The 55,255-nt window shown below is 67.4% G+C and carries 55 protein-coding genes (2 of these 55 only partly in view); 23 read left to right on the forward strand and 32 right to left on the reverse strand.

Annotation, left to right across the window (positions count from 1 at the left end; all coding sequences use genetic code 11):
- The 4 genes in view from ACRDNQ_RS17890 to ACRDNQ_RS17905 are tightly spaced (at most 50 nt apart) and all read left to right on the forward strand, a layout consistent with a single transcriptional unit that may run on beyond the window.
- A protein-coding gene (locus ACRDNQ_RS17890) for a glycerophosphodiester phosphodiesterase family protein (protein WP_431830074.1) crosses the window boundary here: on the forward strand, positions 1–594 show its 3' portion. Its footprint begins 204 nt before the window's first position; only the last 594 of its 798 coding nucleotides appear in the window; the start codon falls outside the window, past its left edge; it ends in the stop codon at positions 592–594.
- A 50-nt stretch (positions 595–644) separates the two neighbouring features.
- Complete coding sequence (locus tag ACRDNQ_RS17895) at positions 645–1,844, forward strand: GNAT family N-acetyltransferase (protein WP_431830075.1); 1,200 nt, start codon at positions 645–647, stop codon at positions 1,842–1,844.
- Positions 1,825–2,118 (forward strand): 4a-hydroxytetrahydrobiopterin dehydratase, encoded by a 294-nt coding sequence (locus ACRDNQ_RS17900; RefSeq protein WP_431830076.1) that lies wholly within the window; start codon positions 1,825–1,827, stop codon positions 2,116–2,118. The genes ACRDNQ_RS17895 and ACRDNQ_RS17900 overlap by 20 nt, the downstream gene beginning before the upstream one ends.
- A gap of 38 nt (positions 2,119–2,156) precedes the next feature.
- Entirely contained in the window at positions 2,157–2,999 is an 843-nt protein-coding gene (locus ACRDNQ_RS17905; RefSeq protein ID WP_431830077.1) for a mechanosensitive ion channel family protein, read from the forward strand.
- A 3-nt stretch (positions 3,000–3,002) separates the two neighbouring features.
- On the opposite strand, the gene ACRDNQ_RS17910 is transcribed toward ACRDNQ_RS17905, so the two are convergent.
- On the reverse strand, positions 3,003–3,485 hold the full coding sequence (locus ACRDNQ_RS17910; protein ID WP_431830201.1) for a peroxiredoxin: 483 nt from the start codon (positions 3,483–3,485) through the stop codon (positions 3,003–3,005).
- A gap of 25 nt (positions 3,486–3,510) precedes the next feature.
- A complete protein-coding gene (locus ACRDNQ_RS17915; protein WP_431830078.1) occupies positions 3,511–3,996 on the reverse strand; it encodes a peroxiredoxin in 486 nt (161 codons plus the stop codon).
- A gap of 83 nt (positions 3,997–4,079) precedes the next feature.
- On the opposite strand from ACRDNQ_RS17915, the gene ACRDNQ_RS17920 reads away from it, so the two are divergent.
- On the forward strand, positions 4,080–5,288 hold the full coding sequence (locus ACRDNQ_RS17920; RefSeq protein WP_431830079.1) for an NAD(P)/FAD-dependent oxidoreductase: 1,209 nt from the start codon (positions 4,080–4,082) through the stop codon (positions 5,286–5,288).
- Positions 5,285–5,860, forward strand: coding sequence for a 16S rRNA (guanine(966)-N(2))-methyltransferase RsmD (rsmD, locus tag ACRDNQ_RS17925; protein WP_431830080.1), 576 nt, complete (start codon positions 5,285–5,287; stop codon positions 5,858–5,860). Before ACRDNQ_RS17920 ends, rsmD begins: the two co-directional genes overlap by 4 nt.
- Here rsmD and ACRDNQ_RS17930 read toward each other — a convergent pair.
- From ACRDNQ_RS17930 to sfsA, 3 genes are read right to left on the reverse strand one after another with little or no spacing between them, the layout of a single operon-like run.
- Entirely contained in the window at positions 5,841–6,284 is a 444-nt protein-coding gene (locus ACRDNQ_RS17930; protein WP_431830081.1) for an META domain-containing protein, read from the reverse strand. The two genes, rsmD and ACRDNQ_RS17930, sit on opposite strands and share 20 nt — an antisense overlap.
- 21 nt (positions 6,285–6,305) lie before the next feature.
- Positions 6,306–7,118: a type I methionyl aminopeptidase gene (gene map, locus ACRDNQ_RS17935; protein WP_431830082.1), complete on the reverse strand. Its 813-nt coding sequence runs from the start codon at positions 7,116–7,118 to the stop codon at positions 6,306–6,308.
- A 56-nt stretch (positions 7,119–7,174) separates the two neighbouring features.
- A complete protein-coding gene (gene sfsA / locus ACRDNQ_RS17940; protein ID WP_431830083.1) occupies positions 7,175–7,885 on the reverse strand; it encodes a DNA/RNA nuclease SfsA in 711 nt (236 codons plus the stop codon).
- A 48-nt stretch (positions 7,886–7,933) separates the two neighbouring features.
- Between sfsA and ACRDNQ_RS17945 the strand changes: the two genes are divergently transcribed.
- The 4 genes from ACRDNQ_RS17945 to ACRDNQ_RS17960 are packed head-to-tail and all read left to right on the forward strand — an operon-like array spanning position 7,934 to position 10,594.
- The gene (locus tag ACRDNQ_RS17945; RefSeq protein WP_431830084.1) at positions 7,934–8,665 is read left to right on the forward strand and encodes a competence/damage-inducible protein A; all 732 of its coding nucleotides are present in this window, start codon (positions 7,934–7,936) and stop codon (positions 8,663–8,665) included.
- Positions 8,665–9,405, forward strand: coding sequence for a GNAT family N-acetyltransferase (locus ACRDNQ_RS17950; RefSeq protein WP_431830202.1), 741 nt, complete (start codon positions 8,665–8,667; stop codon positions 9,403–9,405). The genes ACRDNQ_RS17945 and ACRDNQ_RS17950 overlap by 1 nt, the downstream gene beginning before the upstream one ends.
- Positions 9,402–9,650 (forward strand): carboxymuconolactone decarboxylase family protein, encoded by a 249-nt coding sequence (locus ACRDNQ_RS17955; protein WP_431830085.1) that lies wholly within the window; start codon positions 9,402–9,404, stop codon positions 9,648–9,650. Before ACRDNQ_RS17950 ends, ACRDNQ_RS17955 begins: the two co-directional genes overlap by 4 nt.
- On the forward strand, positions 9,647–10,594 hold the full coding sequence (locus ACRDNQ_RS17960; RefSeq protein ID WP_431830086.1) for an OmpA family protein: 948 nt from the start codon (positions 9,647–9,649) through the stop codon (positions 10,592–10,594). Before ACRDNQ_RS17955 ends, ACRDNQ_RS17960 begins: the two co-directional genes overlap by 4 nt.
- A gap of 48 nt (positions 10,595–10,642) precedes the next feature.
- On the opposite strand, the gene ACRDNQ_RS17965 is transcribed toward ACRDNQ_RS17960, so the two are convergent.
- The 7 genes from ACRDNQ_RS17965 to ACRDNQ_RS17995 all read right to left on the reverse strand — a co-directional run bounded on the left by ACRDNQ_RS17965 (position 10,643) and on the right by ACRDNQ_RS17995 (position 19,036).
- Entirely contained in the window at positions 10,643–11,548 is a 906-nt protein-coding gene (locus tag ACRDNQ_RS17965; RefSeq protein WP_431830087.1) for a LysR family transcriptional regulator, read from the reverse strand.
- Between the two features lie 202 nt (positions 11,549–11,750).
- Complete coding sequence (locus ACRDNQ_RS17970; protein ID WP_431830088.1) at positions 11,751–13,778, reverse strand: 2,4-dienoyl-CoA reductase FMN-binding domain-containing protein; 2,028 nt, start codon at positions 13,776–13,778, stop codon at positions 11,751–11,753.
- 79 nt (positions 13,779–13,857) lie between these two features.
- Positions 13,858–14,517 carry a DUF6478 family protein gene (locus ACRDNQ_RS17975; RefSeq protein ID WP_431830089.1) on the reverse strand — a complete coding sequence of 220 codons (660 nt, stop codon included), beginning with the start codon at positions 14,515–14,517 and terminating at the stop codon, positions 13,858–13,860.
- A complete protein-coding gene (locus ACRDNQ_RS17980; RefSeq protein WP_431830090.1) occupies positions 14,492–14,989 on the reverse strand; it encodes a hypothetical protein in 498 nt (165 codons plus the stop codon). The genes ACRDNQ_RS17975 and ACRDNQ_RS17980 overlap by 26 nt, the downstream gene beginning before the upstream one ends.
- Positions 14,990–15,119: 130 nt before the next feature.
- The gene (ilvD, locus tag ACRDNQ_RS17985) at positions 15,120–16,853 is read right to left on the reverse strand and encodes a dihydroxy-acid dehydratase (protein WP_431830091.1); all 1,734 of its coding nucleotides are present in this window, start codon (positions 16,851–16,853) and stop codon (positions 15,120–15,122) included.
- An 82-nt stretch (positions 16,854–16,935) separates the two neighbouring features.
- A complete protein-coding gene (locus ACRDNQ_RS17990; RefSeq protein WP_431830092.1) occupies positions 16,936–18,294 on the reverse strand; it encodes an MATE family efflux transporter in 1,359 nt (452 codons plus the stop codon).
- Positions 18,295–18,304: 10 nt separating this feature from the next.
- A complete protein-coding gene (locus tag ACRDNQ_RS17995; RefSeq protein WP_431830093.1) occupies positions 18,305–19,036 on the reverse strand; it encodes an SDR family NAD(P)-dependent oxidoreductase in 732 nt (243 codons plus the stop codon).
- A gap of 71 nt (positions 19,037–19,107) precedes the next feature.
- Between ACRDNQ_RS17995 and ACRDNQ_RS18000 the strand changes: the two genes are divergently transcribed.
- From ACRDNQ_RS18000 to ACRDNQ_RS18015, 4 genes are all read left to right on the forward strand, one after another.
- The gene (locus ACRDNQ_RS18000) at positions 19,108–19,710 is read left to right on the forward strand and encodes a TetR/AcrR family transcriptional regulator (protein WP_431830094.1); all 603 of its coding nucleotides are present in this window, start codon (positions 19,108–19,110) and stop codon (positions 19,708–19,710) included.
- A gap of 357 nt (positions 19,711–20,067) precedes the next feature.
- Positions 20,068–20,952: a CPBP family intramembrane glutamic endopeptidase gene (locus ACRDNQ_RS18005; RefSeq protein ID WP_431830095.1), complete on the forward strand. Its 885-nt coding sequence runs from the start codon at positions 20,068–20,070 to the stop codon at positions 20,950–20,952.
- 64 nt (positions 20,953–21,016) lie between these two features.
- Positions 21,017–21,955 carry an acetyl-CoA carboxylase, carboxyltransferase subunit beta gene (accD, locus tag ACRDNQ_RS18010; protein ID WP_431830096.1) on the forward strand — a complete coding sequence of 313 codons (939 nt, stop codon included), beginning with the start codon at positions 21,017–21,019 and terminating at the stop codon, positions 21,953–21,955.
- Positions 21,952–23,226, forward strand: coding sequence for a bifunctional folylpolyglutamate synthase/dihydrofolate synthase (locus ACRDNQ_RS18015; RefSeq protein ID WP_431830097.1), 1,275 nt, complete (start codon positions 21,952–21,954; stop codon positions 23,224–23,226). The genes accD and ACRDNQ_RS18015 overlap by 4 nt, the downstream gene beginning before the upstream one ends.
- Here ACRDNQ_RS18015 and zapE read toward each other — a convergent pair.
- On the reverse strand, positions 23,223–24,302 hold the full coding sequence (zapE, locus tag ACRDNQ_RS18020; protein WP_431830098.1) for a cell division protein ZapE: 1,080 nt from the start codon (positions 24,300–24,302) through the stop codon (positions 23,223–23,225). The genes ACRDNQ_RS18015 and zapE overlap by 4 nt on opposite strands.
- Before the next feature lie 98 nt (positions 24,303–24,400).
- Here zapE and ACRDNQ_RS18025 point away from each other — a divergent pair, with 98 nt between their 5' ends.
- Complete coding sequence (locus ACRDNQ_RS18025; RefSeq protein ID WP_431830099.1) at positions 24,401–25,657, forward strand: MFS transporter; 1,257 nt, start codon at positions 24,401–24,403, stop codon at positions 25,655–25,657.
- Here ACRDNQ_RS18025 and ACRDNQ_RS18030 read toward each other — a convergent pair.
- The 5 genes from ACRDNQ_RS18030 to ACRDNQ_RS18050 are packed head-to-tail and all read right to left on the reverse strand — an operon-like array spanning position 25,654 to position 29,393.
- Entirely contained in the window at positions 25,654–26,565 is a 912-nt protein-coding gene (locus ACRDNQ_RS18030; protein WP_431830100.1) for an ornithine cyclodeaminase family protein, read from the reverse strand. The genes ACRDNQ_RS18025 and ACRDNQ_RS18030 overlap by 4 nt on opposite strands.
- Positions 26,562–27,179, reverse strand: coding sequence for an HAD family hydrolase (locus tag ACRDNQ_RS18035; RefSeq protein WP_431830101.1), 618 nt, complete (start codon positions 27,177–27,179; stop codon positions 26,562–26,564). Before ACRDNQ_RS18035 ends, ACRDNQ_RS18030 begins: the two co-directional genes overlap by 4 nt.
- Positions 27,176–27,634 carry a YaiI/YqxD family protein gene (locus tag ACRDNQ_RS18040; RefSeq protein WP_431830102.1) on the reverse strand — a complete coding sequence of 153 codons (459 nt, stop codon included), beginning with the start codon at positions 27,632–27,634 and terminating at the stop codon, positions 27,176–27,178. Before ACRDNQ_RS18040 ends, ACRDNQ_RS18035 begins: the two co-directional genes overlap by 4 nt.
- Positions 27,625–28,455 carry an S-formylglutathione hydrolase gene (fghA, locus tag ACRDNQ_RS18045; RefSeq protein WP_431830103.1) on the reverse strand — a complete coding sequence of 277 codons (831 nt, stop codon included), beginning with the start codon at positions 28,453–28,455 and terminating at the stop codon, positions 27,625–27,627. The genes ACRDNQ_RS18040 and fghA overlap by 10 nt, the downstream gene beginning before the upstream one ends.
- Positions 28,456–28,466: 11 nt before the next feature.
- Positions 28,467–29,393, reverse strand: a complete 927-nt coding sequence (locus ACRDNQ_RS18050) for an AEC family transporter (RefSeq protein ID WP_431830104.1) — start codon at positions 29,391–29,393, stop codon at positions 28,467–28,469.
- Between the two features lie 111 nt (positions 29,394–29,504).
- Here ACRDNQ_RS18050 and ACRDNQ_RS18055 point away from each other — a divergent pair, with 111 nt between their 5' ends.
- Complete coding sequence (locus ACRDNQ_RS18055) at positions 29,505–30,143, forward strand: TetR/AcrR family transcriptional regulator (protein WP_431830105.1); 639 nt, start codon at positions 29,505–29,507, stop codon at positions 30,141–30,143.
- Here ACRDNQ_RS18055 and ACRDNQ_RS18060 read toward each other — a convergent pair.
- Entirely contained in the window at positions 30,140–30,847 is a 708-nt protein-coding gene (locus tag ACRDNQ_RS18060; protein ID WP_431830106.1) for an NYN domain-containing protein, read from the reverse strand. The genes ACRDNQ_RS18055 and ACRDNQ_RS18060 overlap by 4 nt on opposite strands.
- Before the next feature lie 130 nt (positions 30,848–30,977).
- Positions 30,978–31,172, reverse strand: coding sequence for a hypothetical protein (locus tag ACRDNQ_RS18065; RefSeq protein ID WP_431830107.1), 195 nt, complete (start codon positions 31,170–31,172; stop codon positions 30,978–30,980).
- Between the two features lie 188 nt (positions 31,173–31,360).
- On the opposite strand from ACRDNQ_RS18065, the gene ACRDNQ_RS18070 reads away from it, so the two are divergent.
- Entirely contained in the window at positions 31,361–32,092 is a 732-nt protein-coding gene (locus ACRDNQ_RS18070; protein WP_431830108.1) for a Crp/Fnr family transcriptional regulator, read from the forward strand.
- 92 nt (positions 32,093–32,184) lie between these two features.
- Here the strand turns inward: ACRDNQ_RS18070 and ACRDNQ_RS18075 are convergent, their stop codons facing one another.
- The 10 genes from ACRDNQ_RS18075 to ACRDNQ_RS18120 all read right to left on the reverse strand — a co-directional run bounded on the left by ACRDNQ_RS18075 (position 32,185) and on the right by ACRDNQ_RS18120 (position 45,758).
- The gene (locus tag ACRDNQ_RS18075; protein ID WP_431830109.1) at positions 32,185–32,898 is read right to left on the reverse strand and encodes a sulfotransferase family 2 domain-containing protein; all 714 of its coding nucleotides are present in this window, start codon (positions 32,896–32,898) and stop codon (positions 32,185–32,187) included.
- A 66-nt stretch (positions 32,899–32,964) separates the two neighbouring features.
- On the reverse strand, positions 32,965–34,092 hold the full coding sequence (locus ACRDNQ_RS18080; protein WP_431830110.1) for an S-(hydroxymethyl)glutathione dehydrogenase/class III alcohol dehydrogenase: 1,128 nt from the start codon (positions 34,090–34,092) through the stop codon (positions 32,965–32,967).
- A gap of 94 nt (positions 34,093–34,186) precedes the next feature.
- Entirely contained in the window at positions 34,187–34,645 is a 459-nt protein-coding gene (locus tag ACRDNQ_RS18085; protein WP_431830111.1) for an RNA pyrophosphohydrolase, read from the reverse strand.
- Between the two features lie 20 nt (positions 34,646–34,665).
- Positions 34,666–36,009 (reverse strand): S41 family peptidase, encoded by a 1,344-nt coding sequence (locus ACRDNQ_RS18090; RefSeq protein WP_431830112.1) that lies wholly within the window; start codon positions 36,007–36,009, stop codon positions 34,666–34,668.
- Positions 36,006–37,163, reverse strand: coding sequence for a murein hydrolase activator EnvC family protein (locus tag ACRDNQ_RS18095; RefSeq protein ID WP_431830113.1), 1,158 nt, complete (start codon positions 37,161–37,163; stop codon positions 36,006–36,008). Before ACRDNQ_RS18095 ends, ACRDNQ_RS18090 begins: the two co-directional genes overlap by 4 nt.
- A complete protein-coding gene (gpmI, locus tag ACRDNQ_RS18100) occupies positions 37,160–38,680 on the reverse strand; it encodes a 2,3-bisphosphoglycerate-independent phosphoglycerate mutase (RefSeq protein ID WP_431830114.1) in 1,521 nt (506 codons plus the stop codon). The genes ACRDNQ_RS18095 and gpmI overlap by 4 nt, the downstream gene beginning before the upstream one ends.
- 71 nt (positions 38,681–38,751) lie before the next feature.
- On the reverse strand, positions 38,752–39,222 hold the full coding sequence (rlmH, locus tag ACRDNQ_RS18105) for a 23S rRNA (pseudouridine(1915)-N(3))-methyltransferase RlmH (protein WP_431830115.1): 471 nt from the start codon (positions 39,220–39,222) through the stop codon (positions 38,752–38,754).
- Positions 39,223–39,232: 10 nt separating this feature from the next.
- The gene (rsfS, locus tag ACRDNQ_RS18110) at positions 39,233–39,604 is read right to left on the reverse strand and encodes a ribosome silencing factor (RefSeq protein WP_431830116.1); all 372 of its coding nucleotides are present in this window, start codon (positions 39,602–39,604) and stop codon (positions 39,233–39,235) included.
- Positions 39,605–39,750: 146 nt separating this feature from the next.
- Positions 39,751–43,977, reverse strand: a complete 4,227-nt coding sequence (locus tag ACRDNQ_RS18115) for a translocation/assembly module TamB domain-containing protein (protein WP_431830117.1) — start codon at positions 43,975–43,977, stop codon at positions 39,751–39,753.
- A gap of 32 nt (positions 43,978–44,009) precedes the next feature.
- Positions 44,010–45,758, reverse strand: a complete 1,749-nt coding sequence (locus tag ACRDNQ_RS18120) for an autotransporter assembly complex protein TamA (RefSeq protein ID WP_431830118.1) — start codon at positions 45,756–45,758, stop codon at positions 44,010–44,012.
- Positions 45,759–46,152: 394 nt separating this feature from the next.
- Between ACRDNQ_RS18120 and leuC the strand changes: the two genes are divergently transcribed.
- The 5 genes from leuC (at position 46,153) to ACRDNQ_RS18145 (ending at position 51,808) form a co-directional block, all read left to right on the forward strand.
- On the forward strand, positions 46,153–47,556 hold the full coding sequence (leuC, locus tag ACRDNQ_RS18125; RefSeq protein WP_431830119.1) for a 3-isopropylmalate dehydratase large subunit: 1,404 nt from the start codon (positions 46,153–46,155) through the stop codon (positions 47,554–47,556).
- Positions 47,557–48,103: 547 nt separating this feature from the next.
- Positions 48,104–48,871: a VPLPA-CTERM sorting domain-containing protein gene (locus ACRDNQ_RS18130; RefSeq protein ID WP_431830120.1), complete on the forward strand. Its 768-nt coding sequence runs from the start codon at positions 48,104–48,106 to the stop codon at positions 48,869–48,871.
- A gap of 137 nt (positions 48,872–49,008) precedes the next feature.
- The gene (gene leuD, locus ACRDNQ_RS18135) at positions 49,009–49,614 is read left to right on the forward strand and encodes a 3-isopropylmalate dehydratase small subunit (RefSeq protein WP_431830121.1); all 606 of its coding nucleotides are present in this window, start codon (positions 49,009–49,011) and stop codon (positions 49,612–49,614) included.
- Positions 49,615–49,868: 254 nt separating this feature from the next.
- The gene (locus ACRDNQ_RS18140) at positions 49,869–50,705 is read left to right on the forward strand and encodes a hypothetical protein (RefSeq protein WP_431830122.1); all 837 of its coding nucleotides are present in this window, start codon (positions 49,869–49,871) and stop codon (positions 50,703–50,705) included.
- A 59-nt stretch (positions 50,706–50,764) separates the two neighbouring features.
- Positions 50,765–51,808, forward strand: coding sequence for an endonuclease/exonuclease/phosphatase family protein (locus ACRDNQ_RS18145; protein ID WP_431830123.1), 1,044 nt, complete (start codon positions 50,765–50,767; stop codon positions 51,806–51,808).
- On the opposite strand, the gene ACRDNQ_RS18150 is transcribed toward ACRDNQ_RS18145, so the two are convergent.
- Positions 51,707–52,603, reverse strand: coding sequence for a Rossmann-fold NAD(P)-binding domain-containing protein (locus tag ACRDNQ_RS18150; protein WP_431830124.1), 897 nt, complete (start codon positions 52,601–52,603; stop codon positions 51,707–51,709). The two genes, ACRDNQ_RS18145 and ACRDNQ_RS18150, sit on opposite strands and share 102 nt — an antisense overlap.
- 133 nt (positions 52,604–52,736) lie before the next feature.
- Between ACRDNQ_RS18150 and leuB the strand changes: the two genes are divergently transcribed.
- Positions 52,737–53,843: a 3-isopropylmalate dehydrogenase gene (leuB, locus tag ACRDNQ_RS18155; protein ID WP_431830125.1), complete on the forward strand. Its 1,107-nt coding sequence runs from the start codon at positions 52,737–52,739 to the stop codon at positions 53,841–53,843.
- Here the strand turns inward: leuB and ACRDNQ_RS18160 are convergent.
- Positions 53,829–55,255, reverse strand: the 3' portion of a protein-coding gene (locus ACRDNQ_RS18160; RefSeq protein WP_431830126.1) for a Na/Pi cotransporter family protein. Its footprint extends 178 nt past the window's final position; only the last 1,427 of its 1,605 coding nucleotides appear in the window; its start codon lies beyond the right edge, outside the window; it ends in the stop codon at positions 53,829–53,831. The two genes, leuB and ACRDNQ_RS18160, sit on opposite strands and share 15 nt — an antisense overlap.

Genomic DNA, 55,255 nt, shown 5'->3' on the forward strand with positions numbered 1-55,255 from the left:
GACGAGCATCTTGCCCGTCTGACCGGCCAAGGCGGCGAAACGGCGGCCCGACCGGCAGCCGAACTCCAGCGCCTGAGGGTGCTTGAAAGCGACGAGACGATTCCGACCCTTCGGGACATCCTTGGCATCGTCGCCGGCCGCGTGCCGCTTCTGGTCGAGGTCAAGGACCAGCACGGCGGGATGGGCGCGATCGACGAACGGCTCGAGACGGTGGTGGCGCAGGACTTGCGGGACTACGCCGGGCCGGTCGCGGTGATGTCGTTCAATCCCCATTCGGTGGCGGCGATGGCGCGTCTTGCGCCGGGGGTTCCACGCGGGCTGACCACCGCCGCCTATGACGGGACCGACTGGGGCACCACCACGGACGCCCGCCGCGCCGAGCTGCGCGGCATCCCCGACTACGATCGCGTGGGGGCCTCCTTCATCAGCCACGAGGCGGCGGATCTTGCCCGTCCGCGCGTGGCCGAACTCAGGTCACGGGGGGCGGGGGTGCTGTGCTGGACGATCCGATCGCCGCTGGCCGAAGGTGCCGCGCGCAAGCACGCGCACAACATCACCTTCGAAAGCTACCTGCCCGCCGTCCCGCCGGCTTGACGCCCCCCGAAGGGGCCCCATGTGAAAGGCACGCCCCGGGCAGTTCCTCCATGACCGATACCCAGATCGAGATTTCCGTGCTTGCCACGCTGTCCGACATATCGGCGCAGGACTGGGACGCCTGCGCCTGCCCCGAGACGGCAGACGGTGCCCGGCCCTTCGACCCGTTCACCACCCACCGCTTCCTGAGCGCGCTCGAGGACAGTCGTTCGGTGGGCACCGGCACGGGCTGGCAACCCCGTCATCTGGTGGTGCGCAAGGGCGGCGCGGTGATCGCGGTCGCCCCGATGTACGCCAAGTCGCACAGCCAGGGCGAATACATCTTCGACCACAACTTCGCCCATGCCTATGAACGCGCGGGCGGGCGGTATTACCCGAAGCTTCAGATCGCGGTCCCCTTCACCCCGGTGACCGGACGGCGGTTCCTGACACGGCCGGGGCACGAGGCCGACGGAATGGCGGGGCTGATCCGGGGCGCGCTGCAGGTTGCGACCGAAAACCGGCTGTCCTCAGTCCACGCGACTTTCTGCACCCCCGACGAGGCGGCGCGGGGCGAACGGCTTGGCCTTCTGCGCCGCACGAGCCAGCAGTACCACTGGGAAAACGCGGGCTACCGCAGCTTCGACGACTTCCTTGCCTCGCTGTCGTCGCGCAAGCGCAAGAACATCCGCAAGGAGCGCGCCACGGCACAGGATTTCGGCGGCGAGATCCTTCGGCTTTCCGGCGAGGCGATCCGCCCCGAGCATTGGGATGCCTTCTGGCGGTTCTATCAGGACACCGGCGCGCGAAAATGGGGCACGCCTTATCTGACCCGCGCCTTCTTCGATCGCGCGCACGAGACCCTGCAAGACGACATGCTGCTGATCCTGGCGGTCAGGAACGGGCGCCCGGTCGCCGGCGCGCTGAACTTCATCGGGCGCGAACGGCTGTATGGCCGCTACTGGGGCGCGATCGAGGATCACGCCTGCCTGCATTTCGAATGCTGCTATTATCAGGCGATCGACCATGCGATCGCGCATGGCCTGAAGACGGTGGAAGCCGGCGCGCAGGGCGAGCACAAGATCGCCCGCGGCTATCTCCCGGTCGAGACACATTCGCTGCACTGGTTCGCCGACCAGCGCTTTTCGGCCGCGGTCGAGGACTACCTGCGGGCCGAGCGCGCCGCGGTCGGCGAAGAGATCGAGATCCTGACAAGCTACGGACCCTTCCGAAAGGTGATGGAGACTGCCGATGGTCGAGAAACTGACTGAAACCCAACGCGATGCGCAGCTTCCCGCGCTGTTCGACAGGGGCTGGGAACTGGTCCCCGGGCGCGACGCGATCCGCAAGACCTATCGCTTCGCGACCTTCGTCGAGGCCTTCGGCTGGATGACCCGTGCGGCCCTGCTGGCCGAGAAGATGAACCATCACCCCGAATGGACGAATGTCTACAACCGGGTGGTCGTGACGCTGACCACCCATGACGCCGACGGACTGAGCGAACTGGACCTTGCCCTTGCGAATCGGCTCGAGGCCCTGTCTTAACGGGACCCCACAGCGACAGAACTCCACAGGAGGGGGCAATGGAAGAGACCGTCGACCAGATCGTGGCCGAGATCGACACATCGCTTCAGTTCGTCCGCGAATCCGGATTCGAATTGTTGATGAACGTGCTGGGCGCGCTGGCGATCATCATCCTTGCCCTGATCGTCAGCGGCTGGACGAAGCGCGCGATCAGCCGCACGCCCCAGCGCATCCGGCATTTCGACCCGACGCTGGCCTCGTTCTTCGGCAACGTCGCGAAATATCTCATCCTCGTCATCGCCGCGATCACGGTGCTGGGCGTCTTCGGCATCCAGACCACGTCCATGGCGGCGTTGATCGGCGCCGCCGGTCTGGCGATCGGTCTTGCGCTGCAGGGAACGCTCAGCCACCTGGCCGCCGGCGTGATGATCGTGATGTTCCGGCCGTTCAAGGTCGGCGATTTCGTCGAAGCCGCGGGCGAGATGGGCACGGTCCGCGAGATCTCTCTGTTCAACACCGAGCTTGCGACCGTCGACAACGTGCAGGTGATCGTACCGAACGGCGACGTCTTCTCGTCGACGATCAAGAACTTCTCGGCGCACGACACCCGGCGCCTCGACATGGTCTTCGGTATTTCCTACGACAGCGACCTGAAGCGCGCCGAGGCGATCCTGAAGGACATCGTCGCCCGCGACGCCCGCGTCCTGCCCGACCCCGAGCCCTTCATCAAGCTGACGAACCTTGGCGACTATTCGGTCGATTTCACCCTGCGGCTCTGGTGCAAGGCCGCGGACTACTGGGACCTGAAGTTCGACGTGACCCGTGCGGTGAAGGAAGAGTTCGACGCGGGCGGGATCGACATTCCGTTCCCGACCGCCATCGAGCTGACCCGCGCGGCCTGAGGTCTAAAGCTCGTCCAGCATCGCCTCGCCGGTCGAGACCTCGCAAACGCCGGGCTGTTCCAGATGGAACCGGGTGACGACGCCGTCCTCGACCAGCATGGCATAGCGCCGCGACCGGTCGAGCATTCCCACGGCCGGGTTGCTGTAAAGAAGCCCCAGCGCCCGGGTGAAGGACGCGTCGGAATCGGCCAGAAGGGTGATGCCGGCCTCGGCAGCGCCCGACACCTTCCCCCAGTAGCGCATCACGTGCGCATCGTTGACCGACAGGCAGATGATCTCGTCGATCCCCTTGTCCCGGAAGGCATCCGCCGTGCGGATGAAGCTGGGAAGGTGCGCCGAATCGCAGGTCGGCGTGAAAGCGCCGGGCACCGCGAAAAGGATCACCTTGCGATCTTTCAGGCGCTCGGCCAGATGAACGGTTTCCGGGCCTTCGGGCCCAACTCTCAGTAGCGCCGCGTCCGGCAGGCGCTGGCCGACCTCGATCATCGCACTCATGTCCCTGCCCCGGCCATCACATCGCGGCCAGGAGTTCCTCGCCCACCGAAATCTTGCAAGTCGCCGGCTCGTCGACGTTCGACACGGTGATCACACCATCCTCGACCAGAAGCGCATAGCGGTTCGAGCGGTTGTAAAGGCCAAGCGGCGGCGCGGTGAAGTCCATGCCCAGGGCCTTGGTCAGGACCGCGTCGGCGTCACCCAGAAGGGTGATTCCGGCGGCGGTGGCGCCGGTAGATTCGCCCCAGGCCTTCAGGACGAAAGGATCGTTCACGGAGATGCAGACGATTTCGTCCACGCCGCGGGCGCGGAATTCGTCGGCCGTACGGACGAAGCTGGGGATGTGAATCGTGCTGCAGGGGCCGGTGTAGGCGCCCGGCAGACCGAAGACGACCACCTTCCGGCCCTTCAGCACATCGGCCAGTTGCACCAGCTCCGGTCCGTTCTCGCCCATGTGGGCCAGCGTCGCGTCGGGAAGTCTCTCGCCCACTGCCAGCGTCATCGTCATTCCTTTCGTTGCGTTTGCGTCTTGCGGGGATATAGCGTTGCGCCGGACAGCCGACCAGATGCAAGTGAGGGCAATCCATGAAGCATGTCGTGGTGATCGGAGGGGGGCAGGCCGGCGCATCCCTTGTCGCGAAATTGCGCGCGCTTGGCCACGACGGCGAGATCACTCTGATCTGCGACGAACCCGCCCTGCCCTACCAGAGGCCGCCGCTGTCGAAGAAGTATCTTTTGGGCGAGATGGAGGTCGAACGCCTCTTCCTGCGCCCCAAAAGCTTCTACGACGAAAACCGGATCACGGTGCTGACCGGCACCGCCGCGCAGGCGATCGACCGCGCAGAGCGGACGGTCACGGTCGACGGCAAGACGCTGCGCTATGACCAGCTTGCCTTGTGCACCGGGTCCGTCCCACGGCAGCTTCCGGCCGCGATCGGCGGAGGGCTTGCGGGGGTTCATGTCGTGCGGACGCTTGCCGACGTGGATGGCATGGTGCCCGAACTGACTCCGGGCGGCCGTGTCCTTGTCGTCGGCGGGGGCTACATCGGGCTCGAGGCGGCGGCCGTCTGCGCGGGGCTTGGCCTCAAGGTCACGCTGATCGAGGCCGCGCCGCGCATCCTGCAACGGGTCGCGGCACCCGTGACCTCGGACTATTTCCGGGCGCTGCATCTGGCGCACGGGGTCGAGATTCGGGAAGGCACGGGCCTTGTCCGCCTTCTGGGAACCGAGCGCGTCACCGGCGCGGTGCTGGCCGACGGCGTCGAGATGCAGGTGGACGCCGTGATCGTCGGCATCGGCATCACCCCGGCCACGGCCCTTGCCGAGGCCGCCGGCCTTGTCATCGACAACGGCATTCGCACCGACGAATACGGCCGCACGAGCGACCCATACATCTGGGCGGCGGGCGACTGCGCCTCGCTGCCGTGGAAGGGCGGGCGGCTTCGGCTGGAAAGCGTGCAGAACGCCATCGACCAGGCCGAGGCCGTCGCCGCGAACATGCTGGGCGCGAACGCTCCCTATGTCCCGCAGCCGTGGTTCTGGTCGGACCAGTATGACGTCAAGCTGCAGATCGCGGGGCTCAACACCGGCTACGACCATGTCGTCGTCCGCGACGGCGCCGACGGGGCGGTGAGCCACTGGTACTATGCGGGCCAGACGCTTCTGGCGGTCGACGCGATGAACGACCCGCGCGCCTACATGGTGGGCAAGCGGCTGATCGAAATGGGGAAATCGCCCGCCCCCACGGTCGTGATGGACCCCGCGACCGATCTCAAGGCCCTTCTGCGCGCGTGAGGATCATCGGCGGACGCTTCCGAGGGACGGCCCTGACCCCGGTCGGCAAGGGCGATCCGTCATCGCACCTGCGTCCAACCTCGGACCGGGTGAGGGAAAGCCTGTTCAACGTGCTGCTCGGCGGGCGCTTCGGTGATCCGGTCACCGGTGCGCGGGTGCTCGATCTTTTTGCGGGGACCGGGGCGCTGGGGCTCGAGGCGCTGTCGCGCGGAGCGGCGCAGGCGACGTTCGTCGAAACAGGGGGGCCTGCGCTGAGGCTTCTGCGCGGCAATATCGCGAAGACCCGGACAGAGGCGGAAACCCAGGTGATCGCGCGCGACGCGACCCGCCTCGGCCCCTGCCCGGCCGCCCCCTGCAATCTGGTCTTCCTCGACCCGCCCTATGGCAAAGGACTTGGATCGCGCGCGCTTGCCTCGGCGCTGACAGGCGGCTGGATTGCCCCCGCGGCCCTTGTCGTCTGGGAAGAAAGCGCCCCGCAAGACGCTCCCCCGGACTTCGAGACGATAGAATCCCGCCGCTATGGCGAGACCCACATCACCCTTCTGCGCGCGGTCACTTCACCTTCGGGATAAGGCGCAGGACTTCTGCGCCCGACGCATCCGTCAGGACAAGGCTGGTGCCCTCGAAGGCCAGACCCTTGGCCGAGATCATCGCCTCGATCATCTCGCGCTCGAGCGTATCAAGCGGCGGCGGGCAGGCCATCATCGTGGCGGCCACGGTTTCGGGAACCGTGATCGTTGCGCCGTCGCGGCTGTAGCCGCCGCTGAAGCGATTGCAGCCCGCCCACGCGGCGAAGGCGTCGTCTTCGAAGAAGGCGATCTCGGGCAGAGGCGCGACTTCGACAGGCTGTCCGCGCAGTTCGACGACCTGCCACTCTGTTCCGGTCAGGTCGGGCACCTCGGCCTGAACCGTATAGATCCGCTCGGGCCCGACCTCTGGCGCCGTGGCAGGAGAGACGCCGATCAGTAGGGCGGCGGCAAGGGTGGCGGGTGTCATCGGGTGTCTCCTTGAGAGATGTCAGGCCGAGGTCGGATAGAACCGGCCCGCGGGCGACAGGGTGAAGATCTCGCAGCCATCGGCGGTGACGCCCACCGAATGCTCGAACTGCGCCGACAGCGACTTGTCGCGTGTCACCGCGGTCCAGTCGTCGGCCAGCACCTTGGTCTCGGGCCGGCCAAGGTTGACCATCGGCTCGATGGTGAAGAACATGCCCTCTTCGAGAACGGGCCCCGTGCCGGGACGACCGTAGTGCAGGACGTTCGGCGGCGCGTGGAACACGCGACCCAGGCCATGGCCGCAGAAATCGCGCACGACGCTCATGCGTTCGGCTTCGACATAGGACTGGATCGCATGGCCGATGTCGCCGAAGGTGTTGCCCGGACGGACGGCCTCGATCCCCTTCATCAGCGCGTCATGGGTGACCTGCACCAGCCGTTCGGCCTTGCGCGACAGCTTGCCGGCCCCGTACATCCGGCTCGTGTCGCCATACCAGCCATCGACGATCACGGTGACGTCGATGTTCAGGATGTCGCCATCCTTCAGTAGCTTCGGGCCGGGGATGCCGTGGCAGACCACGTGGTTCACGCTGATGCAACTGGCGTGCTGGTAGCCCTTGTAGCCGATCGTGGCCGAGGTCGCCCCGGCCGCGTGCACCATGCGGGTGATCTCGGCGTCGATCTCGGCGGTGGTGACGCCCGGCCGCACCATCGGGGCCACGTCGTCAAGGATGCGGGCCGCCATTTCGCCGGCCTTGTGCATTCCGGCGAAGTCGGCGGTTTCGTAGATGCGGATGCCGTCCTTCGTCAGGCGGCCGCGGGTCGGTTCGTCCAATGGTCACTCCAGGCGTCTTCGCGCCCTAGATAGGCCCTATGCGCGGAATGTGCCAGTCACGCGTGCATCCCGATCGGCAGCGCACGGCCAAGCGTGACGCCCTCGCGCGAAATCCCGGCATCGTAGCACAGCATTTCGACGCCGGCGCGACGCGCCTCGTCGAAGGCCAGGGCATAGCCGGGGTCAAGGTCGGCCGCCATCTTCAGACGCGCACAATCGGTGCGCTGGACCAGGTAGAACATCACCGCACGGTGGCCATTGGCCACCACCTGTGCCAGCTCGCGCAGGTGCTTGGCGCCACGCGTCGTCACGCTGTCGGGGAACTCGGCCCAGTCGCCGTCGCGGCGCAGGTGGACGTTCTTCACCTCGACATAGGCATCCGGCAGACCCGGTTCGGTCAGCAGGAAATCGACTCGGCTTCGGGTGCCGTAGGCGACTTCGGGCCGAAACGCGCCGTAAGAGGCCAGCTCCGCGACGGCGCGCCCATCCAGCGCCTCGGCCACCACGCGGTTGGGAACCGCCGTGTCGATGCCCGACCAATGCCCGTCCGGCAATTCCGCAAGCCGCCAGCCATACTTCAGCTTCTTCCTCGGATCGTCGTTCGGCTCGAGCCAGATCCTCAGCCCGGGGTCGGAGAGCCCCATCATCGAGCCCGGGTTGGGGCAGTGGGCGGTCACCACCCCCCCGCCCTCAAGCTCGACATCCGCGAGGAAGCGTTTGTATCGCCGGATCAGCCGACCCGGCACGAGAGGGGTTTGAAAGCGCATGACGGGCGACCTATACCGCGCATGACCCTGCGACAAGGAGCGCCCGCGATGCCCAACCCCACCGCCGCCATCCTGGTGATCGGAGACGAGATCCTGTCGGGCCGGACGCAGGACACGAACTCGCATTATCTTGCGGCGGAACTGACCCGCCACGGCATTGACCTGCGCGAGATGCGCGTCGTGGCCGACGTCGAGGACGACATCGTCACGGCAATCCGGGCACTCTCCGACCGCTATGACCATGTCTTCACCTCGGGTGGGATCGGACCCACGCATGACGACATCACCGCCGACGCGGTCGGACGCGCCTTCGGGGCGGCGGTCGACGTGCGCGACGACGCCCGGGCGCTGTTACAGGCCCATTACGATCGGCAGGGAACCGAACTCAACGCGGCCAGGCTGCGCATGGCGCGGGTGCCTGCGGACGCCACGCTGATCGACAACCCGATCTCGGCCGCGCCGGGGTTCACCATCGGCAACGTGCATGTCATGGCCGGGGTTCCCGCGGTGTTTCGCGCGATGGTGGCCAGCGTTCTGCCGCGCATCACCGGGGGCACACCGCTCTTGTCGCAATCGCTGCGCATCGACCGGGGCGAAGGCGATATCGCCGGGCCACTTGCCGATCTTGCGGCGCGATACCCCGGTTTGTCCTTCGGGTCGTACCCCTTTCTGCAGAACGGAATCTATGGTGCCACCGTCGTCGTGCGCGGCACCGACGGCCCCGCGATCGACGCGGCCATCGACGAACTCGCGGCGCTTTTCCCAGACGAGCGCACGTGATCCTTCCCGACGAACCCAGGCTGCTGGACGCGCTCGACGCCACATGGCCTGCGGCCGCAACCCACCGCGCCGGCGGCTTCCTGATCCGCGAGGGCAAGGGCGGCGGGAAACGCGTGTCGGCCGCCACCCGTGACGCCGGCACCGCGGATGCCCGACCGCAGGACATCGACGCGGCCATCGCCGCGATGCGCGCGCTTGGCCAGACACCGCTTTTCATGCTGCGCACCGTGGACGCGACCCTCGATGCCGACCTCGCCGCGCGCGGGTTCGCGGTCGTGGACCCGGTGAACCTTTACGCCGCTCCGCTCGATCTGATCACCGGCGAGGTGCCGCGCGTGACCGTCTTCGACCTCTGGGAGCCCCTCGCCATCAGTGCCGAGATCTGGGCCGAGGCCGGGATCGGCCCTGCCCGGCTGGCGGTGATGCAACGCGTCGCCGGCCCCCGCACCGCGCTTCTGAGCCGCCTGGGCCAGATGCCGGCGGGCACCGCGTTCGTCGCCTGCGACGGCAAGGTCGCCATGATCCACGCCCTCGAGGTCCGCCCCGAAGCACGGCGCAAGGGCATCGCCGGCCAGATGATGCGCCACGGTGCGGCCTGGGCCCGGCGGCACGGGGCCGCGTATCTGGCGCTTGCAGTGACGCAGGCGAATGCAGGGGCAAACGCCCTCTATTCTTCCCTGGGGATGAAGGTTGTGGGACAGTATCATTACCGCTTGGCCAGCAAGGACCCCGAAGCGTGACCGACGACGCCCCCACCGCCCTTGACCCGCCGATGGTCGATCCGCTGCCCGAAGCGACGCAGCGCCATTTCGACCTGTGCAGGGGAAGGCGCGGGATGGTGCCCAACGTCCTGCACGCCAAACGCTTCACCGATCGGCACATCCGGGACGTCGCGTCGGTCGCGGCCTTCTTCAACAGGAGGAACCGCGCCACCTCGGCCACGGGAATGCCTCTCAATTCCGCCTACCGCAGTCGGGCGCGATGATCCGGGGCGCGCTGACGGCGATCGCGGTCCTATTGGCCGGCGCGGCGTGGGCGCAGGACCTGGTCCTGCCGGCCGCGTCAGCCCTTGTCGCCGAACAGGTCGATCCCGCGACCGACACGCCCTTTCCGACCGCGGCCTGGGGGGCCTTCGATCCGGTCAGCGCGCGTGCCTCGGGAACCGTCACGCGCCGGGTCTGGCGGATCGCGTCGGAGGGCCTGACGACGCTTCAGATCCTCGGGCCGCTGCGCGACCAGCTTGTCGCCGCCGGCTATGCGGTTGACTTCGAATGCGCCGATATCGCCTGTGGCGGCTTCGATTTCCGCTTTGCGCTGGAACTGATCGGCGAGCCTGACATGCATGTCGACCTCGGCGACTTCCGCTATCTGGCGGCGTCGCGCGGGGTCGACGGGTCCAGCGGGCGCGTGGCCCTGGTGGTCAGCCGAAGCCACGCTGCGGGCTTCGTGCACCTGACCTCGATCGCACCGGCGGAACCAGGTGCGGCCGCACCGCAGAGCGGCGCGCCCCAGGTCACCGCGCCCCCCTTACCAGGGCCGCCAACCTCGACAAACGGCCTTGCCGGCGCGATCGCCACCACCGGACATGCGGTGCTTGGCGATCTGGTGTTCGCAACCGGATCGTCCGAGCTTGGTCCAGGCCCCTTCGCCTCGCTCGACGCCCTTGCGGACTGGCTGACCGACCGGCCCGAGGTCACCGTCGTTCTGGTCGGCCACACCGATGCCTCCGGGTCGCTCGATCAGAATGTCGCCCTGTCGCGGGCGCGGGCGCGGGCCGTTCGCGATCGGCTGATCTCGGCCTATGGCATCGCCGCCGACCGATTGGGCGCCGAGGGCGTGGGCTATCTTGCCCCGCGCGCGCCGAACGACACCGACGCGGGGCGGCAGCTCAACCGCCGGGTCGAAGTCATCCTGCCGGCGACCGAATGAGAAAGGGCGCCCGAAGGCGCCCTTGATCCCGGCATTTCCACCCCGACCCTACCACTTGTCCGGGCCCTTTTCGGCGAAGGAGTTGACCAGAAAGTCGATGAACGCCCGCACCTTGGGTTGGGTAAATCGCCCCGGCGGATAGACGGCGTAGATGCCCTGCGTCTCGACCGGCAGATCAGGGATCGCCTCTTCAACCAGCCCCTGGCCCATCGCTTCGCTGTAAAGAAAGCTTGGAAGGTAGGCGATGCCAAGGCCCGAGATCGCGGCATTCAGAAGCGATTGCCCGTCGTTCACCGTCAGCCAGCCCGCGGTGCGGACCTGCCGTTTCTCGCCCGAGGGCGCGGTGATCTTCCAGACGTTGCCCGAGGCCTGGTTCGAATAGTGCAGAAGCTTGTGTTCGTTCAGGTCGTCGATCTTCATCGGACGGCCGTACTTCTGGAAATAGGCGGGCGAGGCGATCATGCGCTTCGTGGTTTCGCACAGCTTCCGGGCGCGCAGGGTCGAATCCTCCAGCTCGCCGATGCGGATCGCCATGTCGAACCCCTCCGAGATGAGTTCCACGTAGCGGTTGTTCAGCACCATGTTGACGGTGATGTCCGGGAATTCCTGCAGAAAGTCCCCCAGCACCGGCGACAGGTGATTCACGCCGAAATCAGTGGCGACCGAAATGCGCAGAAGACCCGAGGGCGCGGATTGCATCGAGGTGACAAGCGCGTCGGCCTCGCCCGCGTCGTTCAGCACTCGGCGCGCACGGTCGTAGTAGGCCAGACCGATTTCGGTCGGGCTGACGCGGCGGGTGGTGCGGTTCAGCAGACGGGCGCCCAGGCGGGCTTCCAGCGACGAGACATGTTTGGAGACCGCAGACTTCGAGATCCCCATCTTCTTGGCAGCATCGGTGAACCCACCCTGATCCACAACGGTTGCGAACGCTTCCATTTCGGTCAGTCGGTCCATGTGTTTTTCAACCCTTGTTACCTACACCCTCCAGCACGGTCGTTGTCGCCTTCAATTCGGGCGACAATGGGGTGAGGCGCCGACATTCTCGGGGTTTTGTAGGGATCGAATTGGGCACGAAAAAGGGGTCGGACCCCCGCTTTGTTTCCGAATCGGCATCCCGGGCCGGAAGGATTAAGCCCCAGCCCCGCAACAATAATCCTCAGAGACGCGCGGCCAGCCGGGTGCCCTGGTCGATCGCACGCTTGGCGTCAAGCTCGGCCGCCACGTCGGCCCCGCCGATCAGATGCGCCCCAATGCCGCGGCTGTCCAGCGCGTCGGCAAGCGCACGTTCGGGTTCCTGCCCGGCGCAAAGGACGATGGTATCGGCCTCGATCAAGCGGGGGTCGCGGCGGTCGGGACCGAAGCTCACATGAAGACCGCGCGCGTCGATCCGTTCGTAGTTCACCCCGCCGATCATCTCGACGCCCTTCATCTGAAGGCTGGCGCGATGGATCCAGCCGGTGGTCTTGCCTAGGTGGCGCCCAAGCTTTTCGGCCTTGCGCTGAAACAGCGTGATCCGGCGCGCGGCGGGCGCCGGGCGCGGGCCTTCGGGCGCCAGTCCGCCGCGCGCGCGCGCGGGGTCGGTCACGCCCCATTCGGCCAGCCAGGCCTCGAGGTCTTCGGTCGGGCTTTCGCCGGCATGGGCCAGGAACTCGGCCACGTCGAAGCCGATCCCGCCCGCACCCACGATGGCGACACGGTCGCCCACGGGCGCGTCGCCGGCCAGAACATCCACATAACTCACCACGTTCGGCCCATCCTGACCGGGGATTCCGGGGTCACGGGGCCGTACGCCGGTGGCCAGGATCACCTCGTCGAAAGCGGTCAGATCGTCCAGCCGCGCCTCGATCGCAAGCCGCAGGTCGACGCGCGCCTCGTCCAGCATGGTGGCGTACCAGTCGACGAGGCCGTGAAACTCTTCCTTGCCGGGAATGCGCAGCGCCATGTTGAGCTGCCCGCCGATCCGACCGGACCTCTCGAACAGCGTGACCTTGTGCCCGCGTTCGGCGGCCGTGACCGCCGCCGACAGCCCCGCCGGCCCCGCCCCGACCACCGCCACGCGCCGGGGTGCGGCGGCAGGGGTGATCACAAGCTCGGTCTCGTGACAGGCCCGCGGGTTCACGAGGCACGAGGTCAGCTTGAGTTCGAAGGTGTGGTCAAGGCAGGCCTGGTTGCAGGCGATGCAAGGCGCGATGGTTCGGGCGCGACCGGCCCTTGCCTTCGCCACGAACTGGCTGTCGGCCAGAAACGGCCGCGCCATCGAGACCATGTCGGCCGCGCCCTCGGCCAACACCGCTTCGGCCACCTCGGGCGTGTTGATCCGGTTCGAGGTGACGATGGGAATGGCGACCTCGCCCATCAGCTTCCTGGTCACCCAGGTGAAGGCCCGTCGTGGAACCGACGTCGCGATCGTGGGGATGCGCGCCTCGTGCCAGCCGATCCCCGTGTTCAGGATCGAGGCGCCGGCGCCTTCGATCTCTTTCGCAAGGCGCACGACCTCGTCCCAGGTCGAGCCGTCCGGGACAAGGTCGATCATGCTGAGGCGGTAGATCACGATGAAATCGGTGCCGACCGCCGCGCGGACACGGCGCACGACCTCGATCGGAAGACGGATACGGTTTTCGTAGGTCCCACCCCATCGATCGGTGCGCCGGTTGGTCCGGGCGGCGATGAACTGGTTGAGGAAATACCCCTCGGATCCCATCACCTCGACCCCGTCGTAGCCTGCCTCGCGGGCGCGGGCGGCGGCGGTGGCGATGTCGGCGATCTGCGTCCCGATCCCCGCCTCGTCGAGTTCCCGCGGTGGAAAGGGCGAGATCGGGGACTTGATCGCCGAAGGCGCGACCGCCTCGGGGGAATAGGCATAGCGGCCGGCATGAAGGATCTGCATGGCGATCCGCCCGCCTTCGCCGTGAACCCGGTCCGTCACGGACCGATGGTTCGCGATGTCCTGCCCGCTGAAGAGGCCCGAAGCGCCCGGAAAGACGGCGCCCTCACGGTTCGGCGCCATGCCCCCCGTCACGATCAGCCCCACGCCACCGCGGGCGCGTTCGGCATAGAAGGCGCCGACACGGGACCAATCGCCCGTCTCTTCCAGGTTCGTGTGCATCGACCCCATAAGAATGCGGTTCGGCAGGGTCACATGGCCAAGATCGAGAGGCGCGAAGATATGGGGATAGGGCGTCACGACAGGGCTCCTTGGTCGCGGCGGATGCTGCCCGGCGCAAGCCTGCTTGTCATCCGCGACGCCGCGTCAGACGGCGGCGTCAGATCTCGGGCCTTGGACGGCGCGACAGCACGAGATCACCGATCACGATGCGGCCGGGCGTGGGCGCCGTGACGATAAGATCCAGCCAGACCGCCTCGACCGCGCCTTCGAAGAACGGGGAATGGAAAAGATCGAACTCGGCCACCTGTGGAAGGTTCGGCTGGATCGACTGCGGCAACCTCTCGGTATTGGCACCGTGGCGGATGTTGAGCCGCAGGTAGATCTCGGGTGTGCCCGGCGCGTCGACCCGAGTTTCGGCCCGCAGGATCTGGCGACGCCTCAGCCCCCGAACGCCGTCGGCGGGAAGGTCCAGGGCAAGGCTGAGGAACGATCCCGCGAAGCTGCCCACAGCGATCCGAAGCGCGAAGGGCGGCCTGTCGAAGGCGCCCCAATCCAGCAGGATGTCTGCCGCCCGGTCGTCGTGAAAAAGCTTGGCTCCCGGGGCGATCTCGCCGCCCGACCGCGCGGCCCCGCCATCAACCAGACGATCCGAAGTCCAGGGCGCGGGACGCCATGCCCAGTCCGTGTGCAGCGGCAAGGCCGGCAATGTCGGATCGTTCGGCAGGGCGGGGTCGGGCGGCAGAACCCCGTCCTTCCTTCCCCACGATTTGCCGAAGAAACCTGCCACAGGGTCAAGCGCCCCCTTGCGCGTTCTCACGCCGCAGGCGCTCGGTCAGGGACTGCAACGTCGCAAGGCCCGCGTCCGTCCCGATCGGGCGCTGGTCGAAGCCCACCGCGGCGGCCGAGACGAGCCGTCCGTTCAGGACGAAGAGCGCCCGCCAGAAGGTGTCGGACATGCCCGGCACAAGGTCGTCGCTGGTATCCCGGGCAAGGACATAAAGAACCTCGCCCTCGCGTTTCGTCGCAAGGATCGTCACGCTTGCGGGATCGCCGCCGCGCGACAGCGCGCCGCGTCCGGCCGGGGTCGCAAGATAGGCACGCAACTGGGCAAGATCGGGCGCGGCGCCGGCATCGGCCGAAACCGCCACGGTCAGGATCACCGGAACGTCCGGCGCGGGCCGGTCACCGCTGTCCGCGATCGAGGCGCAGCTGCCCAGAAGCACGAAGGCGGCCACACCGCCAAGGCGCGACAGGCCGCGATCGATGCAGTATCCGGGGGGCCCCGCCACCACGACGGACGGATCGCCGACAAGCAGACGCTCGGGCGCGGACCGAGTGACCCCGTCTGCGGAATTCGGCCCGCCCCACGTCGTGTCGCCGCAAGCGGACAGAACCAGCGCGACCGTGGCCGCGACGGCGCTAAAGATCCATGTAGATGTGCTTTTCCGCCCGCGCCCCCGGATGGGTGACCGCGCCAAGATAGGCGCCCCCGACAAGCTGCGCGTATTTCCACAGCGCGCCGGATGCATAGATGGTCTCACGCGGCCCTGCCCATTGTTCCTTGCGTTTCGCCAGTTCGTCGTCCGTGAGGGCGACCGAGATCTCGCCCTTGATCGCGTCGATCGTAATAAGGTCGCCATCGCGCAGCAACGCGATGGGGCCGCCATGGGCGGCTTCCGGCCCGACATGGCCCACGCAGAAGCCGCGCGTCGCGCCCGAGAAGCGGCCGTCGGTGATCAGCGCGACCTTCTTGCCCATGCCCTGCCCCGAAAGCGCGGCCGTGGTCGCCAGCATCTCGCGCATGCCGGGGCCGCCGGCGGGCCCTTCGTTGCGGATGACGATGACCTCGCCTTCCTTGTACTTGCGGGCCTTGACCGCCTCGAAGGCGTCTTCCTCGCAATCGAAGACGCGCGCGGGGCCGGTGAACACCTGCTCGGCCTCGGACATGCCCGCGACCTTGACGATTGCCCCCTCGGGGGCAAGGTTGCCCTTCAGGCCGACGACCCCGCCGGTCGGCGTGATCGGCGTCGCGATGGGATAGATCACGCGGCCGTCGGCTTCGCGGTCGACCATTTCAAGCTCTTCGCCGATGGTGCGGCCAGTGGCGGTCATGCAGTCCTCGTGGATGAGGCCGGCCTTGCGAAGCTCTTTCATCACGACCGGAACGCCGCCTGACTCGTACAGATCCTTGGCGACGTATTTCCCGCCCGGCTTCAGGTCGACGAAGTAGGGCGTGTCGCGGAAGACCTCGCAGACGTCGTCAAGCGTGAAGTCGATGCCGGCCTCGTGCGCGATGGCCGGCAGGTGAAGACCCGCGTTCGTCGATCCGCCGGTGCAGGCCACCACCCGCGCCGCGTTCTGCAACGACTTCAGGGTGACGATGTCGCGGGCGCGGATGTTCCGCTCAAGAAGCGTCATCACCGCTTCGCCCGAGGCCTCGCAATACTGGTCGCGGCTTTCATAGGGCGCGGGCGCACCCGAGGAATTCGGCAGCGCAAGACCGATCGCCTCGCTCACGCAGGCCATGGTGTTGGCCGTGAACTGGCCGCCGCAGGCGCCCGCGCTCGGGCAGGCGACGCGCTCGAGGATCGCAAGCTGGGCGTCGGAGTAATTGCCCGCCTGATGCTGGCCCACGGCTTCGAACACGTCCTGAACGGTCACGTCCTTGCCGTCGAGGCGGCCCGGCAGGATCGAGCCGCCGTAGATGAAGACCGACGGCACGTTGAGGCGGACCATCGCCATCATCATCCCCGGCAGCGACTTGTCGCAGCCCGCCAGGCCGACGATCGCATCGTAGCAATGGCCGCGCATCGTCAGTTCGACGGTGTCGGCGATCGCATCGCGCGAGGCAAGGCTCGACCGCATCCCTTCGTGACCCATGGCGATGCCGTCAGTCACGGTGATCGTGGTGAATTCGCGCGGCGTGCCGCCGGCGTGCTTGACGCCCAGCTTCACCGCCTGCGCCTGCCGGTTCAGCGCGATGTTGCAGGGCGCGGCCTCGTTCCAGCAGGTGGCGACGCCGACGAAGGGCTGGGCGATGTCTTCCGCATCAAGGCCCATCGCGTAGAAATACGACCGGTGCGGCGCGCGCGAAGGGCCTTCGGTCACGTGGCGGCTGGGCAGACGGGATTTGTCGAACTGTCGCTTGAGCATGGGGCCTCTCCCTGGCTTCGGTCTGGGCTTTTGTCGGGATCGGAATATTCGCGCGCGGCGGCTTCCGCAAGGCGAAGCGTCGCTAGGCGATCGTCCCCGGACGTTTCTTCGTCAGGCGCCAGAAGCGGATGGGCAGCAGCGTCGCGGCGACGAAGATGCCAAGCCCGTAGCCGCCCCAGACGCCCAGCGGGCCAAGCCCGAAGAGAAAGCCGAGGATCCCCGCCAGCGGCAGCGCGAAGAGCCAGTAACAGCACAACGTGATGACCGTGGGCCAACGGAAGTCGGTCATGCCGCGCAGCGCGCCATAGGCGGTGGCCTGAACCCCGTCGGCAATCTGGATGATCGCGACAAGGACGAACATGGCCGTCGCAAGCGCCACCACCTCGGGGTCGTCCGACAGCGCGTCGGCGATGGTCCCGCCCAGCAGGATCAGCGCGACCGTGACCGCCGCCATCCAGCCGGTGACCAGGCCCAGCGCGGCGCGGGCGATCGCGCGCAGGCGCGCGCGCTCTTCCGCGCCGATGGCCTGGCCCACGCGGATCGTCACGGCCGCCGCCATGCCGAGCGGCAGCATGTAAAGCACCCCGCCCACGGCCTGCACGATCTGGTTCGAGGCCAGCGCCACGGCGCCGAAAAGCCCAAGCAGGACGCCAACCAGCGCGAAGGCCGCCCCTTCGCCGGTGTAACCGATGCCAAGCGGCACGCCGTCGCGCGCCAGCTGCGGGATCAGGCCGGCAGGCACGCCGCGCCGCCGAAGCCGCCCGGACCGCGCCAGCCACCAGAGCGCGACGCCGCAGGCAAGGCTTTCGGACAGCAGGCTGGCCAGCCCCGCGCCCAGAAGGCCCAGCCCCTCCCAGCCGCCGATGCCCCAGATCAGGACATAGTTCATCGGCACGTTCAGCACGACGCCGAGAAAGGCAAAGCCCGTCGCGGTCCAGGGACGGTCGATCGCATTCAGCACCTGCGAGATGGTCATCAGCACCGAGAACGGGATGAGCAGCGCCGACATGGCGAACCAGTAAGGGCCGAGGATCGCCAGAACTTCGGTCGGTTGTCCGATCAGCGGCAGGGCGAAAAGGATCGCGGCCATGACCGCCGCCCCGCCGACCCCGGCGCACAGGGCAAGGATCAGGCCCGCGCGCAGGGCAGCCGAGACGCCGTCTGCGTCTTCTGCGCCATAGCGATGGGCAGCTTCGACGCCCACGGCCGACAGAAAGCCATAAAGCGCCGAGTAGAAGATGATGATGACCGAGGTCGTCAGCGCCGCCGCAGCCAGCGGCACGGTGCCGAGCGGTGCGATCATCAGCGTGTCGACCACGCCGATGAGGGTCGACGCCGCCAGCCCCGCCACGATCGGCAGGGCAAGGCGCAGAAGCGGCGTGATTTCGGCAGCCGTGCGCGGACGGGGCGGCGTGGGGGCTTCGCTGGGTGCGGTGTGCATCGGCGGCCTCTCAGCCGGGGTGCCGCTGAAGAAGGTCGATCTCGGCCACGGTGGTCGCGGCCGAACAGCCCAACACGAAGTCGAGCGCGGCAAGGACATCCTCGACCGGGATCGGGACCTGCGGTCCGAAGCGGCCTTCGGCGATGTCGGCCTCGACCTCGGGCGTGGCGACGTTGCCGGGATTGATGACCGTGATGCCCAGTCTCGGCAGCGACAGGCGCAGCGCCTGCGCCGCGCCTCGCAATCCGAACTTCGAGGCGGTGTTGGCGACTTCGGGCGTCGCCGCGTTGTCCTTCGACGACACGGCGCCCATCAGCACGATGCGCGGGTTTGCCGCCCGCAGCAACGCCGGCGCAAGGGCGCGCGCCAGAAGGATCGGGGCCAGAAGGTTGACCGACACGACGTGTCGGGCTTCGTCCGAAGACGACGCGGAAAATCGAAAGGCGTCGGTGAAGGCGCCTTCTTCCCATGTCCCGCCCAGGAAAAGAAGCGCATCCAGCGCCTCGTCCCCGGCAGCGTCGGCGATGGCCGCGATGCCGTCGTCGCGCGCCACATCGGCCCTGACCCAGGCGCCCGCGACGGCCGGCCGGCGAGACACGGCAAGAACGGTGTCACCCTGGCGCACGAAATGCGCCGCGGCGCTTGCACCGATGCCGCGGCTGCCGCCGACGATCAGAAGACGCCGCCCGCCGGGTGGTCCGGCATGCCCGGTCACGAAGCCGCTGGGGATGGATTTCGACATCTTGAAAGCCGGATCGCATTGACATACGGTTTGTATGTTAATTCCGGTACAAGCATACGGGACGTATGTCAATGATCGAACCCGCCCGTCGCAGCCGCGGCGAGATGTCGGCCGCGACCTCGGCAAGACTGGTGGCCGCCGCCCGCGCGGCCTTTGCCCGTGACGGGTTCGCGTCCACATCGATGGACGCGCTCTGCACCGAGGCGGGTGTCACCCGCGGGGCGCTTTATCACCATTTCGGCAGCAAGGAGGGCCTGCTCGAGGCCGTGGTTCACCAGATCGATGCCGAGATCGGCGAACGACTGGATGCCGAGAACCAGCGGCATGCGGACCCGTGGGAGGGATTTCGCGCCTGCTGTCACCTCTGGCTCGAACAGGCGCTCGACCCCGAGATTCAGCGCATCTTCCTCAAGGATGCGCCCGCCGTCCTGGGACAGCGCATGCGCGAAATGGACGAAGCAAACTCGATCGCGCCCCTGCGCGACGCCCTGGCCGAACTCATGGACACCGGCCGGATCGCCCGCACCGACCCCGAGGCGCTGGCGCGGCTGATCAACGGGGCGTTGGTCGACGCTGCCCTCTGGGTGGCGGCAGCGGGCGAGCCCCAACCGGCGCTCGCCCGCGCACACTCGGCCACCGACACGCTTCTTCGGGGCCTGGGCACGCAGCGGTAAGAGGGGGGAGGACCGCCGCGGCCGTTCCGGTTCAGGACCGATGGTCGAACGCCACGAGACGACTCACGACGGGCATCGCACGCGACGCGACGAGACCCCGGCGTGTCAGCCGAACGGTCGACTCGGTCTTCCGCCAGACGGCGACGGACATGGCATGCTCGGGCAAGGGATGACGCGGCACGTCGGGATATCTCACTCTGTTCCCAGGGGCTACGGCCAGAGATAGACGCATCCAGGATTGCCTCCAATTGAAAACATGGGCGGGTTCGATAGAGCCGCTCCATCGTCGCCCCTGCCCTTCCCCCATGCCCCGGCACGCGATTGCGCGCCTTCGGTCCTGCGAGTAGCGTGCCCCCGATGCAGACGGCCTTCTCCCGCTTCGTCGCCCCTGCCCGGGGCCACCCGCAACTCTGGCGTCTGGGGCTTGGCGCGGGGTTGGTCACGCTTTGCACTTTGGCCGGGACAGCCGCCATCTTCGGTGCGGGATGGCTTGCTGCCGGAACGGGCGAGGATGGCACGCTTTGGGCCGACCGCATGGTTTCGGCCGAAACGCCGCTTGGCACGCTGCTTCTGCTTTTCTCCTTCTCGGGGATGGCGGCGGGCGCCATGATCGCGGCGCGCCTGATCCACAAGCGGCCCGCGGCGTCGCTGTTCGGGCCGGCTGTCCGGGTGGTGCGCGATTTCGTCCGCGCGGCTGCCGTCGTCGGGGCGCTTATGGGCGTGTCGCTTGCGGTCTGGTCGATCAGCTACGACGCGGTGCCGGGCCTCTCACCTGTCACATGGGCCGCCCTGCTTCCGGCGACGCTTCTGGGTCTGGCGATCCAGACCGGGGCGGAAGAGCTTGTGTTCCGCGGGTACCTCCAGCAACAGCTTGCCGCCCGCTTCCGGTCACCGCTTGCCTGGGCGCTCGTGCCGTCCCTTCTGTTCGGGGCGATCCACTACAACCCGTCCCTTCCCACGGAAGGCGCGCTGATCCTGATCGGCGCCGCGACCCTGTTCGGCCTGGCCGCCGCCGACCTGACCGCACGCACAGGCAGCATCGGCGCGGCCTGGGGGTTCCATTTCGCCAACAACCTGCTGGCCATCGCGATCCTGTCGACCGAAGGCACGATCACCGGGCTGGGGCTGTTCCGCACGCCCTATGCGGTGGACGAATCCGCCGCGCTCGACCTGCTGATCCTGGTCGACCTGGCGTTCCTGGGTCTGGCCTGGTGGCTTGTCCGCCGCGCGGTGAGCCGTTGATTGCATTTCGCCGCACCGCCGCTTATCTGGGGCAAGCCCGCCCGGAACGAAGGCCCGACGCCCGATGAACTGGATCACCAACTACGTCCGCCCGCGGATCAACTCGATCTTCTCGCGCCGCGATGTCCCCGAGAATCTCTGGACCAAGTGCGACGAGTGCGGAACGATGCTGTTCCACCGCGAATTGAAGGACAACCTGAACGTCTGCACCAACTGCGGGCATCACATGGCGATCAGCCCGCGCGACCGTTTCGCGGCACTGTTCGACGGCGGCATCTTTTCCGAGGTCGCAGTGCCCGAACCGGTCGCCGACCCGCTCCATTTCCGTGACCAGAAGAAGTACCCCGAACGTCTGAAGGCCGCGCAGAAGGCCACGGGCGAGAAGGAGGCGATGCTTGTCGCCGAGGGCGAGATCGACCGAACGCCCATCGTCGCCGCCGCCCAGGACTTCAGCTTCATGGCAGGGTCGATGGGCATGTACGTGGGCAACGCCATCATCGCGGCGGCCGAACGCGCAGTCACGCTGAAACGCCCGCTTGTGCTGTTCTCCGCCGCCGGTGGCGCGCGGATGCAGGAAGGCATCCTGAGCCTGATGCAGATGCCGCGCACGACCGTGGCCGTTCAGATGGTGAAAGAGGCGGGATTGCCCTACATCGTCGTCCTGACCCATCCGACGACGGGCGGCGTGACCGCGTCCTACGCGATGCTGGGCGACGTCCAGATCGCGGAACCCAACGCACTGATCTGCTTTGCCGGCCCGCGTGTGATCGAACAGACGATCCGCGAGAAGCTGCCCGAGGGCTTCCAGCGCGCCGAGTATCTGCTTGATCACGGCATGCTCGACCGGGTGACGCCCCGAAAGGACATCAAGGCCGATCTGGTGACGATCCTGCGGATGCTCCTGCAACAGCCGCCGGCGGTGAAGGGCGAACTGCCCGCGCCGGAAGCCGCGGTGACCACGCCTGCCCCCGCATCGGCCGCGAAGGCGGACGGCCCAGCGTGAGCGCCTCAGGTTCCGACATCATCCTTGAACGGATGATGTCGCTTCACCCGAAGATCATTGACCTGACCCTGGACAGGGTCTGGCGACTTCTGGCGGCCACGGGGCATCCGGAACGCGCGCTTCCGCCGGTCGTCCATGTCGCGGGGACGAACGGCAAGGGATCGACCCTTGCCATGATCCGCGCCGGACTCGAGGGCGCGGGGCAGGTCTGTCATGCCTATACCTCGCCGCACCTTGCCCGGTTCCACGAGCGTATCCGCGTGGCGGGCGACCTGATCGACGAGGACGCGCTGACCGCGCTTCTGGACGAAGCGCTGGCGAAGAACGGCGACGAAGCGATCACCTTCTTCGAGATCACGACGGTCGCCGCCCTTCTTGCCTTCGCGCGCACGAAGGCCGACTGGACCCTGCTCGAGGTCGGGTTGGGCGGTCGGCTGGACGCGACCAACGTCGTCGCCGCCCCGCGCCTGTGCGTGATTACGCCCATCGACTTCGACCATGAACAGTATCTGGGCGATACCATTGCCAAGATCGCTTTCGAGAAGGCCGGCATCCTCAAGTCCGGCTCGACCTGCGTCGTCGCCGCCCAGCACGCGGAAGCACGCGACGTGATTCGGGCACAGGCCGAAAAGGTCGGCGCGCCTCTGGTCGTGCAAGGCCAGGACTTCGACTCGTGGGAGGAACGCGGGCGCCTCGTCTATCAGGATACGCGCGGGCTTCTCGACCTGCCGATGCCGAATCTTCCAGGGCCGCACCAGATCGTCAACGCGGGCACCGCGCTGGCCGCGCTTCGCGCGCTGGGTCAGGATGACGCGGCCTGTGAGGCCGCCGTCACCCGCGCCTTCTGGCCTGCGCGGATGCAGCGGTTGCGCCAGGGGCCGCTGGTCGAGGCCGCCGGCCAGGCCGAGCTTTGGCTGGACGGCGGGCACAATCCGGCGGCCGGGCGGGCGATCGCGGCGGCGCTGGCGCGGATGCCGCGAACCCGAACCCACCTGATCGTCGGCATGCTGAACACCAAGGACGTCACCGGCTTTCTTCGCCCGCTGGCCGAAATCGCCACCGACCTGCACGCGGTGTCCATTCCCGGCGCCTCGGCGACGCTGCCGGCCGACGAAACCGCGGCCGCAGGACGTGCCGTCGGGTTGCCCACGACCGTGGCGCCGTCGGTGCTGGACGCGATCGCCGACATCGTCGGGCGCGACCCCGCCGCGCGCATCCTGATCTGCGGGTCGCTTTACCTTGCCGGGGACGTGCTGAAGACCAACGGCTAGGCGCCCCAGCCTTCGGACTGCATCTCGCGCAGGCGGCTTGCCGTCCGCTCGAATTCGAACGTGCCTTCACCTTCGATGTAAAGCTTTTCGGGAAGGGCGGCGGCGCTGGCGATCAGCCGCACCTTCGCCTCGTAAAGCGCGTCGATCAGCGTCACGAAGCGCCGCGCCTCGTTGTAGTTCTCGCTCGACAGCCGGGGGATGTCCTCGAGGATCAGCACCCGCACGGCTTCGGCCAGCGCAAGGTAGTCGGCAGGTCCAAGCGGCTGGGCGCAAAGGTCGTAGAACCGCGCCCGCGCCACCCCGTTGGCGAAGGCCGGAATCACCACCTCGCGCCCCTTGATGCGCAGCACCAGCGTCTCGACCGCCGTACCGGCCGTCATGTCGTGCCAAAGCGCGGTGATCGCCGCCCGCGCCTCGGCGTTGGCGGGTGTGAAATAGGCGGGCGTTCCGGCCAGCATGTCCTGCCGGTAATCGGTGGGCGAGGCGAGTTCCCACACCACCATGCGCGCCTTCAGCAGCGCGATGAACGGCAGGAAGATCCCCCGGTTCAACCCGTTCTCGTAAAGCGCGTCAGGTTCGCGGTTCGAGGTCGTGACCACGGTCACGCCGGCCTCGAACAGCTGCTGGAAAAGACGCCCGACGATCATCGCGTCGGCGATGTCGGTGATCTGCATCTCGTCGAAGCACAAGAGCCGGATTCGATCGGAAATCGCCTTGGCCACGGGCAGGATCGTGTCATCGACGCCGGTCTTTCGCGCCTCGTTCAGGCCGGCCTGCACCTCTTGCATGAAGGCGTGGAAATGGACGCGCCGCTTGGCCTCGATATCGACCGAGGCGAAGAAAAGGTCCATCAGCATCGACTTGCCGCGCCCGACCCCACCCCAAAGATAGATGCCCTTCGGCGCCTGGGCCCCGCGACGGAACAGCCCGCGTAGCCCGCCGCGCCGGGCGGGCTGGTCTTCCAGCGCGCGCCGGATGCGCTCGAACTCGGGCAGGACGGCCAGTTGCGCCGGGTCGGTCGTCAACCGCCCCTCGCCCGCAAGCCGCGTGTAGATCTCGGTCAGGGTCTCGGACATGGGCCCCTGTTATCCCGCTGGCGTTCATAAGGAAAGCTGATGAGAGGGCGCAAAATTGATGAATTGACGCTGCCCGCGATCGCCCCCTAAGTCGCGCCATGACCGACGCCGCCCGACCCGTTTCCGCACCGCTGATCACGCCCGTGCTCGTCGCGGGCTGCATCATCATGCTGGTCAGCTTCGCGATCCGCGCGTCGTTTGGGCTGTTCCAGATTCCCATTTCCGACGAATTCAGCTGGGCGCGTGCCGAGTTCTCGATGGCGATCGCGATCCAGAACCTTGCCTGGGGCATCGGCCAGCCGATCTTCGCCGCGATCGCCGAAAAGATCGGCGACCGCAAGGCGATTGTTCTGGGGGCACTCTTCTATGCGGTGGGGCTGTCGCTGTCGGCCTTCGCGACGCAGCCCTGGCAGCACCAGACCCTCGAGGTCGCCGTGGGCTTCGGCATCGCCGGGACGGGCTTTGGCGTGATCCTCGCCGTGGTCGGCCGCACCGCTTCGGACGAGAACCGGTCGATGGCGCTGGCAGTCGCCACCGCCGCGGGGTCGGCCGGACAGGTCGTGGGTCCGCCCGTGGCCGAATGGCTTCTCAGGATGATGCCCTGGCAGTCGGTGTTCCTGGTCTTCGCCGCCACGATCCTTGCCGTGCTGATGGTTCTGCCGATGATGCGCGCGCCCGCCGCATCGACCCGTGCGCAGATCGAAGAGACCCTGGGCCAGGTCCTGGGCCGCGCCTTCCGTGATCCGTCCTATACGATGATCTTCCTGGGCTTCTTTTCCTGTGGCTATCAGTTGGGCTTCCTCACGGCCCATTTCCCCGCCTTCGTGACCGAGATGTGCGGCCCGATCCAGCCGGGCGGCGTGCTGCATTCGATGGGGATCACGACGACCTCAGCCCTGGGCGCCGCCGCACTTGGAGTGATCGGGATGGCGAACATCGGCGGCACCCTTCTGGCAGGCTGGGCGGGCAAGCACTTCACGAAGAAGTATCTGCTTGCGGCGATCTATACGGGACGGACCGTGGCGGCCTCGCTTTTCATCCTCCTGCCGATCACGCCCGTCTCCGTCCTCGTCTTCTCGGTGGTCATGGGCGCGCTCTGGCTAGCGACCGTGCCGCTGACCAGCGGCCTTGTCGCCTACATCTACGGCCTGCGCTACATGGGCACACTCTATGGCATCGTGTTCCTCAGCCACCAGATCGGCGCCTTCCTTGGCGTCTGGCTGGGCGGCCGGGTCTATGACATCACCGGCGACTACACCGCGGTCTGGTGGGTCGGCGTGGGCGTCGGCGCTTTCTCGGCCCTTGTCCACCTGCCGGTGCGCGAACGTCCGATCGGGGCGCGCGCGGCGACCTAACCGCGCAATCGCTCAAGGATGAAGCGCGCCGTCATCAGGTCCAGATGGGCGCCGCCCCCGTTCTTGAACAGCGTGATGTCGCCCGGCGCGCGGACGAAACGGTCAAGATCGTAGTAGTCGGCGATCACGTGGTCGCGCCCGATGACGCCGGCCTGAAGCGGGATCTTCAGCTCGCCGATATGGCCGATGGTCGTCTCGAAGCTGTCGACGAAGACGCGGGCCTTCAAGAGCGCCGCGTCGTCAGCCTCGCGCATGTCGGGGCGATAGGCGCCGATCAGGTCGATGTGCTGACCGGGGCGCAGCCAGTCGCCGCGGATCAAAGGCGTCGTCGACATCGTCGCGCAGGTCACGATGTCGGCGGCGCGGACGGCGGCCTCGAGGTCTGGTGCGGCCTCGGTATCCGCATGGTCGTCGGCGAACGCGCGCGCCGTGTCGGGGCTGCGGTTCCAGACGCGGAAACGCGCGCAGGGAAAGGCCGCACCATAAGCGTCGCGGAGGCTTCGCCCGACCGTGCCGGCCCCCACGATAAGGATCTCGCGGCTGTCGGGCCGCGCCAGTCGCCGCGCTGCCAGAAGGCTGTCACCGGCCGTCTTCCACTTCGTCACGAGATGGAAGTCGACGATCGCCTCGAGACTGCCGTCGGTGTCCGAAAAGACCGCGACCGCGCCGCCGACCATCGGCTTGCCTTTGGCGGGGTTGCCCGGAAAGACGGTAGCCGTCTTCACCGCCAGGCCCAACCCGTCGATCCAGGCCGCGCGGCTGAGCAGCGTATCGGGATCGCGGTAAAGGAAGGTATCGGCGATCTCGGCCCGGGGCAGCCGATGCCCGGCGGCCAGCGCATCGGTCAGCCCGATCCAGTCGAGCCCCGCCTCGCCTTCGGCGAAACCGACGATCGCCGCGCCCGTCATGCGGCCTCGGCGGGCAAAAGTCCCTCGGCCCGCAGGCGCGCGCCCCAGCCATCAGGCCCCTCGAAGAGGTGCGTCTGCCACCCGCGTGCGGCTGCCATGCGGATGTTGTCGGGCCGGTCGTCGGCGAAAAGCAGGCGACCGGGCGCAATCCCGCAATCCTCTTCGACCATCTCGTAGATGCGCGGGTCGGGCTTGATGACGCCCATGTGCCCCGAGACGTAGCTGCGATCGAACTCGTCCAGGAACGGGTACTGCGTCCGGGCATAGGCGAAGCTGCCGATGCCGAAATTGGTCAGGGCAAAGACGGGCACGCCACGCGCCCGCAGGGCCCGCAAAAGTGCCACGGACGGCTCGATCACCGGGCTTGCCAGCTCGATCCAGTTGTCGTGCCACTGCCGGATAGCGTCCCGCCATTCGGGATGCGCATCGGCTGTGGCATAGATCGTGGCCGTGAAATCCTCGCCTCGGTCGACGCGGTCGTTCATGGCGTGCAGGTCGACCTCGGCGAACAGGCGGCGGCGCCGCGCTTCGCCGATCACCCGATCGTAGTAGCGTTCGGGATGCCATTCGATCAGCACGTTGCCGATATCGAAAATGACGGCGTCAATGGTCATGGTCTGTCCCTTGCGGCAAGACGAAGCGCCCGGTCGAGCGCGTCGAGAAAACGCGACCGATCGGTGCGTGTAAAGCCCCGACCACCGCCCTGCCGGAAGGGATCGGCGGCCCGCAGATCGGCCATCAGGTCGCGGGTCGCAAGGACGTTGCCGATGTTGGCGGCGGTCAGCGCCTCGCCGTTGTGCTTGATCACCTTGGCTCCGGCCTCGACGCAGCGCGCGGCGAGCGGAATGTCGCACGTCACCACCACGTCACCCGGCCCGGCCCGGTCGGCGATCCACTTGTCGGCCTCGTCGGGGCCGGCGGCGACGAAGACCATCTCGACCAGCGGATTGGCCGACGGCCGAAGCCCGCCATTCGACACCATGCGGACGGCCACACGGTGGCGGGTCGCGACGGTTTCGACCTCGGCCTTCACCGGACAGGCGTCGGCGTCGACGTAGATCACGCGCAAAGCCGTTCGGCGTGGAAGGCCATGTGGTCGGCCATGAAGGTCGAGACGAAGAAGTAGCTGTGATCATAGCCGGGCTGCATCCGGAAGACCCCCGGCTGACGCCGCGCCGCCATCGCCCCGGCCAGCGCCTCGGGCATCAGAAGGTCGAGAAACTGATCCTGCGTTCCCTGGTCGATCAGCACATCGCCCGGGAACCCCCGGTCGCGCATCAGAAGCGTCGCGTCATGCGCGGCCCAGGCGGCGTGGTCGTCGCCCAGATAGGCGTCAAGCTGCTTGCGCCCCCAGTCGCTTTCCGTGGGATGGGCGATGGGCGCGAAAGCCGACAGGCTGCGATAGCGGTCGGGATGGGTCATGGCGATGGTCAATGCCCCGTGACCGCCCATCGAGTGCCCGGTGATCCCCTGTCGCGCGTCGTCCAGCGGAAAGGCCCCGAAAAGGGCTTCGGGAAGGTCGGCGGTGATGAAATCCCACATGCGGAAGTTCCGCGCCCAGGGTTCGCGGACGGCATTGACGTAGAAGCCCGCGCCCTGCCCCAGGTCGAAGGCCGGGTCGTCGGCCACGCCGTCGCCCCGTGGCGAGGTGTCGGGAAAGACAACCGCGATCCCGTGCCTTGCGGCCTGTGCCTGGGCGCCGGCCTTCATCATCGCGTTTTCATGCGTGCATGTCAGGCCGGACAGATACCACAGCACCGGCACCTTTCCCGCCTTCGCCTGTGGCGGCAGGTAAAGACCGAAGGTCATGTCGCAGTCGGTGGTGGCCGAACGGTAGGTATGCACCCCCTGCACACCACCGAAGCAGGCGTTCTCGGACAGGGTCTTCATGGGTCGCTCCCTTACAACGCAGTGACGAGGGCGATCATCGCCGAAATGGTGAAGATCGACGCCGCCGTGGAAATCAGGATCGTCGCCGATACCCGCTGCGGCGCGATCCCGTAATGCTGGGCCAGGATATAGACATTGCCCGCCACCGGAAGCGACGCCGCGGCGATCATGACGCCGGCGGCATAGGTTTCGACCTGAAACACCAGAAGCGCCGCGACCGACACCGCGGCCGGATGCAGAAGCAGCTTGACCGCCGAAAGCTCGACCGCCGTGGTCAGCCGTTCGGCTGATTTCGTGGCCAGCGACGCACCGATCGCGAAAAGCGCGCCCGGGGTGGCCGCAGCGCCGAGGATCTGCAGGAATTCGGCCATCGGGCCCGGGATCGGCAGCGCGAAGGCCGACCAGAGCAGGCCAAGCGTGATCGACACGATCATCGGGTTCTTCACAAGGCCGATGGCGACCTTGGGCAGGATGCCCCAGGAAAACGTGCCGCGCGAGGCGCTGACGATGATCACGATGAGGCTGCCGAACACGATCAGATCGACCGCCAGCACCATGACCACCGGCCCGATCGCCTCGGGCCCCAGAAGCAGCACCAGCATGGGAATGCCCAGGAACCCCACGTTCCCGATCACGCCGCACTGGGCCTCGAAGGCGGCCTCGGCCACGGGACGCCCGCGCAGAAGCGACAGGGCGGTAACGAAGAGATAGACGACCATCGTCGCCGACAGATAGGCAAGGATGAAGGGCCAGTCGGCAAGCTCCTCGAGCCGAAGGTTCGACGAGAAACGGAACAGCATCGCCGAGAGCGCGAAATAGAAGACGAACTTCGTGAGGTACGCGGTCGCCTCGGCCGAGAAGAAGCGCGTCCGCCCGGCCCAGTAGCCAAGGCCGATCAGCAGGAAGAAGGGCAGCGTCTTGAGAAAGATCTCGGCCATCGGCGACGGGGTTATCGCCTGCGCGACGAAGGCGCAACCGCGTGACGCCTGCTTGCGCTTGCTGGAACTGAACCGTTCCGTCTACTATCTGTCAGGGATGAGGAGACAGCCATGAACGCACCGGTGGTGGCCATCAAGCGGGGCCGGAAGTTCGATCAGGTCCTTGCCGGCGCGCGCGACGTGTTCCTGCGCGACGGCTACGAAGGCGCCAGCGTCGACGAAATCGCACGCACCGCCGGTGTGTCGAAGGCCACGCTTTACAGCTATTTCCCCGACAAGGGCATCCTTTTCCTCGAGGTCGCCAAGACCGAATGCCTGCGCCAGGCCGATCAGGCCACCGCCGAATGGGATACCGACGCCCCGCCGCGCCAGGTGCTGTCGCAGGCCGCGGGCCATATGCTGCGCTTCTTCCTGTCGGACTTCGGGCTGCAGGTCTATCGCATCATCGTGGCCGAGTCCGGGCGCTTTCCCTCGCTCGGGCGCGACTTCTATGAAGCCGTTCCGATGCAGGTGCGCCAGACGATGATGGCCTATTTCCGCGGAGCGATCGCCCGGGGCGAGCTTGCCATCGACGACCTCGAGCTTGCCGCCGACCAGTTCACCGAGCTCTGCAAGGCCTCGCTGCACGGCCAGCTCATCCTTGGCGTCAAGGCGACGGCGTCCGAGGTCGAGATCGACCGCGTGATCCGTGGCGCGGTCGAGATGTTCCTGGCTCGCTATGGCGCCGCCTCTGGTCCTGCGCGCGTCTAGTCGACGCGACGGACCTCGATCTGGTTGCCCACCTTGCGCGTTTCGAAGCGCTTGAGTTCGCCGATCAGGTCGCTGAGCTTTCGCTTGCCGTAGGTGCGCGCGTCGAAATCGGGATGCTCGGCGACGATGTTCTGGCCGATCGCGCCCAGGGAATACCACTCGTCATCCTCGGCGATCCGGTCCATGGCGGCGACGATCAGAGGCGCGGCATCCGAGGGCTTGCGCTTCGTTGCGGCCGGGGCAGCGCCGGGTGCGGGCGGCTCGTCGACGATGTTCTCGATCAGCACGAAGCGATTGCAGACATTGCGCAGCGACTCGGGCGCTTTCGCCTCGCCGATGCCAAGCACGTCAAGGCCCTGCTCGCGGATGCGGTTGGCCAGCGCCGTGAAATCGCTGTCCGACGAGACAAGGACGAAGCCGTCGAACCGGCCCGTGTGCAGGATGTCCATGGCATCGATCACCAGACCGATGTCGCTTGCGTTCTTCCCCACGGTATTGGCCGATTCCTGATGTGCGACCAGCCCCAGTTCCCTGACCTTCGAGGTCCAGGCCGACAGCCGGCCGCTTGACCAGTCGCCATAGACCCGCCGCAGCGCCGGTTCGCCGTAGGTCGTGATTTCCTTCAGGATCGCGCCGGCATACTTCGCAGGGATGTTGTCGGCGTCGATCAGGACGGCGTAAAGCGGGCGGTCGCGTTCTGGCATCTGTGGTCTCCGGGAAGCGTCCCGCACGTCATGCCCGAAAGCGACCGCCCAGGAAACCCCGCATGGGGAGCGGGGTTGGGGAGGACTCGTACCGGCGGCACTCGCCGCACCGCCGTGTCACTCGCAAAGATCACAGGGCCGAAGCGCGACTGTCATCGGCAATGCGCGGTGCGGCGGCGTCCTGGCGCGCGCCATGGGTGCGGGCCTTGGCCCGGACGTTCAGCCAGGCCCAGAAGCCGACGGCCGGGCGGCGTGGGCCGGGAAGGGTGGAGCCCAGGGTCTTGCCTTGGATGGCTTCGCTCATCAGGGAGGCGTAGGTAATCATCGCAGTCTCTCCTTTGGGTTTCTTTGGCGCCGCCGTGCTGCGGCCCGTTGAAAGGACCATCGCCGATTCGCGCCATTCGCGCTGTTCCCGAGGGAACACCTGGACGATTGCGCCGCCCGCAATCCGCCTTAGGTTTCACGCACACGGATGCTCTTTCCGCATCCCAAGCTGACACAGCGGACATCCCGATGACGCCGACCGACACACCACGCCACCAAGGCCGCCCCGACAAGCCGATGGACCGGCTGGACACCTTTCCCATCTTCGCCGGCCTCGACGCCGGAAGCCTTGCCGACCTTACCGCGGCGATGACGCCCCACCGCTGGCCGGCCGGCACGACGATCTTCCAGCGCGGGGACACGGGCGACCATCTGCTGGCGATCCGCTCGGGGCGGATACGTCTGTCGCTGTCGAACCCGCAGGGGCGCGAGATCGTGTTGCGCACGCTTGGCCCCGGCGCCGTGCTGGGCGAAATGGCGCTGGTCGACGGCCTGCCGCGATCGGCCGACGCGACCGCGATCGACGCGACCGAGGCGCTGATCCTCACGCGCGAGCGTTTCCGGGCCGTCGCAAGCCGGCACCTCGACGTGGCGCTTTCGGTGGCGCGCTACATGAGTTCGCTCGTCCGGCACGCGAACTACCAGATGGAATCGATCGCCCTTTACGACCTGCACACCCGGCTCGCGCGGTTCCTTCTTGCAGCGGTCCTTGAACGCCACGGGCCTAATCCGCCGGCGGCGGCCGAGATCCGCCTGGGACTGACGCAATCAGACCTTTCCGCCGCACTGGGCGCAAGCCGACCGAAGGTCAACGTCGCGCTGAAGGACCTGATCTCCGATGGCGTCCTGCGCCGCGTGGACGACCTTCTGATCTGTGACACCGCCCGCCTGCGCCACGTCGCGGATCAGGACGAGCGCTAGACCGGTGGACAAGGACGATGCCGGCTAAAGCGGCGCAATTTCAACCACACATCTCAAGGGGAATCAGTTTGCCAGCTATTTGAACGGAGATGTCAGTAGCCAAATGTCCGGAAGTCGCTTTGATAGACATGCTCGATGATCTTCCTTGCCTTCGGGGTCAGATCAGAAGCTTTTTCGTCTCGCGCCGTAGCCCTTTCGTATCTACTGGAATCGATTTTGAACCCAAGTCTTTCCTCAAGCTTTGAAAGGGATTGTGGGAAGTCTTCAAGCCGACAGACAAGATCAAGCGCGTGCGTGTTTGACACTCCGGGCATGTTCGTCCAATGAGTCTGGCATCGCAGATGATCATAGTGCATCACCCGAAAGCGAAAGACCGGATCTTCAAGCGCCTCTGCAAATTCGCTCGAGTTCTCGAAGTTCGCAAGGAAGTTCGATGCAAAAAGCCGATCTCTCCTAGTGATACGCCCATTTCTAAGATAATTGAAAGTCGATATGAACCTCTCGAACGGATTTCTACAGACGGCAAAAGTGAACAGGCGTCGCGACCTCTGCTCGTCGTAGGCGAGATATTCAACAAATCGGCGATGCCCATAGTGCGCGGTATCTCCGTAGATTTCCTTCTTAAGAGTTGTTCCTGCAGCTTTTGGGATGTGCACAAAGATAACGCCTAGATCATCCATTTCCTTGATGAAGGGAGTGGAGCCTGGGGAAATTCGAATAAGGCTTTTGGCAATTGGCAAGGGCAACGCAGAATAGAACGCATCCTTTGCCCTCGCGGCGAGTTCGAATCGAGTAATCCTGTTCATCGCGGGATTCGTCCACTTTGGAAGCAGGCCTGGTCTTCCTGGCCTCGAAGCTTGTGACCGTGCTGACTAGTAGACGACGACCGACCGGATCGATTCGCCCCGGTGCATCAGGTCGAAACCCTCGTTGATCCGGTCGAGTGTCAGCGTATGCGTGATCATCGGGTCGATCTCGATCTTGCCGTCCATGTACCAGTCGACGATCTTCGGAACGTCGGTGCGCCCGCGCGCGCCGCCGAAGGCCGTGCCCTTCCAGACGCGACCGGTCACAAGCTGGAACGGGCGGGTCGAGATCTCGGCCCCGGCAGGTGCCACGCCGATGATGATCGACTGGCCCCAACCCCGATGCGTGCATTCCAGTGCGTCGCGCATGACCTTCACGTTGCCTGTGCAGTCGAACGAATAGTCCGCCCCGCCGATCTGATCGAAGGGCGTCCTGGTCAGGTTGACGATTTCCTGGACCACGTTCTCGCACTCCTTGGGGTTGATGAAATGCGTCATCCCGAAGTGCTCGGCCATCGGCTTTTTGGCGGGATTGAGGTCGACACCGATGATCATGTCGGCACCGGCCAGTCTCAGCCCCTGGATCACGTTCAGGCCGATGCCGCCAAGACCGAAGACCACGGCCTTCGCGCCGATCTCGACCTTGGCGGTGTTGATCACCGCGCCGATCCCCGTGGTCACGCCGCAGCCGATGTAGCAGATCTTGTCGAAAGGCGCGTCCTCGCGCACCTTGGCCACCGCGATCTCTGGCAGGACCGTGTGGTTCGAGAAGGTCGAGCAGCCCATGTAGTGCAGGATCGGATCGCCATCGAGCGTCGAAAAGCGCGAGGTGCCGTCGGGCATCACGCCCTGACCTTGCGTCGCGCGGATCGAGGTGCAGAGATTCGTCTTCTGGCTCAGACAGCTTGGGCAGACCCGGCATTCGGGGGTGTAAAGCGGGATGACGTGGTCGCCCGGCTTGACGCTGGTCACGCCTGCGCCGACCTCGACCACCACGCCCGCGCCCTCATGGCCAAGGATCGCCGGAAACAGGCCCTCCGGGTCCGCGCCCGACAGCGTGAATTCGTCGGTGTGGCAGATGCCGGTCGCCCGGATCTCGACCATGACCTCGCCGGGCTTCGGCCCGTCGAGGTTCACCTCCATGATCTCAAGCGGCTTTCCGGCCTGAACGGCCACGGCGGCACGGGTGCGCATCATTGTCCTCCCTCGGTCGGTTCGCCGTCACACTGGGGCAATCGTCCAGGGCATGCAATGGGCCGGCCGAACGCCTGGGGGTCACACGGACCGGTCAGAGAAGCTCTGCCAGGACCGCCTCGTAGGTGGCGCGCTTAAAGGGGACGATCGCCGCGAGCAGCGCCTCTGGCGCCATCCACTGCCAGCGCGAGAATTCGCGCGGCGGGCGGGTGATGTCGATGGCGCTGTCGGGCGCGGTCAGGAGCACGCGGAACCACTTCTGCCGCTGACCCCTGTATCGGCCCTTCCAGACCTTGCCCTGAAGTTCGGGCGGCAGGTCATAGGTCACCCAGCCGGCGGTTTCCGCTTCGACACGCACATCCCCGGGCATCACGCCCGTCTCTTCCCAGAGTTCGCGCAAAGCGGCCGCGCGGGGGGCCTCGCCCCGGTCGATCCCGCCCTGCGGCATTTGCCAGGCCCCGGGGGTGTCGATCCGTTCCCCCGCGAAGACCCGTCCGTCGGCGTTCGTAAGCACGACTCCGACGCAGGGCCTGTAGGGCAGTTCGCCGATCATGCCCACGCCGCCGGGCGGTCTCAGTTGGCGTCCATCGCCAGCTTCGACAGGCCACGCAGGATATCGATGGCATAGGCCAGCTGGTAGTCCTCAACCCGCAGGGCGGCGGCGGCTTCGGCCTTGGCGCGATCGTCCTCGATCTGCTGGCGCTCGTCCTCGGTTAGGCTGTCGTTGTCGAGGCTGCCCCGCAAATCGGCCTCCGAGCGGTTGAAGCGATCGGAGGCGTCGGTGTCGTCGGCCTCGGGGGCCGGAACCACCGGCGGCTGTTCGACCACGATATCGGGCGAGATGCCCAGCGCCTGGATCGACCGCCCCGAGGGGGTATAATAACGTGCAGTGGTCAGCCGCATCGCACCGTCGCCCCGAAGCGGCATGACGGTCTGGACCGATCCCTTGCCGAAGCTCTTGGTGCCGATGACCACGGCCCGGTGGTGGTCCTGAAGCGCGCCGGCCACGATTTCCGAGGCCGAGGCCGAGCCACCATTGATCAGGATGACAACGGGCTTGCCGCCCGCAAGGTCGCCCGCCGTCGCGTTGTAGCGTTCGCCGTCCTGCGGATCGCGACCACGCGTCGAAACGATCTCGCCGGTATCGAGGAAGGCGTCCGAGACCTTGATCGCCTGGCTCAGCAGGCCGCCGGGGTTGTTGCGCAGGTCGATGACGAAACCGTTGACGTTCTCCATCCCGCCGGCTTCCTCGACCGCCTCACGCAGGCCCTCCTCGAGGTTGGGGTAAGTCTGGTCGTTGAACGTGGTGACGCGCAGGACGACGCTGTCCCCCTGAAGGCGCGCGCGCACGGCGGTCAGCTTGATCGTGTCTCGGATGATCGACACGTCGAAGGGCTGTTCGACGCCTTCGCGCACGACGGTGATGATGATTTCGGACCCGACCGGGCCGCGCATCATCTCGACCGCCTCGTCAAGCGTCAGGCCAAGGACGCTTTCGCCGTCGACATGGGTGATGAAGTCGCCCGCCTGGATGCCGGCCGCGGCCGCCGGCGTCTCGTCCATCGGCGAAACGACCTTGACCCAGCCTTCCTCCTGCGTGACCTCGATGCCGAGGCCGCCGAACTCGCCACGGGTCTGCACCCGCATATCGTCGGCATCGTTGGCCGAAAGGTAGGACGAATGCGGATCAAGCGAGGTCAGCATCCCGTTGATCGCCGCCTCGATCAGGTCCTTCTCGTCGACGTCCTCGACGTACTGCGCGCGCACTCGCTCGAAGATGTCGCCGAAGAGGTCGAGCTGTTCGTAGACCGATCCCTTGTTCTCGGCCTCCTGCGCCAGAAGCGGCCCCGCGATCTGCGTGGTAAGCACCGCGCCGGCCAGGGTCCCGCCGATCGCGGCCATGACGAACTTCTTCATTGCGTTCTTCCCATCTCTGCATCCGCGATGAACCACGACGTGGGGTCCTGCGGTTCCTGATCCACTCTCAGCTCCATATAGAGCGTTTCGGTCCGGCGTTGACCACCCCCCGAGGAAGTCTCGACCAGGATAGTCCCGGCGTCGGGTTCTTCGCCGCCCATCATCCCGACTGGAACGCCTGCGTCGACCACCTCGCCGGCGCGACCATAGACCTCGGCAAGCCCGGCGAGAACAAGAAGGTAGCCATTCTGCGGCTCAAGGATGATCACGTTTCCGTAGTCGAGCAGCGGCCCGGCATAGCGCACGGTCGACGGCCAGGGGCTTGTGACAAGGGCACGCGGGCGCGTGGCGACAAGAAGGCCGGGTCGGCGAATGCCTGCGGCGTCGGCCTCGTCGAAGCCGCGGATCACGACCCCGGCCACCGGAAGCGGCAGAACGCCGCGCGCGGCCGCGAAATCCGTCGTGCCGCCCGTGTCGGCGGCAAGTCCGGTCGCCGCGAGACCGCCCGCGAAGGCATCCATCGTCTCGGCGCTGTTGATCAGCGCCTGCATCGCCTCGGGGTCCTGGGCCACGGGCGGTGGCAGTGTGGTGCGGTCGGCCATCGCCTGGCTCAGGAGGGTGCGTGCGGACTGCATCCCCTGCAGCCCGTCCTCGAGCATCCCGGCCGCGTCGGCCTGAAGCGCCTGAAGGTCTTGAAGCTCCTGCAGGCGGGCGCGCAGGTCCTCGACCTCGCCGCGCAGGGCGGGGGTCAGGTCGGCGATCAGCATCCCCGCCCGCACCGTCTCGGTCGCACCCGACGGATGCAGCAGAAGCAGCGCCTCGGGCGAAGTCTGCATCGACAGCAGCACGCCGAAGAGGTGGGCCAGCCGCCCGGCCTCGGCGTCGAACTCGGCCCGGATCGCGCGCTCGCGCAGCGCACCCTGGCGCAGACCGTCGCGCAGGGCCGACAGCCCGGTCTCGTAGGCGCGCACCGTTTCGGTCAGGGCGGCGACGCGATCGCGCGCGGACCGCGCCTCGTCAAGGGCCTGGGCCGCGGCCGCAAGCTCGGCCGCGGCTTGCGCGGCGATATCGCCGGGATCGCGGTCCTGCGCGGGGGCGGACCCGGCCAGAGCCAGAGAGGCGGCGACGAGCAGGGCGAATGCAGGGCGCCTCATCGGTCGATCAGCGACGTCCCGGTCATCTCGGGCGGCTGCGGCAGGCCCATGAGCTGAAGAAGCGTGGGCGCAAGATCGGCAAGGCGGCCATCGTGCAGCCGCGCGCCATCCGGCCCTCCGACAAGGATCACCGGCACAGGGTTCGTGGTATGCGCGGTGTGCGGCCCCCCGGCGACGGGATCGACCATCGTTTCGCAGTTGCCGTGGTCGGCGGTCACGATCATCGCGCCACCAGCCCGCCGAAGCGCCTCGAGCGCGTCGCCCAGCCCCTTATCCACCGTTTCGCAAGCCCGGATCGCCGCCGCAAGGTCACCCGTGTGGCCCACCATGTCGGGGTTGGCATAATTCACCACGATCAGGTCATAGCCCTTGCCGATCGCCTCGACCAGTTTCGCGCTGACTTCGGGCGCCGACATCTCGGGCTGAAGGTCGTAGGTCGCCACCTTGGGCGACGGCGCCATGTACCGATCCTCGCCCGCCTCGGGTGTCTCCTTGCCGCCGTTCAGGAAGAAGGTCACGTGCGGATACTTCTCGGTCTCGGCCAGGCGGAACTGCCGCAGGCCGTGCTGCGCGACCCAGGACCCAAGCGTGTTCACGATCTCCTGTTTCGGAAAGGCGGCGGTCATGAACCTGTCGTGTGTGGTCGAGTAGTCGACCATCCCCAGCATCGCCGAAAGCTGCGGCCGGTCGCCGGTGTCGAAGGCATCGAAGCCGGGCTCGCCGATGGCGCGCAGGATCTCGCGCGCGCGGTCGGCCCGGAAATTGAGGCAGAAGACCCCGTCAGCCGGGGTCATGCCGCGGTAGTCGCCCAGAACCCGCGGCGTGACGAATTCGTCGGTTTCGCCCTCGGCATAAGCCGCGTCGACCGCGGCAAGGGCATCGGCGGCGGGCGTCCCGGCACCGTGAACGATCGCCTCATAGGCCCGGGCGACGCGATCCCAACGGTTGTCGCGGTCCATCGCATAGTAGCGCCCGATCAGCGTCACCGGCACAGCCCCCGCCGGCAACTTGCCCAGCAGGTCCTCGACATAGCCGCGTGCCGACGAAGGCGGCACGTCGCGTCCGTCGGTGATCAGGTGCAGCGCGACCGGCACGTCGCGCTCTGTCAGAAGCCGGGCCGCTGCGACCATGTGATCGAGGTGGCCATGCACGCCCCCGTCCGAGACCACGCCGAACAGATGCGCCCGACCGCCACTGTCCTTGATGCGGGCGGCGAAGGTCAGGATCGCGGGGTTCTCGAAGAAACTTCCATCCTCGATCGCAAGGCCGATCTGGCCCAGGTCCATCGCCACGACGCGGCCCGCGCCGATGTTCGTGTGACCGACTTCGGAATTGCCCATCTGCCCGGTTGGCAGGCCGGCGTCGGGGCCGTGGGTGACAAGCCGTGCGTGCGGGCAAGTTGCCATCAGTCGGTCGAAATTGGGGGTGTCCGCCAGCTTCGGGGCATTTGCGGTCGGGTCTTCGCGCAGGCCCCAGCCATCGAGGATGCACAGAACGACGGGTTTGGGTGCGCTCATCTGGGATGGCCTTTCACTTCTGTGGGCGTTCTACCGCGCGCCGCGCGCCAAGGAAACCGCCGGCGCGGGGTTTATTCCCGGTGATAGGGCGTGCCGGCAAGGATCCCCGCCGCGCGGTAAAGCTGTTCGGCCAGCATCACGCGCGCCAGCATGTGCGGCCAGACCATGCGGCCGAACGACAGGGTCAGCGCGGCCCGATCGAGAACCGCCCGGTCAAGCCCGTCCGCCCCGCCGATGACGAAGGCCACGTCCTGAACGCCGGCGTCGCGCCAGCGCGCCAGGCGCTCGGCGAAAGCGGGCGAGGTCATGCTCTCGCCGCGTTCGTCCAGCGCGCAGACCGTGGCGCCGGTGGGCAGGGCGCGCAGCAGGGCCTCGCCTTCGGCGGCCTTGCCAGCGCTCTTGCGGTCGTCGATTTCGACAAGGGTCGCCGGCCCCAGGCCCACGGCCCTTCCGGTGCGCCCGCAGCGGGCAAGATAATCGTCGACAAGGAACTTCTCGGGGCCGCCGCGAAGCCGCCCCATGGCGCAGATCGCCAGACGCATGGTCGCCGGGTCAGCCCCGCACGGCGGCGGCGGACTCGGCCGGGCTCATCCACATCTTCTCGAGCTGGTAGAAGTCGCGCACCTCGGGCCGGAAAACGTGGACGATCACGTCGCCCGCATCGATCAGAACCCAGTCGCCGGCATCCTTGCCCTCGACCTTGCAGATGAGGCCCGTCTCCTGCTTCAGCCGGTCGACCAGCTTCTCGGCGATCGAAGTCACCTGGCGCGACGAACGCCCCGAGCAGATGACCATGAAGTCGGCCATCTCGGACTTGCCGTGCAGGTCGATCTCGACCACGTCCTCGGCCTTGTCGTCGTCCAGCGATGTCAGGATTCGGGCAAGCAGATCGCGGCTTGCGGTGCGGTTCGAGGCGCGCGTCATCTTCGCCCCGGGCGCGGTCTTTTCACGGACCGCTTCGTGAAGGTGAGACAGGACATGGTCCTCCTGCGTTGCGCGCCGGTCCGGCCCCGGCGCTGGCCATGCAGGAAATGTAGCATCGCCGCCCCGCAATCTCAACGGCGCAGCGTCTAATAGTCCCGGCGGAAGAAGACCCCGACCGAGCTGTCCCCCTGGTTGCTGGTCGAAACGGTCCCTGTCACCGATGTGGTGATGTCGAAGTTGAGGTTGATTTCGGTGTCTCCGTCGCTGCGCGTCGTCACGTCGGCGTAAAGCCGCTCGTTGATGTAGGTGCCCGCCGTCACCGCCGTGCGCCCCTGCTCGTCGGTGCGCACGTCAAGGTCGTCGATCCCAAGGCCGCTTCTGAGGTTGCCCATGATCCCGGGTCCGCCGCCGCCCGAAAGCGTCGCCGCAGCGCTGGCAAGCTGCGCCGCCTGCAGGGCCGAGATATTGGCAAGATCCGTACCGAAAAGGATCCGCGCCAGCACCTCGTCCTCGGGAAGCGGCGGCTCGGACAGGAAGCGGAACTGCGGATCGGTCACCGGACCGTCGACCGAGACGAAGGCGCGCACGTCGTCGTCGGACCGGATCTCGCTCACGGCTTCAAGGCGCAGGATCGGAACAAGGCTTCCGCCAAGGACGATTTCGCCCTCGGTCACGCGCAGTCGCCCCCCAAGGATGCCAAGCCGTCCGCGCACGAGGTCGATCTGTCCGATCGGCACCACGTTCGCGGTGGTGCCCGTAACCCGCATGCCGCCGGAAAGTTCGGCATCAAGTCCCCGGCCCCGGACGAAGATTCGCGGCGCGTTGATGGTGACGTCAAGCGGATAGGGCCGGATCGATCGGCCTTCGCCGCGGTCCTCGCGGATCAGGCCTGCGAACTGGCGTGTGCGTCGGACGTCGGCGGGTTCATTCAGGTGGATGATCTCGGGGATCGGTCCCGAAGCGCCGGCCCCCGTTCCTGCAATGCTGATTTCGGTTTCGCCGACGTCGACGTTGCCAGAGATGGACGCGCCGCCAGCAAGCGGACCCGAGACCCGCAAATCGCCAGTCAGGCTGGTCCGGTAAAGCGTGGGATCGGTCAGGACCACGCCCCGCGCCGCGATGGCGAGCGTGGCGTTGAAGGGCGGCGCAAGCTCGACCGGGCCGCTGACCGACAGGCTGCCGCCGCCCTGCACGCCCGAGGTCACCGACAGGTTCGCGCGACCGTTCTCGATCCCGGTGTTGACCGCGAGGTTCTCGAGCGACACGCCAGTACCCGGCAGCGCCACCCGCGCCCCGCTGGTCGTCAGCGTGCCCGACACCGACGACAGCGCCGGTGGGCCGTTGACCGACAGGTCGAACCCAAGCGTCCCGCTGACCGAGTTCGGCGTGATGAAGCGGTTCGCGATCTCGAGCGGCGCGCGCCCGTTCACGCGCAGGGCAAGCGTCGGGCCCTCGGTCACGACATCGCCGCGCACCGTCGCGGCAATTCCACCTGGTCCTGTCAGCGCCAGGTTCACCGTCGCCGTTCGCGCGCCGTCGATCGCGACGGTGCCATCGGCCGTCACCGGGCCGGGAAAGTCCGGGACGAAAAGGCCGAGATTGGCAAGCGCGGCAGACACCGCCAGTTGCCCCGCCCCGTTCGTCACGTCCCCGGCCACCGAGGCCTTGAGCGCGGGCGAGTCGAGCCGCACGTCGCGGATCGTCAGGTTTTCGCCGTTGCGCGCGAAGTCGAGGTCAAGCAGCGCCCGGCCCGCCAGAAGCCGGTCGACTTCGGCGATGCCGATCGCCACGTTCGTCGTCTGAAGCTGAAGGTCGATGTCCAGCGCTTCAAGGTCTGAAGTGCCGTCCAGCCGTCCCGACAGTTGCGCCGCCCCGGCCAGTGGCCGCCCGGCAAGTCCGGACAGCCGGGACAGGTCGCGGGCGTCGACCGACAGGTCGGCCGACAGCGACTGCGGCGTGGCGAAGGGGGCCGCCGCGCCCCGTGCGGTGGCGTCGGCAAAAGGCGACGCCCCGGCCAGGTCGAAGGCCCAGAGGCCGTCCTGCCGCTCGTCCGCCGTCAGCCGAAGGGTCGAAGGCCCCACGGCGCCCGGCAGGACGATCGCCGTGTCCGCAAGCCGCCCCTCGACCCGGGCGGTGCCTTCGCCGGAGCGCAGTGTCCCCGACGCCGTCAGGTCAAGCGCTGCGTTCCGGACAGTCAGCGTGTCGACGGTGGGCACGCTGTCCTGAAGGCTGCCCGCGACGCGGAAATCGGTGACGCCCGCCAGAAGTGCGTCGGCCTGCGCCTGCCCGATGGCCAGCGCGCTTGCTGTGCCGCTCAGATTGGCGGCAACGCGGCTGAGGTCGGTAAGACCCGACACCTCGCCCCCGACCGAGATCGTCCCCGCAAGAGGGCGACCCGCGAGGGCCGAGAAGACCGACAAGTCGGCGACCGAAAGATCGACGTCCGCGCTGGCTTCCGGCACCGCGCCGCTGGTGTTCGCGGTGCCTGTGACGGCAAAACGCGTCCCGGTCCCGTCGCCGTTGATCCGATAGCTCCAGTCGTCGCCCGCAGTCTCGGCGTCGGCCTCAAGCGCCAGTGCCCCGCTCAGCGTGGGGTGAAGCAGGGCCGCGTCGGCGAACTGCGCCGACAGCCTCGCCGTGCTGCGCGCCGAGGTCAGCGTGACCTGGCCGGACACCTCGGCGTTCGGCGATGTCAGCGCCAGCCGCTCGACCCGCGTTCCGGTCTCGTCACGGACCGCGCGCAGACCCAGCCGGACCATGCCCGCAAGGATTCGGTCGGCTTCGGGCTGATCGACCCGCAGGTCGCTCGAGCGTGCATCAAGCGTGACGTCGAATTGACCGGTCAACGCCTCGTAGGTCAGATCGAGATCGGCTGCGACGGCGCCCCCGATGTCACGCTTCGCCAGCCCCGAGAAGACGGCCAGATCGCGGGCGTCGATCGCAAGCTCGGCGCCGATGGCGATCCCTTCGCCAAGGCCGCTGACGCTGCCCGAACCTCGCAGGCCGAATGTCGCGCCCTCGACCTCGAGATCGCGCACCTGCAGCGGGGTGCCTTCGGTCCAGTCAAGGTCGGCGCTTGCCGTCATGTCGCGGCCCAGCGCGGCATCAACCGCATTCCCGCCAAGATCGAGACCGCGCGCCGCAAGCTCGAGCGCCGCGGTCACGGACCTGCCCGGACTTTCCGGGCGGATCGTGCCCGCCCCGTCAAGCGCGATCTCCTCGGCCGTGACGCCACCTGTTTCGAGGTCGCGCAGCGCGATGCGCGCTTGCCAGTCGTCGCTCTGGTCGGCATCGAAGCGGACGCCGATCTCGGCCGAACGCAGCCGCACCGGATCGCCCGGAAGCGGCAAGAGCACGGGCGCGCCGTCGCGCGTGGCGATCTGACCCGTCACCCGCAGCCGTCTCGGCAGGCGGTCGGGCCCGATTTCCGCTTCGGCCGACAGAAGCAGCGCCTCGGCCTGCAGATCGAGATCGTCGATCCGGAACGATCCGTCAGCCAACCGCGCGGCGTCGAGCCCGACGATCAGGCTGGGCCCGAAGAACTCGCGGTACTCCGGCAGAAAGAGCGACGTCACGTCGCCGCCGATATTGGCCGTGAAGCTGCGTTCCGGCGCGTCGGGCGTCCCGCCCGCGCGCGTCGTGACGCGGCCCGCCAGCCGGTCGACGCCATCGGTCGCCAGCACCAGTTCGGCGGTGAAGTCGGACAGAGGCGCCCGGCCATCGACCACAAGTCGCAGCGACGGCACGTCAGGCACGTCAAGCAGGTTGACGAGGATGCCGTCCGGCGCCTCGTCGACGACAAGCGACAGGTCAAGGAAATCGGTCTCGTTGGCATAGGACCCGTTCACGCGGAACGTGCCCTCGCCATCGAGGCGGCTGGCGGTGAGATCGGCCTGTCCCGCGCCCCCTTCGAGATTGGCCGAGCCCGCCAGCGAAAGCGACGCCGCCCGTCCGAAGAGCGCCTCGCCCAGGCTCAGGTTTCCGACCGAGATTTCGCCGATGCGCACGGCGACCGGCAGTTCGGGCAAGGCGAACCCGGCCGAGGCCTCGGGCGAAGGCGGCGTCTCGGTCGGGGCGGGCAGGCGCGTGAACTCGACCGACCCGGCGGTCAGGCGCGTCACCTCGAGACGGCGGCGCAAAAGCGCAAGGCGGCTCCAGTCAAGCTCGACGTCGGTGACCGTCAGCCAGACCCCGTCGCGGTCCGAGATGGTCAGGCGGTCGAAGGTGGCCTGCCCGCCCAGAAGCCCGCGGAAGCCTTCGATCACGACGTCCCGGTCGTCGCCCGACAGGGCGCCTTCGATCTGCCGCTCGAGGAAGGATGCATCCCCGCGGCTGCTGTCGTCCTGCGCGACGGCGGGCGCGGACAGGACCATGGTCCCGGCAAGGGCGTATGCGGCGAGGCGCCTCAAAACGCTTGTCCGATGCCAATGTAAAGCAGCGCGGTCGCACTGGTCGGCGGTCCGGCCAGCGGTGTGCCGACATCGACGCGCAGCGGTCCGATGGGGGTCAGGTAGCGCACCCCGATGCCGGCGCCCGACTGCGTGTTGCCCGACCCGTCGGCGAACGCGTCCGCCCCGATGTAGCCCCAGTCGTAGAACCCGACGAGCTGGATGTTGTCGGTCACCTGCCCGCGCACCTCGAGGGACGAGCCGAGGAAGCTTCGCCCGCCCGAGCGCAGCCCATCGCCAAGGTCGACGCCAAGCGACTGATAGGGTTGGCCGCGCACGGTGCCGCTGCCGCCCGAATAGAACAGGTAGAAGGGTGGCGCCTGGCTCAGCGACGGACCCGCCAGCGCGCCGATCTGGAACCGTCCGGCAAGCACGACGTCCTTCTCGGCGCCGAAGCCGAAGTAAAGCCGCCCGTCGCCCAGGAACTGCACGCCCGAAACGGTATCGATGAAGCCGGCGTAGGGAATGACGCGGGCGTCCACGAAATAGCCGGACGTCGGGTTCAGCAGATCGTCCCGCGCATCGTAGGTCACCCGGGCGGGAAGCTCGACCATGGCATAGTCGTTCCGACCGAAGGCGCTGTCGATCTGCGACAGGTCGAGGGCGGCGGCGATCTCGGCCGTCAGACGGTCCGAGTAGCGACGCTGGAAGCCGAAGCCAAGCACGAGCCGCGGACCGGAATAGTCGATCTCTTCCAGCTGGGCGAGCCGGGCCAGAATGAAAAGGTCGGTCCTCGGGTCGGGCGTCGCCGGGCGGGTGAACCGGGCGCCGAAGCTCACGCCGATGTCGCGGTCGCTTGCGGAAATTCCGGTGACATCGAGGTTCAGTTCAAGCCGCTCGGCCCCGCCCAGAAAATTGCGATGCAGCCAGAAGCCGGTCACTTCGAGGCCGTCGTTGGTGGAATATTCCGCACCGAAGCCGAAGCGGCGGGGCAGGCTTTCCGAAACGACCAGATTCATGTCCATCGTTCCGTCCGGGGCGACCGTGTCGGCCTCGCTCAGCACGACTGCGCGGAACGTGCCGGTGCGCCGCAGGTTCGCGTTGACGGTGTCGACAGCGGCCGGCGAAAAGACCTCGCCGGTGGGCAGGCCGGCGATCTCGACGATGCGCGCGCTCGAGACATCTCGGTTGCCGCTGACGTTCAGGCGGCCGAACGTCACCCTTGGGCCTGCGGCGACGGTCAGGTCCGCATCCACGCGGCGGTCCGCGTGGTCGGCCACGATGCGCTGCCCCGAGACATCGGCCTTCGCGAAACCAGCCTCTCGCCAGCTTCGGATCGCCGTTCGCCCGGCCGCCGCGATCACCGGCGTGCGCGCCGGCTGGCCGGTCGCGAAGTCCTTCGGAAGCTCGGTTTCCGGTGCAAGAGGGGCGACCGACGCCCGACCAAAGACATAGGGCGGGCCCACCGCGATGCGGATATCGACGACGTCGGCCCGGGCGGGCACCTCGAGGGGCGAGATCTCGGCCGCCTCGCGCCCGTCGATCCGGATGCTGACGACCGGGGCGAAATAGCCGCGTTCGTAAAGCAGACCGACGAAGCGGGCGTAGTCCGATCGTGCCGCCGAAAGTATCTCCTGCGGGTCTTCGGTGCCGGCTTCGCGCGCATCCACCACAAGCGATGCGTCGATCAGCGCCTCGCGCAGGGCCTTTTCACCACCCGTGACGCCAAAGACGATGGGTTCGAGCGCAAGCACGGGTCGCGCCACAAGCACGACGACCGCAAGCAGCGCTGCGACCCGGCAAAATCGCCGGGCTCCGCGGATCCTGGTCGGTTTGATCACCCCTGCCCGGTCCCCCTGGCATTCGAAGTTGTGCCGGCCAAGCGCCGGTGCCAGCGCCGACGATGCTAGGGGCTGGAGGCGCCCGGTTCAATGGGGTCCGCGACCGCCGAGCGTGGTCAGCGCAAGTGCGCCGGCGTGCCCGCCCCTTGCGGGACGGTCCAAGGAGAAGTAGATGATCCGCCGCGATGACACGGATTTTCGATATCGGCGACCGCGCCCGGCTGCGTGAAAGATTCTTCGGCGCGGCGCGCAGCGTGATGGCCTGCGGCTGAGGGCCCACGCCTTCGCCTGACCGCCACTTTTCCACGGGACAAGACCGATGACCGGAAAGACACTCTACGACAAGATCTGGGATGCCCACCTCGTCGATGAAGCCGAGGACGGAACCAGCCTTCTCTACATCGACCGTCACCTCGTCCATGAGGTCACGAGCCCGCAGGCCTTCGAGGGGCTGCGCATGTCGGGCCGCAAGGTCCGTGCCCCCGAAAAGACCATCGCCGTGCCCGACCACAACGTGCCGACGACCGAGGGCCGCGACAAGCACATCGAGAACGAGGACAGCCGCATCCAGGTCGAGGCGCTTGACAGGAACGCGCGCGACTTCGGGATCAACTACTACCCCGTCTCGGACATCCGGCAGGGCATCGTTCACATCGTCGGACCGGAACAGGGCTGGACGCTGCCCGGCATGACCGTGGTCTGTGGCGACAGCCACACCGCGACCCACGGCGCCTTCGGCGCGCTGGCCCACGGGATCGGCACCTCGGAGGTCGAGCATGTTCTGGCCACGCAGACGCTGATCCAGAAGAAATCGAAGAACATGAAGGTCGAGATCACCGGCCGGCTTGCGCCGGGGGTCACGGCCAAGGACATCACGCTGTCGGTGATCGGCCGGACGGGCACCGCCGGCGGCACCGGCCATGTCATCGAATACATGGGCGACGCGATCCGGTCGCTGTCGATGGAAGGCCGGATGACCGTCTGCAACATGGCGATCGAAGGTGGCGCGCGCGCGGGCCTGATCGCGCCCGACGAAAAGACCTTCGAATATGTCAAAGGCCGCCCGCACGCCCCGAAAGGCGCGCAATGGGACGCGGCCCTCGCCTGGTGGAAGACGCTTTACTCGGACCCCGACGCCCATTGGGACAAGGAAGTCGTGATCCGTGGCGAAGACATCGCCCCGGTCGTGACCTGGGGCACCAGCCCCGAGGACGTCCTGCCGATCACCGGCGTGGTGCCCCGCCCCGAGGACTTCACCGGCGGCAAGGTGGATGCCGCGCGCCGCTCGCTCGACTACATGGGCCTCAAGCCCGGGACGCGGCTTCAGGACATCACGATCGACACGGTCTTCATCGGGTCCTGCACCAACGGCCGGATTGAGGATCTGCGCGCCGCCGCCCAGATCCTGAAGGGCAAGAAGATCAAGGACGGCCTGCGCGCCATGGTCGTGCCCGGCTCGGGCCTTGTCCGCGCCCAGGCCGAGGCCGAGGGGCTTGCCGACATCTTCCGCGAAGCCGGATTCGAGTGGCGCCTTGCCGGGTGCTCGATGTGCCTTGCGATGAACCCCGATCAGCTTTCGCCCGGCGAACGCTGCGCGGCGACGTCGAACCGCAACTTCGAGGGCCGGCAGGGCCGCGGCGGCCGCACCCACCTGATGAGCCCCGCCATGGCGGCCGCGGCGGCGGTCACGGGCCATCTGACCGACGTGCGCGATCTGATGTGATTCGGCCCGCCCCCGGGGATGGCCCTGGGGGCGGCCTCTTTCGACCCGGCAAGACGGCCTTTGTTTCCCCCATCGAGACGGCGGGCGACCCAAGGGGCCCGTTGTCCGCTCTGCCGGGCGCGAATCTTTGAACCTTTTGTCCGTTTGCCCCGACTGAGGTATGTAAAGTACTGTTTGTAAGGGTTGCCGCCGTTGTGTTGTGACGGCCCGGCCGGGGGATGGGACCCTCGCGACCGGATATGGGGGCAAGAAAGCGCCGACCGGCAGGATGCCGCAGGCGCTAACGTCGCGAAGCCACTTGAGGGTGGCAGCGGACATCCATAGAACCCGAGGCGAGCAGTGCGGCCTAGGTGGGCCGGCGTTCCGTGAGTCCGGCCGTCAGATGCCGGGGGCGGGGCGGTATATGGGCAACGGTGCCAGGTGGCGCCATGTGTAGGGGTGTGTCGGTATGTTGAGTTTTGGGTGGGCCAGGCGCGCGATTCCGATACTTGTCGCATGCGTCGCCTGGGCGACGGCGGCTCCCGCCGCCACGGTCGAGCTGACAAGCGTGACCGGAACGTTCCAAAATCCTTTGTGGAACGTGGATTTCTACAAGCTGAAGAACAAGACGCAGGCGGAGATCGCGGCGCCGAAGTACGGCGCGCAGTTCATCCGAAGCGAGGACAGCGGCAGCCAGCTGTGGTGGGGCAGCACCCACAAGTCGTGGCAGACGACAACGGCGCTGAGCGCCAATCAGAAAGCCGCGCAAAGTGGCTATGTCTTCGACGGCATCACGCCTGCGGACGCTTTCTCGACAACCGACTCGACCTTCGTCTTCGCGAAGGCCACGCATTTCAATGGCGAGGTCTGGACGAACTCGGCGACGCTCGCCTCGGTCGATTTCAAGCTTGATATCTCGGGCAGGATCACCGCGCCCGACAGCAGCGGCACGAAGGACTTCAGCCTGTCGGCGATGTTCCGTCTTTTCCACAACGAAACGCTCAACCCCGCGCCGGTCTGCGCCCTTGGCGGGCCTCAGCCCTGCGGCGACGGCGTCTCGATCGTCGGCGGCATCGCGTCGAGCCTGCCTGTCGTGATCGGGAACATGTCCTACACCTTCGTTCTGGAAGGGTTGGTCGCGTCGCTGAACGGACCCGTCGTCACCAGTTTCTTCACCAAGGAATTCGAACAGAACTCGGCGATGTTTCGCGCGCGCCTCGATGCACAGGAACTTCCGCCGCCGCCCCCGGTGGTGCCGCTTCCTGCGGCGGTCTGGATGCTGCTGGCGGGCGTCGGTGGCCTTGTGGCGGTGGCGCGCAAACGCCCCAGCGCCTGACACGTCCGCGATGTCTTGCCGAAGGGCCCGCCTGCGCGGGCCCTTTGCGTTCGGGGCGCCGCGCACCTCTGGCCATGCCGCGCCAGATCGACTAAGCACTGCGCGCCCGCACCACTTGCGCAGGAAGGATCCGAAGGATGGACGCGTTCACGACCCTGACCGGCATCGCCGCACCGCTGCCCCTGATCAACGTCGACACCGACATGATCATCCCCAAGCAGTTCCTGAAAACCATCCAGCGCTCGGGCCTGGGCAAGAACCTGTTCGACGAGATGCGCTTTGATGCGGACGGAAACGAGATCACGGATTTCGTCCTGAACCGTCCCGCCTACCGCGATGCCGAGATCCTTGTCGCCGGCGACAACTTCGGCTGCGGATCAAGCCGCGAACATGCGCCCTGGGCGCTTCTCGACTTCGGCATCCGGTGCGTCATCGCGCCGTCCTTCGCCGACATCTTTTTCAACAACTGCTTCAAGAACGGCATCCTGCCGATCGCCTTGCCGCAGGACGAGGTCGACCTCTTGATGGCCGACGCCCAGAACGGCGCGAACGCGCGGCTGACCGTCGATCTGGAAAGCCAGACCATCACCCGCCCGGACGGATCGACGATTTCCTTCGAGGTCGACGCCTTCAAGAAGCATTGCCTGCTGAACGGACTCGACGATATCGGCCTGACGATGGAGAAGGCCGCCGCAATCGACTCTTTCGAGAAATCAGCGGCGGTTCAGCGCCCTTGGGTCTGAGCTAAGACCAATCCACAAGATATGGGGCCGTCCTGCAGGGCGGCCCTTTTTTGATGCCAAAATGATGCATTGCGGCACCAGTTTTTTCACGAATTTGCCCCATAGATTCGAGACGGTTAACCCAAACTTGCTGGGCATCGGGAAAGAAGGCAGAAATTGGGCAACAATAAGGCAGTTCGCCACAATTGGCCTGAACGCGTTCGTACAAGGACGGGGCGACGCATCCCGTCCGACCGGGTTGAGGGTATGGGGCAGTGATATCTCGTCTGGCTGGCGCCGTCGTCCGCGCCTTCCTCGTAACGCTTCTTGTCGCGCTTCCGTCGCTGATGCTTCCGGGCACGTCGTCGGACACCGCGCAGATCGTGGCACTTGTCGCGATCTTCGGGGCGGCATTGACCATCGTGGAATACGCCAGCGACTATCCCGGCCTTGTCGAGTTTCGCGATGCCCCGCCCTTCAACCGGATCCGGTTCCTGTCGCTGTTCGTCACAGTGCTGCTTCTGACGCTCATCGCCCGGGGCGAGGTAGCGCCCACCACGTTGACCCGCTTCGTCGAGGCCGTGGGCGCCCTGATCGGGCAAGCGATCGACTTTCCCTACAGCCCGGTGCGCCTTGTCGTGCTGATGCTTCCGCCAGAGGCCGAAGTGACGCAGATCAACCTCGTTCGCACGTCGGCGGGGCTGGCCTATCTCATCTCGCTTCTGACGCTTGCGATCTTCCTGATCTACCAGCGCCTGCGCGGCTGGCCGCTGGGCAGCGGCACCTTCAACGTCTGGGTCAACCTGCCGACCTTCGACCCAACCGCCGGTGGCGACGTCGTCGAACGTCTCGAGCGCGACGCGCGTGTTAACATCGCGTTAGGGTTTATCCTGCCATTCCTGATGCCGGCGGTGATCAAGGCGGCCACCTCGCTTTTCGGGGCGGTCTCGCTGGAAAACCCGCAGACCCTGATCTGGACTGTCGCGGCATGGGCGTTTCTTCCAGCATCATTGTTCATGCGCGGGATCGCGATGGGTCGCATTGCGGGCATGATCAAGGAAAAGCGCCGGCAGTCCACCGCCGCCCAGCAGGGCGACCTGTTGCCGGTCTGATCGCCGCCGCCCTAGCCGCCGCAACCCCGTCTGCCGGGGCAAGTGCCGACCCCCTGCGCGTGGCCACCTTCAATGCCGAACTTCAGCGCGACGGGCCCGGGCTGCTTTTGCGAGACATCCTGTCGGGCGACGATCCGAAGGTGATTGCGGCCGCCCGCCTCGTCGTCGGTATCGCGCCGGACATCCTGGTCCTGACAGGCATCGATTTCGATCACGACGGACATGCGCTGGCCGCGTTCGCAGCAGGCCTGTCGGCGCTGGGACATGACTATCCCCACCGGTTCGCCCGCCAGCCGAACACCGGCCTGCCGACCGGCCGCGATATCGACGGCGATGGGCGCGCGAACGGGGCGCGCGACGCGCAGGGGTTCGGGGAATTCGCCGGCCAGGCCGGGATGGCGATCCTGTCGCGCCACCCGATCGACACGGGCGGGGTGCGCGATTTCTCGGCCTTTCTCTGGGCCGACCTGCCCGGCGCGCTGATCGGCGACGACCCCGCGGCCGACCTGCAGCGCCTGTCCACGACCGCCCACTGGGACGTGCCTGTGGACCTGCCCGGCGGCATGCGGGTGCATATCCTTGCCTACTACGCCACGCCCCCGGTCTTCGACGGCCCCGAAGACCGGAACGGCCGCCGCAACCACGACGAAACCGCCTTCTGGACGCATTACCTCGACGGCACGCTTTCCGCTGCGTCGCCGCCGGCGGCCTTCGTGATCGCGGGGGACGCCAACCTCGACCCAGCGGATGGCGACGGACGCGGGGCCGCCATGGCCGCGCTTCTGGCCCACCCACGCGTCCAGGACCCGCGCCCGTCCAGCCCCGAGGGTGCGGCCCGCGCGGCCCGCAACGGCGGCGTCAACGCCTTGCACGGGGGTGACCCGGCGCTCGACACTGCCGACTGGCCCGACGGCCCGGGCGGCCCCGGCAACCTGCGAGTCGATTACGTCCTTCCCTCGCGCGACTGGCGGGTTGCGGATGCCGGCATCGCCTGGCCGCCGTCAGACAGCGGGCTGCGTCACGGGCTGGTCTGGGTCGACCTTCTGCCCGAGGGCGCGGGCGACAGCGATGTCGATGGGGGTCTGGACAAGATCAGGCGCTAGCCGCGCAAGGCGGTCATCGACCAGCCGGTGCGGCATCCGCCAGAGATAGGACATCTCGATCAGGTGACGCGCCATCGGCCAGAACGGCCTGGCAAGGTGCAGCGGCAGCAGCGACATGCGCCGCAAAGTCACCGGCCGGCCCAGCGCCCGGGCCGTCGCCGCGCAAAGCTCGCGACCGGTCAGCGTGTGCCCCGGAAACAGGATCTCGCAGACACCCGGAAGCGCGCCCCGGGAATTGGCCAGAACCACCGCCGCCGCGGCCAGATCCGGCAGATAGGCCCAGGCATGCGGGATGTCGGCATCGCCGGGATAGGCGAACCGTCCCCTGGCCGCGTCCTTCGCGATGACCCGATCGAACCAGTTGCCCGAGGGCTCGGTGTCGATGAAGTCGCCCGCTCGCAGCAGGATCACCGGCAGGCCGCTGTCGCGCAGGTGCCCCTCCATGGCGATCCGGAGACGACCGAGCGGGTTCGTGGCGCGGTGCGGGGTCTGGGGCGTCAGCACCTCGGGCGAACCGTCGCCATAGACATAGACGTTCGCCGGCTGAAGGATCGTCGCCCCACAGGCGCGCCCCGCCTCGATCAGCCGATCGGTCAGGACGGGCAACTGTGCCGCCCAGTCTGGATAGGGCGGGTTCCAGCCGTTCACGATCAGATCCGCCCCCATCGCCGCATCGGGCAACCTGTCCCGTTGCCTGTCGAAGCGGCGCACGGTCCACCCAGCTGCCTCGAGCGCAAGCGCCACATGGCTGGCAAACCGCCCGTGGGGCCCAAGGACAAGCGCCGTGCCAGACATGGCTGAAGCCTCCGTTAAGGGGTGACGTGCGCCGATCCTACCCCGGGAGGCGCCTCGCGCAAAGCCCGCCGCCTTGCACAATCGCGCGCCGCAAGCTACGCCGCGCAGCGACACCGACCAAGGAGCATGCCAGATGTCCAACCCCTCTCTCCTGATCCTGCCCGGCGACGGAATCGGCCCCGAGGTCATGGCCGAGGTGCGCAAGGTGATCGGCTGGTTCGCCGACCACCGCGGGCTTGCCTTCGACATCTCCGAGGATCTGGTGGGCGGCGCCGCCTACGACGTGCATGGTGTGCCGCTGTCGGACGCCACGATGGCGAAGGCGCAAGAGGTCGACGCGGTGCTTCTGGGTGCCGTCGGTGGGCCGAAGTATGATAATCTGGACTTCTCGGTGAAGCCCGAGCGCGGCCTTCTGCGGCTGCGCAAGGAGATGGACCTTTACGCCAACCTGCGCCCGGCCCAGTGCTTCGACGCGTTGGCCGATTTCTCGTCGCTCAAGCGCGACGTGGTCGCAGGCCTCGACATCATGATCATCCGCGAACTGACCTCGGGCGTCTATTTCGGCGAACCGCGCGGGATCGTGAAGGAAGGCAACGAACGGGTGGGCATCAACACCCAGCGCTATACCGAATCCGAGATCGCGCGCGTGGCGCGCTCGGCCTTCGAACTGGCGCGCAAGCGCAACAACAAGGTCTGCTCGATGGAGAAGGCCAACGTGATGGAATCGGGCGTCCTGTGGCGGCAGGTCGTGCAAGAGGTGCATGACGCTGAATACCCCGATGTCGAACTCTCGCACATGTATGCCGACGCAGGCGCGATGCAGCTGACCCGCTGGCCCAAGCAGTTCGACGTCATCGTGACCGACAACCTGTTCGGCGACCTTCTGTCGGATCTTGCCGCGATGCTCACCGGATCGCTTGGAATGCTGCCCTCGGCCTCGCTTGGCGCGCCTATGGCGAACGGTCGCCCCAAGGCGCTGTACGAACCCGTGCACGGCTCGGCGCCGGACATCGCCGGACAGGGCAAGGCCAACCCGATCGCCTGCATCCTGAGCTTCGCGATGGCGCTGCGCTATTCCTTCGACCAGGGGGCCGAGGCAGACCGTCTTGAACAGGCGGTCGAGACGGTCCTGGCCGATGGCCTGCGCACCGCCGACCTGATGGGCCCCGATGGCGGCACGCCCGTTTCGACGGCGGCCATGGGCGACGCGATCGTCGGGGCCCTGTCAGCCAGCCTCTGACCCCTCGGTCCCGGCCGGCCCGTTCAGGGCGCGCAGGCGGTGCCAGAGAATGCGTTCGGCGTGTTCCGTCACCCGCTCGAGCCAGCGTATGGCATCCGTGCGGCGGTAGATCTCGGCCACGCCAAGCTTCGCCGGCTGCGACGCGGACAACGTCGCGCGCCGGTGCCGGTCCGCTCGGCGCGCGATCAGCGCCGAAAGGCGGACAAGCCGCGCCGCGCCTTTGGCGATATCCTCGCGCCCCGTGACGGCGCGGTCCAGCGCGGCGGCCAGGGCCGCGGCGGGCCGGCGCAGCAGGGCGTCCTCGGCAATCGCATCCAGAACGGACCGCTTTTGCGCCCGCCGCGCCAGCCGGGCGATGTGATCGACCTGGTGCAACACATCGCCGGCGCGGGCCAGGATCACGGCCTGGTCCTCGGGGATGCGCAAGCGGTCGAGAAAGCCGGTCAGTTCGTCAAGCCCGGGGTCCACCCGATCGGGCAGCGCGGAGAGCCCGCGCAGATCCGACCGGGGGCCAAGCGCCGCCGCCAGCGCGGCGAAGACCTCGGTCGCAAGCGCCGTGGCGGCGGCCTGCGCTGCATCCAGCGCGACAGCGGGCTCGGACAGCAAGGCCGGGTCAAGCTCGGGCCCGCGGCCGGCGACGGGGGGCCGTCCCGGGACAAGGCGTTCGACGGCCCGCGCGAAGGCGCCCGTGAACGGCAGGAACAGCGCGGTGCCCATCACGTTGAACCCGGTATGGAAAAGCACCAGCGCCGTCTGCGCCTCGCCCGCGCCGGCGAGGCGCGCTACAAGCGGCACGGCCATCCCAAGCAGGGCAAAGGCGACGATCGCCGTTCCAAGGTTGAACAGAAGGTTCGAAACCGCCGTCCGCTGCATGCCGCGCGACCCGCCCAGACTGGCCAGAAGCGCGGTGATCGTCGTTCCGACGTTCAGGCCGATGACCATTGCCGCGCCCTGCGCCAGCGTGATCGAGCCGGCGCCCAGAAGAACGAGTGCCATCGCCACACCGGCGGACGAGCTTTGCGTGACCGCCGCCAGCGCAAATCCGATCCCCACCAAGGCCAACCGTCCGCCCCAGCCGTCGCCGGGAAGATCCGTGGGCGTGACCAGCCCCTCGGCCCCTTCCAGACCCGCCTGCATCATGTCGAGCCCGATGAACAGAAGGCAGAGCCCGCCCAACCCCCGCCCAAGGCGCGACCATGTCCCCCGCCCGAACAGCGCCAGCAGGCTTGCCACGAAGGCCCCGGGCAGCGCGATCTGGCCAAGTTCAAGCTTCAGGCCAAGGAACGTCACCATCCAGCCGGTCACCGTCGTTCCGATATTGGCGCCGAACAGCACGCCAAGCGCTTGCGGAAAGGCGATGAGGCCCGCACCCACGAACCCCACGGTCATCACCGACACCGCGCTTGACGATT

It is taken from the genome of Saliniferula longa (genome assembly GCF_050789285.1).
In the GTDB taxonomy this organism is placed as follows: domain Bacteria; phylum Pseudomonadota; class Alphaproteobacteria; order Rhodobacterales; family Rhodobacteraceae; genus CAVPWP01.

Excerpts from the sequence above, each read along its gene's own strand:
- ACRDNQ_RS17895 (WP_431830075.1), top strand. The coding sequence starts at position 645 with ATGACCGATACCCAGATCGAGATTTCCGTGCTTGCCACGCTGTCCGAC.
- ACRDNQ_RS17900 (WP_431830076.1), top strand. The coding sequence starts at position 1,825 with ATGGTCGAGAAACTGACTGAAACCCAACGCGATGCGCAGCTTCCCGCG.
- ACRDNQ_RS17905 (WP_431830077.1), top strand. The coding sequence starts at position 2,157 with ATGGAAGAGACCGTCGACCAGATCGTGGCCGAGATCGACACATCGCTT.
- ACRDNQ_RS17910 (WP_431830201.1), bottom strand. The coding sequence starts at position 3,485 with ATGATCGAGGTCGGCCAGCGCCTGCCGGACGCGGCGCTACTGAGAGTT.
- ACRDNQ_RS17915 (WP_431830078.1), bottom strand. The coding sequence starts at position 3,996 with ATGACGCTGGCAGTGGGCGAGAGACTTCCCGACGCGACGCTGGCCCAC.
- ACRDNQ_RS17920 (WP_431830079.1), top strand. The coding sequence starts at position 4,080 with ATGAAGCATGTCGTGGTGATCGGAGGGGGGCAGGCCGGCGCATCCCTT.
- ACRDNQ_RS17930 (WP_431830081.1), bottom strand. The coding sequence starts at position 6,284 with ATGACACCCGCCACCCTTGCCGCCGCCCTACTGATCGGCGTCTCTCCT.
- sfsA (WP_431830083.1), bottom strand. The coding sequence starts at position 7,885 with ATGCGCTTTCAAACCCCTCTCGTGCCGGGTCGGCTGATCCGGCGATAC.
- ACRDNQ_RS17945 (WP_431830084.1), top strand. The coding sequence starts at position 7,934 with ATGCCCAACCCCACCGCCGCCATCCTGGTGATCGGAGACGAGATCCTG.
- ACRDNQ_RS17960 (WP_431830086.1), top strand. The coding sequence starts at position 9,647 with ATGATCCGGGGCGCGCTGACGGCGATCGCGGTCCTATTGGCCGGCGCG.
- ACRDNQ_RS17965 (WP_431830087.1), bottom strand. The coding sequence starts at position 11,548 with ATGGACCGACTGACCGAAATGGAAGCGTTCGCAACCGTTGTGGATCAG.
- ilvD (WP_431830091.1), bottom strand. The coding sequence starts at position 16,853 with ATGCTCAAGCGACAGTTCGACAAATCCCGTCTGCCCAGCCGCCACGTG.
- ACRDNQ_RS17990 (WP_431830092.1), bottom strand. The coding sequence starts at position 18,294 with ATGCACACCGCACCCAGCGAAGCCCCCACGCCGCCCCGTCCGCGCACG.
- ACRDNQ_RS17995 (WP_431830093.1), bottom strand. The coding sequence starts at position 19,036 with ATGTCGAAATCCATCCCCAGCGGCTTCGTGACCGGGCATGCCGGACCA.
- ACRDNQ_RS18000 (WP_431830094.1), top strand. The coding sequence starts at position 19,108 with ATGATCGAACCCGCCCGTCGCAGCCGCGGCGAGATGTCGGCCGCGACC.
- ACRDNQ_RS18005 (WP_431830095.1), top strand. The coding sequence starts at position 20,068 with ATGCAGACGGCCTTCTCCCGCTTCGTCGCCCCTGCCCGGGGCCACCCG.
- accD (WP_431830096.1), top strand. The coding sequence starts at position 21,017 with ATGAACTGGATCACCAACTACGTCCGCCCGCGGATCAACTCGATCTTC.
- zapE (WP_431830098.1), bottom strand. The coding sequence starts at position 24,302 with ATGTCCGAGACCCTGACCGAGATCTACACGCGGCTTGCGGGCGAGGGG.
- ACRDNQ_RS18025 (WP_431830099.1), top strand. The coding sequence starts at position 24,401 with ATGACCGACGCCGCCCGACCCGTTTCCGCACCGCTGATCACGCCCGTG.
- ACRDNQ_RS18030 (WP_431830100.1), bottom strand. The coding sequence starts at position 26,565 with ATGACGGGCGCGGCGATCGTCGGTTTCGCCGAAGGCGAGGCGGGGCTC.
- ACRDNQ_RS18035 (WP_431830101.1), bottom strand. The coding sequence starts at position 27,179 with ATGACCATTGACGCCGTCATTTTCGATATCGGCAACGTGCTGATCGAA.
- fghA (WP_431830103.1), bottom strand. The coding sequence starts at position 28,455 with ATGAAGACCCTGTCCGAGAACGCCTGCTTCGGTGGTGTGCAGGGGGTG.
- ACRDNQ_RS18050 (WP_431830104.1), bottom strand. The coding sequence starts at position 29,393 with ATGGCCGAGATCTTTCTCAAGACGCTGCCCTTCTTCCTGCTGATCGGC.
- ACRDNQ_RS18055 (WP_431830105.1), top strand. The coding sequence starts at position 29,505 with ATGAACGCACCGGTGGTGGCCATCAAGCGGGGCCGGAAGTTCGATCAG.
- ACRDNQ_RS18060 (WP_431830106.1), bottom strand. The coding sequence starts at position 30,847 with ATGCCAGAACGCGACCGCCCGCTTTACGCCGTCCTGATCGACGCCGAC.
- ACRDNQ_RS18065 (WP_431830107.1), bottom strand. The coding sequence starts at position 31,172 with ATGATTACCTACGCCTCCCTGATGAGCGAAGCCATCCAAGGCAAGACC.
- ACRDNQ_RS18070 (WP_431830108.1), top strand. The coding sequence starts at position 31,361 with ATGACGCCGACCGACACACCACGCCACCAAGGCCGCCCCGACAAGCCG.
- ACRDNQ_RS18075 (WP_431830109.1), bottom strand. The coding sequence starts at position 32,898 with ATGAACAGGATTACTCGATTCGAACTCGCCGCGAGGGCAAAGGATGCG.
- ACRDNQ_RS18080 (WP_431830110.1), bottom strand. The coding sequence starts at position 34,092 with ATGCGCACCCGTGCCGCCGTGGCCGTTCAGGCCGGAAAGCCGCTTGAG.
- ACRDNQ_RS18085 (WP_431830111.1), bottom strand. The coding sequence starts at position 34,645 with ATGATCGGCGAACTGCCCTACAGGCCCTGCGTCGGAGTCGTGCTTACG.
- ACRDNQ_RS18090 (WP_431830112.1), bottom strand. The coding sequence starts at position 36,009 with ATGAAGAAGTTCGTCATGGCCGCGATCGGCGGGACCCTGGCCGGCGCG.
- ACRDNQ_RS18095 (WP_431830113.1), bottom strand. The coding sequence starts at position 37,163 with ATGAGGCGCCCTGCATTCGCCCTGCTCGTCGCCGCCTCTCTGGCTCTG.
- gpmI (WP_431830114.1), bottom strand. The coding sequence starts at position 38,680 with ATGAGCGCACCCAAACCCGTCGTTCTGTGCATCCTCGATGGCTGGGGC.
- rlmH (WP_431830115.1), bottom strand. The coding sequence starts at position 39,222 with ATGCGTCTGGCGATCTGCGCCATGGGGCGGCTTCGCGGCGGCCCCGAG.
- rsfS (WP_431830116.1), bottom strand. The coding sequence starts at position 39,604 with ATGACGCGCGCCTCGAACCGCACCGCAAGCCGCGATCTGCTTGCCCGA.
- ACRDNQ_RS18115 (WP_431830117.1), bottom strand. The coding sequence starts at position 43,977 with ATGGTCCTGTCCGCGCCCGCCGTCGCGCAGGACGACAGCAGCCGCGGG.
- leuC (WP_431830119.1), top strand. The coding sequence starts at position 46,153 with ATGACCGGAAAGACACTCTACGACAAGATCTGGGATGCCCACCTCGTC.
- leuD (WP_431830121.1), top strand. The coding sequence starts at position 49,009 with ATGGACGCGTTCACGACCCTGACCGGCATCGCCGCACCGCTGCCCCTG.
- ACRDNQ_RS18150 (WP_431830124.1), bottom strand. The coding sequence starts at position 52,603 with ATGTCTGGCACGGCGCTTGTCCTTGGGCCCCACGGGCGGTTTGCCAGC.
- leuB (WP_431830125.1), top strand. The coding sequence starts at position 52,737 with ATGTCCAACCCCTCTCTCCTGATCCTGCCCGGCGACGGAATCGGCCCC.